Below are 57,671 nucleotides of genomic sequence, written 5' to 3' on the forward strand. Positions count from 1 at the left end.
ACATTTTTCATAATTACACTATTAATGTTAGTAGTGATTATTTAGATTTAGCTTTTTTCTTGTAGTAGAACATAATTAGGAATAACATTATAAACAGACAGTATTAAATAGTTTTACACACAATATTTTTACAGAAAGTAGGGAACACTGTGCATTTTACTCAACGTGAACAAGACAAACTCATGTTGGTGGTCGCTGCAGATGTTGCTCGCAGACGTCAACAACGTGGGCTGAAACTGAACTATCCAGAAGCGATGGCTATCATCAGCTACGAACTGCTCGAAGGGGCTCGAGATGGCAAGTCAGTGGCTGAATTGATGAGCTACGGTAAACAAATCTTAAATGAGGACGACGTGATGGAAGGTGTTGCAGATATGTTAACTGAGATGGAAGTCGAAGCGACATTTCCTGACGGTACGAAACTCATCACTGTCCACCACCCTATCGTCTGAGGAGGTCGTATGATGAAACCTGGTGAAATTAAAGTTAAAAATACTGAAATTACGGTCAATCAAGAGCATCACGAAACGCGATTAACAGTGAAGAATACAGGAGATCGTCCAGTCCAAGTCGGTTCGCACTATCATTTCTATGAAGCGAATCCTGCTTTAGACTTTGAACGTGAGAAAGCGTATGGCAAACACCTCGACATTCCAGCAGGTGCAGCTGTTCGTTTCGAACCTGGCGATGAAAAGGACATTCAGCTCGTTGAATACGGCGGCAATCGTCGCATCTTCGGTTTCCATGGTGAGGTTAATGATGCCGTTGACGAATCACGTGTCGTGAAACCTGGTGAAGATGATACGAGCGAAGATTCTAAGATTATCGCCGCTGAAGACGAAGGTTCTGAGAATGCTAATAAAGAAAGTGGGTATGACCAATGAGTTTCAAAATGACGCAATCACAATATACGAGTCTCTACGGTCCAACGACGGGTGACTCTGTGCGTTTAGGTGACACAAACTTATTTGCGCACGTCGAAAAAGACTATGCGACTTACGGCGACGAAGCGACATTCGGCGGCGGTAAATCGATCCGTGACGGTATGGCGATGAATCCGAATGTGACACGTGATGATAAAAATGTCGCAGATCTCGTCATAACAAACGCCTTAATTCTTGATTACGACAAGATCGTTAAAGCAGATATCGGTGTTAAAAATGGCTACATTATGAAAATTGGTAAAGCGGGTAACCCCGACATCATGGACAACGTAGATATTATCATCGGTTCTACGACAGACATTATCGCTGGTGAAGGTAAGATTGTAACAGCTAGCGGTATCGACACACACGTGCATTTTATCAATCCAGAACAAGCCGAAGTGGCTCTTGAAAGTGGTATCACCACACATATCGGTGGCGGCACAGGTGCATCAGAAGGTGCGAAAGCGACAACCGTAACACCTGGTCCATGGCATATTCATCGCATGCTTCAAGCTGCAGAAGAACTTCCATTGAACGTGGGCTTCACTGGTAAAGGACAAGCGGCAAACCACACTGCGCTTATCGAACAAATCCACGCTGGCGCAATCGGTCTGAAAGTACACGAAGACTGGGGTGCGACACCTTCTGCGCTCGATCACGCGCTCTCTGTAGCTGACGATTACGATGTACAAATCGCGCTACACGCAGATACGTTGAATGAAGCGGGCTTTATGGAAGATACGATGAAAGCAGTCAAAGGTCGTGTACTACACATGTACCATACGGAAGGTGCAGGCGGCGGTCACGCACCTGACTTGATTAAATCTGCATCTTATTCACATGTTCTCCCATCATCTACGAACCCTACCCTACCTTACACACACAACACGATTGACGAACATCTCGACATGGTTATGATCACACACCATTTGAATGCCTCTATTCCAGAGGACGTAGCTTTCGCAGACTCTCGTATCCGTAAAGAAACGATTGCTGCAGAAGACGTCTTACAAGATATGGGTATCTTCAGTATGATCAGCTCTGACTCTCAAGCGATGGGACGTGTCGGCGAAGTTATCACAAGAACTTGGCAAGTTGCTCATCGTATGAAAGAACAACGAGGCAGCCTTGAAGGTGACGGTGAATACAACGACAACAACCGTATCAAGCGTTACATTGCGAAATATACGATTAACCCTGCCATCACACATGGCATTTCAGACTATGTCGGTTCAATCGAAGGCGGTAAACTTGCTGACCTCGTCATTTGGGATCCTGCGTTCTTCGGTGTGAAACCTGAACTCATCGTCAAAGGCGGTTTAATCAACTCTGCAGTTAATGGCGATGCGAACGGTTCTATCCCTACTTCCGAACCGATGAAATACCGTCGTATGTACGGTCAATATGGTTCTAACATTAACGGTACCTCAATGACTTTCGTATCAACTACTGCTTTCGAACACGATATCGCGCAAGTACTCGGCTTACGCAGTAAAGTACGCCCAGTACATGGTATTCGTAACTTAACGAAACAAGATATGAAGAACAATGGTGAGACACCGAAATTAGATGTCGATCCACAAACTTACGAAGTCTTTCTAGATGGCGAAAAGATTACGAGCGAACCTGCACAAACTCTGCCGCTCGCACAACGCTATTTCTTATTCTAATTGAAAGGAGCTCACACCAAGATGATTGTTGAAGAAATTCAAGGAAACATCGCACACTTAAGTCCTGATGAGAAGAACATTCATACGGAAAAGGTCTACCTAGAGAACTCTGATTTAGTCAAACGTATTCAACGCGTAACGACGGATCACGGTAACGAAATCGGCATTCGTTTAAAAAATCCAATCGACTTACAATACGGAGACATCTTATACAAAGATGACGACAACATGATTATCGTCGACGTCAACTCTGAAGATTTACTCGTCATCAAGCCACGATCACTGAAAGAAATGGGTGACATCGCACACCAACTCGGTAACCGTCATATGCCAGCGCAATTCACAGAAACGGAAATGCTCGTACAATATGATTATCTCGTCGAAGATTTATTGAAAGACTTAGGCATTCCATACAGTCATGAAGCACGTAAAGTCAATCAAGCCTTCCGCCATATAGGACATTCTCATGATTGATCATCAAGCTTTACGGCTCTTTCAATTCTGTGATTCCCAATTTCCAACTGGTGCTTTCAGTCATTCATTGGGACTCGAAACGTACATTCAACGAGATGTCGTTCATGATGAAGCTACTTTCCATGAGTGGCTTCAACTCTTTCTCAATGAACAACTGACGTATTCCGACGGCTTAACGATGCGTCTCGTTTATGAAGCGCTCAACAACGAAGATACTGACAAGATTCTTCACTTAGACCGTCTCATCTTCGTCCAAAGTTTACCGAAAGAGACACGTCAGGGTACGAAACAGATGGGCACACGCATGGTCAAATTAGCGATGGAACTTTACGACAGTGACTGGATCGCTTGGTATCATCAACAAATGTTAGACAAGAAAGCGAAGTTGCATCCTGCGATTTGCTTTACGATGCTCGGCCACTATTTAGGCGTCGATCTCCCATCCATCATCGACTATTACCTTTATCAGAACGTGTCGAGTCTCACTCAGAACGCAGTGCGTGCGATACCGCTCGGACAGACGGCAGGTCAACGCATCGTTCATCGCATGTACCCGACGATTACTGCAGTGCGACAACATATTTTCGACATTGACGAATCAGAGCTTGGCATTACTGCTCCTGGCCTTGAACTCAACCAGATGGAGCACGAGCATGTCAACGTCCGTATTTTTATCTCATAAGTCCAAACAGCTATTACAAAGGAGGAATTGACTGTGACAGATACAGTTAAAATTGGTATCGGTGGTCCTGTAGGTGCGGGTAAAACCCAACTCGTAGAAAAAATTGTAAAACGTCTTGCGAAAGATATGAGCATCGGTGTTATTACGAATGATATTTACACTAAAGAAGACGAAAAGATTCTTGTCGATACAGGTGTGTTACCTGAAGACCGCATCATCGGTGTCGAAACAGGCGGCTGCCCGCATACAGCGATTCGTGAAGATGCTTCGATGAACTTCGCTGCCATTGATGAGTTGAAAGAACGTAACGACGATATCGAACTGATCTTTATCGAATCAGGCGGTGACAACCTTGCTGCGACGTTTAGTCCTGAACTGGTCGACTTCTCAATCTATATCATCGACGTTGCCCAAGGTGAGAAGATTCCACGTAAAGGTGGACAAGGTATGATCAAGTCCGACTTCTTCGTCATCAACAAGACAGACTTAGCTCCACACGTCGGCGCTTCACTCGAACAAATGGAAGCCGATACACGCACATTCCGTGGCGAGCGCCCATTTGCTTTCACTAATCTCAAGACAGACGAAGGGCTCGACGATGTCATCAACTGGATCGAACGCGATGTCTTTCTCAAAGGATTAGAGTAATGACTGCGCAACAAACCAAGTGGACAGGAGAGCTAGATTTAACGGTCTTTCACAATGGCAGAAAGTCCGTCGCGCGTGACATCTTTTTTGAAAAAGCCCTAAAAGTCATGCGCCCTATTTACCTTAATGGGTCTACGATTCCGACTTTTTACATCGTTAATGTCGGTGGTGGTTACCTAGATGGCGATCGCTATCGCATGAATTTCGATGTTGAAGAGAACGCAGCAGTCACGTTAACATCTCAAGGTGCGACAAAGATTTATAAAACGCTAGAAGACCATGTCGAACAATACCAAACCTTTAATATCGGCGAGAATGCCTATCTAGAATACGTCGGTGATCCGATTATCGCTTACGAACATGCGAACTTCTTCCAACATAATCATTTTAACCTCAGCTCAACAGGCAGCATATTCTACACCGATATTCTGACGCCTGGCTACTCTAGTGAAGATTCCGATTTCAGCTACGAGCAACTGCACCTGATTAATGAGATTTATGTGGATGACGAGCTCGTCGTCTTTGATAACTTACGCTTAAATCCTGCGAAAGACGCGGTAGGCGGTATTGGCTATATGGAAGACTACACACATCTCGGTTCCTGTTACTTTATCCATCCGAATGTAACGCAGAAGATGATCGACCGTCTGTACGAAGTGATGAAAGCCGCAGCACAAGATTTAGACTGTCGCTTCGCCATTTCCCAACTTCCTACCCACGGCTTCAACATCCGTATTCTTGCCCGTAAAACACAAGTCATAGAACGCTTATTAGGACAAGTACAAGATCAAGTGGTCAAAGACATGTTCGATAGAGAAGCACCATTCTTACGCAAATATTAATAGAAGAAACAAGCTACGTTTTAGGAGCACTAAAACGTAGCTTGTTGTGCGTTGATAAGATTAATTGTAGATAATGAATATTATAATTTGGTTTTCAATATTTTAATCCTCCGAGGATACATTCATCTTAAACGTATCCCCCCTCTTAAACCAACACGTACCCAACGGAGAGTTTATGATGATTTGTATTGAGATTAATTAGATGATGATAGGAGAAACTCAAATCTTACGTCACCACATTCTCTTCCTCGAAACGTTAATATTAAAACAAAAAACAAATAGAGAAGGTGTGTTAGTTGTAGTTATGTAATATTTAGAATTATAATAAATTATTAAAATACCTAGATATACCTGCAAGACGAGTAAAAAAAGAGGTGGTGCGACTCCCGAGGTATCAAGGGCACAGTGAAAATCCAGTAATGATGCGCAACAAGCGTTATGAATTAGTTGAACATGACCACCTGGGAAAGCGTCACCACCTCACAATACGCAGTATTGCAAATTAGTACAAAACACCCCATTCCTAGAAACTCCCTATTAAACTAAACACAAACAAAAGAGAGAGGTTGTGGTGATTGGGATGAAATTAATTAGAAGAAATCATCTCAGAATACATGCAATACAAGTTAAGGGGGATGGCGCGACTCCTGCAGGAATAGCATGCGTCTTGAGACTACAGGCTCAAGCCATGCCTGCGGAAAGCGTCGCCACCCCCAATACGCAGTATTGCAAATTAGCACAATACACTACATTCCCTCAAATACAAATTAGAAGAAGATATTTTAATCATTTTACCCCACACATTCCCCCACACAAAAAGAGACAAGGCCGAAAGCACACACCTTCAACCTTGCCCCAAACAAACAACACACTACTCAGCAGGCGCCTCAGACTCGCCCCGCTTCTTATTCATCTTCATCTTAATCGGCGCATAAATCAATACCAGAATCATCAGCACACCAAAGTAACCAATGATAGGATACAGAATCGCCATCAAATCAGTAAAGCCAACAAAGCTTACAATATATCCAATAATCAACGTCACCGTAAAGATCACCTTAAACTTCGGCGTACCCGCATCAGAGAAACGCGTCGCTAAAGAGTAGAACATACCCAGACACGTATTAAAGATCATCAAGTACACCACAATCGCCATGATAAAGCCAAGAATAGGAGAAATCTCATTCACCAATCCAAGCATAGGCAACGGCAAGTGACCCACAACATCAATTTTAGAGAAAATAGCAAGGTGACTCACAATAATCATTAAACCAAGCACAAAGCCACCAAGCAAACCACCGATAGCCGCAATCTTACTATTCTTCTCATTACCACCCATAACGAATGTCATCGATGCACCGAGACCTACGTTCAGTGATACATAGTTAATACCAGACACAACCCAGTTATTGATCGCTGGTTTATGTCCTTGTGCTAAATGGTTGAGATGACCGAGAGAGCCATCCAACGTAAAGATACAGAAGACCGCGATAATAAGAATAAAGATAATAAGTAATGGTGTGACGTTACCAATGATTTTAACTACGGCGTCAATACGCAACATACCAGCTAAGAACGTGATAATCGCCATGAGCGTTGTACCAGCCCATGTCGGCCAACCAAATTGTTGCTCAAGGTTAGAACCGCCACCTGCTAACATAACGATACCGAAGCAGAGTAACGTCAAGATCAGAATCACGTCGATGAGCCATGACAACGTATTTCCGAACCAACCGGAACCCGTAATCTTATGTACGACGTTGTTGTGACCTGTCGCTTTAAATTTCGAACCGAGCCACATCATCATCATACCCACGTACGCGAAGAGCACAGTGGAGATGAGCGCAGCGAAAGTCCCTACCATCCCAAAGCTAGTGAAATATTGTAGAATCTCTTGACCGGAAGCGAATCCTGCTCCGACGATCAATCCGATAAATGCACTACCTATCAATAGTATTCGTTTCATAAAAATCCCCTTCGTATGTAATCAAATTTCGTTAACGTGTGACGAGCACAGGCGTCTCATCGAGTTATTCGCTAACGACAATGCTTGTAGTCCCTTTAAGCATGTTTATGATAAAAGTTTATACCGTACACCTTACAACAGGTTTGTTAGTTCTAGCAATAAATAACCTTTGATTATAGATAAAATTATAAAAAGTAAGCGCTTACAAAACTATATTATCTGAATATAATCACGAATGCAATAGGAACATTTTAACTCTTATGCATATTATGGCTTAAAAACAGATACTTAGACCTTGCAGTAATCAAACTGATAGAATGGAGAAGTTATTACATATTTTTTACCGGGGGAATGGGAATGGATTTAGAATATATTTCACAAAACGTGGTCAAACCTGAGTGGATAGACCATAACAATCACTTGCATGACGCAACGTATTATGCAATTTTTAGCGACTCTGTCGTTGAACTATTTGAAAATATGGGGTTCACGATTGAATATCGCCAGAATAACGAATGTACAGTCTTCTCATTAGAATCTCACTTGTCCTTTTTACAAGAGCTACAAGTGAACGAACGCTTCTACATCGATCCATATATTTATGACTACGATCACAAGCGTATTCACCTCTTCTTGACGATGTACAACGAGAAAGATGAACGTGCAGCCACGTACGAAGTAATGATGATGGCGGTAAGCAACTATGAGCGTAAAAGTATGAACTTCCCACAAGAAGTAATCGAGAAATTCGAAAGCTATTATCAAGCGCAAGAAGAAAGAGATATGCCACCACAATTCGGACATGTGATTGGCATTCCTAGAAAATAATTAAAAAAGTGAGCGAACCTTCGTTACTATGGTTAAATGCATAGTTGAAGTTCGCTCATTTTTTGTATTCATAAACATTAATTGCTTCTTTAATATTTGTAGCTTAGATTTATTGCTCTAATTATTCGTCGTATTCTTTTTGAATTTTGCTTTTCAATAAGTAATAGCAGAAAATACCAGATAACACACCAAAAAATAGGTTACTGATAAATTGAAAAATACTTAATGAAATTTCTTCATTAATCAACATTGGTATAAAATATGTACTACTAATAGACATAACTATGACAAAGAGAATACTTACAAACGTGCAACGAATCTTATATCTTTTCTTGACTTTACGATATTCTTCTTCATTATGTACACGTTCATCGTCTAATCGATGTTTTCTCATCTTCACTAATGAATAAATACTCATAAACATAAATATAGCAAAAAGACTCAATGTTTCGACGCTAAAGCTATGTTGTATGGCATCAATAAGTAAATTTATAAATAATAATATTGGAATGATAATATAAAGGTAAATAAACCCTTCTCCAAAACTCTCCGCGAGTTCTTGCTTTTCTCGTTCGTCCCGCTCAGTAGATGATGAAGTTAACCATTTCACTAGTTTCTCATTCATCGTCTTCGTCCTCCCAGAATAAAGTGTTTAAATCTGTATTCAGTGCTTTCGCCAACTTGATACACAGTGATAACGAGGGATTATATTTATTGTTCTCGATCATATTAATGGTTTGGCGCGAAACCTCTACTCTTTTGGACAATTCAAGTTGGGAAATGCCAAGCGCCTTACGATATTGATTTAATTTCGTCATGACTCATCTCCCTCTCTATGTCAAATATATATGACATTAGTAAAAGTGTCAAATATACCCGACATTTTAAACGCTCGTTTTACTATCTCAAACTCACAATCAATCTGGGGCACTCTCTCGCAACCGCTTCAACCACCCTCATAGCACAACATCTCAAATCATGATATCGTAACTATATTACGGAGGTAAGACTATGGTTTGGATTGCAATCGCACTATTCGTACTCACGTTAATATTCGTCATCTGGCAACCCAGAGGTCTCGACATTAGCATCCCTGCAATCATCGGTGCAGTGCTCGCACTGCTCATGGGTGTCGTCTCGTTCAACGATGTGTTAGATGTAGCGCAAATCGTTTGGAACCCGACATTGACGTTCGTCGCACTCATCATCATTTCTATTATTCTTGATGATATTGGTTTCTTTGAATGGGCGGCGCGACACATGGTCCGTGCATCTCGTGGTCGCGGTTTCTTAATGTATCTATACATACTGATTCTCGGCGCGTTAATTAGTGCTTTCTTCGCTAATGACGGTGGCGCACTCATTCTAACGCCGATTGTGTTAGCCATCATGCGCACGTTAAACGCCAACAAGCGCGTTATCTTTCCATTTATCATCGGCTGTGGCTTTATCGCGGATACGACTTCCCTACCTTTCACCATCAGCAACTTAGTGAACATCATCTCTGCCGACTATTTCTCTATCGGGTTCATCGATTATGCGTTACACATGATGATTCCGAATCTCTTCGCATTGGGAAGTAGCATTGTCGTTTTATGGTTGTATTTTCGAAAAGCCATTCCACAACAGTTCCATACTGAAGACTTAGTTGCGCCACGAACAGTCATTAAAGACCCACAGTTATTCCGATGGTCATGGATTGCGTTAACCATCTTATTCATCGGTTATTTAAGCAGTGCTTTTATCCAACTCCCTGTATCCGTTATCGTGGGAATCGTCGCCCTCGCCTTACTGCTCATCTCAGCGCGTTCAAAGACAGTTGAAACACACCAAGTACTTAAGGGAGCACCTTGGAATATTGTCGTCTTCTCGCTAGGTATGTACTTGGTCGTCTTTGGTGTGAAGAATGCAGGTCTGACGGAGTTACTGGCACATGGACTACACTATTTATCTGCACAAGGACCTTTCGCCAGTGTGATGGGGATAGGCTTTCTCTCAGCCATCATGTCCTCTATCATGAATAACTTGCCGACTGTCTTTATCAACGTGTTAGCGATCGACGAATTACACCTCACTGAGCCTATTCAGTCTGCCTTAGTCTACGCCAATATTATTGGGTCAGATCTCGGTCCGAAGATCACACCGATTGGTTCACTTGCGACGTTACTTTGGCTTCACGTGTTGAGTAAAAAGGGTATCAAGATCAGCTGGGGTGTCTATTTCAAGACAGGTATCATCATTACTATACCGGTACTCATCGTGACATTATTAGGATTATATTTAACATTGCTGTTGTGGTGAGTGGTTGTAAAAAATGTATGTTTCTGAGCCGCTTCTTTGTCAGATTTTTAAAAGAAGCGGTTTTTCTATCTTCGCATTTCCCTTTCTTAGCGACATGCATTATAATAAAGCATAATCTACTCGCATCAAGACAGTTCACGACAAGAAGGTGACAACGATGACGCAATATCTAACTAAAGAAAAATTTCAACAACACGAAAAGCGTGATGAAGATCGCTTTAATTGCGTTAATGACAAATTAAATCAACTCCCCTCCGTTATCGAAGACAAAATCACTATCGCAATGAACGAAATGGAATTAAAGATGCTGGCTGAGTTTAAATCAATGAGAAACAGCCTCATTTCTTGGTCATTAGCCGGTTGTAGTATTCTAATAGTCTTTGCGGGGTTAATCGCTCGTTTACTCGGTTTGTTTTAAAGATGCATGATTAACTCCCTGCTACAAAACCATTCTCCATTTATTCAAACCCATACTTATAACTTTTTATCATTCAGCAACTATAGACCCTTAACTGACACTATCTCATCACGATACAACTTATTGAAAAGAGGTTATACACCATGAAAGTACTCCGACTCATTGTAACCCCCTTGAATCACTTTAAGAACCATACATTAGATATCGACTTTACAGCTAGTCAACCTTTCGACCCAAACTTTCCAGAAGAAAGACTCACAAGGATTAACCACTATATTTATGCGTTAAATACAGTGGCATTCATCGGTATCAATGCCTCAGGGAAGACGACAACGCTAAATATTATTAAATGTTGTTTCGATTTATTCCTTAATCATGAAAGCTTAAATGCATCCTCACAGTTCCTCACTCATTTTGACGATAATGTTACTTGTACGATTTATATCGCTCACGAGAATGCCATATTTCGGGCTCAAGTGCGAATTAATAAAACAGATAAGGATTGTTATATCACTGAAGAACATATCTCTAAAAGAAGGCTCAATGCTAAAGTAAAAAGAAGAAATGTCTTTCAACCTGAGTTGTATGACTGCATACATGAGATTAAATACGAAGACTGTGCTCATCACTACTCTGTACTACCAGAATTAATGAATATACATTCACTACAAAGAGTATTCGAATATCATCATTCTGTTTCTAATAAAGAATTGATAACGTTCTTAAGTGAAACTTCAAATCAATCATTTTTAGAGTGTCTTGATAATTCTGTTGAATACTATAGAGTGAGTTTTAATAAGAAACCAGAACTAATAATTAAATTTAATAATAGAGAGAAAGCTCTACATTTAACGGAAGAAACGCTTCACTTATATATTTCATCAGGAACAAGAAAAATACTTACACTACTTTATGGTATTATTAAAACTCTAAAAAGTCGCGGATACCTTTTTGTGGATGCACTCGAAATCAGTTTGGATCGACGTTATATTTTAGACTTATTAAATTTCTTTTTAACTACATCAAACAAATATGGAGCAACATTAATATTTAGTACTCATTATATTGAAGTTCTTGATTTAATAAATCGCCAAGATAGCATATATGTAGCTCGCAACCACTCTGGCATAGATATTCAACGTTATACTAGTTTATTAAGTGATGAGGAACTAGCTACTATGGAGCTTAGTGATGTGTTTATAAGTGGTTATATCGATACTTCTCCTCGTTATGTAGATCATCTCGCTATTAGAAAAAACGTCGAAAAACTCGTTAAAGAGAAATAATATAATTATTAGACCATATGTTTTCTACTTAATACTTCTTCAGTCTAATTACTCCTGTGAACACTTAATGACTTTTACCATATGGAAACGCTTCCTGTGTTTGACCTCTCATCAGATAGTTTAAATAAATAATGTAAGACATTATGAACGTTGATGAAGCATTAAAGGAGGTTGCTTTATGAAATATATTGTAGTAGGAAGTTCTCACGCAGGATTTGAAGTTGTTCAAACGTTATTAAAAGAAGATAAAGAAGCAGAGATTCATCTCTTTGAACGTGGCGACAAACCTTCTTTCCTCTCTTGCGGTATTCAAAGTTATTTAGAGGATATCTCCCCATCACTTGATTCACTCCACTATGCAACGGCAGATTCTTACGCTAAACAAGGCGTTAATGTTCACATTAATAGTGATGTGGTTGATTTAGATACAGATAATAAGACGATTTCAGTCAACGAAGATGGTAAGTCAACAGAATATAGCTATGACAAATTATTCTTAAGCCCTGGTGGCGAACCCGTTGCCCCACCAATTGAAGGTATCAGCGATTACAAAGGTGTTTATTTCATGCGTGGTCGTGAATGGGCTGGCGAAATCAAGGCACGTATGCAAGCTGCGAAGAAAGTCGTTGTAGTCGGTGGTGGCTACATTGGTATCGAAGCGGCTGAAGCCTTTGCGCAAGCAGGCATTGATACGAAAGTGATTGATGTAAACGACCGTATTCTTGCCACTTATTTAGATGAAGAATTCACACGTATTCTTGAAGACAACGCACAATCACACGGTCTAGACTTTGTCGGTGGTGAGTCCGTTCAACGCATCGAGGGTGATAACGACGGTAATATCACTCAAGTAGTGACAGATAAGAACACTTACGAAGCGGACACAGTACTCTTCGCAGTAGGTGTGAAACCTGCTACAGAATGGTTAGATGGTAAGATTGAACTTGGTAATAAAGGTGTAATCAATATTGATGAACATCTTCAAACATCTGCTAAAGACGTTTACGCAGGTGGTGACGCAACACTTATCCCATACGCACCTACCAATGAAGAACGCTATATTGCCTTAGCAACTAACTCTCGCCGTCAAGGTGTGATAGCAGCTAAAAATATGGCAGGTAAACAATTGAAGATGCCGAAAGTATCAGGTACGTCAGGCTTAAGTCTCTTTGACTACAAATTCGGTCAAACAGGACTTCATGAGACTGAAGCGGATAGTTACGACGGCAATCTTGGCGCAACATTCGTTCAAGAACCAATCAGACCGAAATTCATGCAAGATGACGCAACTGTTCACATGAAGATTATGTACGACAAAGATAGTCATCGCATTCTTGGTGGTCAATTGATGTCTAAAGAAGATATGGTTGAATCTATCAACACACTTTCTGTTGCGATCAATGCAGGTTGGACACTCGAACAACTTGCGATGGTCGACTTCTTCTTCCAACCCGACTTCGATCGCCCTTGGAACTACCTCAACGTGCTTGCTCAAGAAGCTCTAGGCGACACATTCGGTAGCGACCAAATGCTCTTCTAGTTGAGTTGATGAAAGTTATATAAAGTGATGAGTCCAAGTTGAATTTACTTTTCAATTTGGACTCTTTTTTGATTAGGTAATAATTTATCGCCCTTTCCCTCTTCTGCATAAAACTCTCCTAAACACACGATATAATTTAAATTCACACTGACTGACTTCTCCGTTTATTAAAAATTTCTTAATTTTACCAACTTTTTTCTGAAAAGTCATCTTATTTTCTATTATTTTGTGTTACGATATTTTTGAATATCATTTTACATAAATAGGGGTGATTGACATGAAATGTCCAAATTGTGGACAGCCAGTAGATGAACAAGATATCTTCTGTGGCGAATGTGGGACAAAGTTAAAAGACCCGTCTACAGATAAATCCGCTTCTTCTACTGATAAAGACAAACAGCCGGCTCAAGCCGAATCTACAAAGGCATCTCAAGATAATACTTCTCAAGAACATAAAGAACATCTAGTAAAAACAGACAACGATCAACATGCGACACATCAATACGATCAAGAAGGAACAACCTCTAATCAGGCACGTTCCGAATCACAGAACCATCATCAAGCGCAAGATCATCAACCTCAAGACAATCAGCAAGCAACTTACAAACAGCGACCTCATCAGAATAATTCACAACAACAGAACACTTCACAACCAACTCAGAATCACCAAGCAAATTCACAATCTTCTCAGAATCAACAACCTCAAGGACCTGATTTCAAACAACACTCAACAGATATACTTCATGAAATGAAAGACTTCTTTAGAACAGCATTTACACGACCTGACCAAATCATTTCTAGTTCTAAATCTTTTAGCGCTAAGACATTAATTACATTATTAGTTGCTGGATTCATTGTTACAGCCGTGTTCTTAGCTATCATGATTCCAGAAGGCTTTCTTGAAACATTCTTGCAAACAGAGAAAAGTTCAGCGATTGGTTCATTCATATTCGCTTTATTCATTGGACTGATTATCTTATTCTTTGTAACTTATTTATTATTACGCATGATAAACGTGAATATACCTTTACAGAAATTCCTATCAGACTTTGTATTAATTAATACGATTCCTGTTGTCTTATTCCTTATAGGATGTCTGTTAGTACGCATGCATGCATTTACTGTCGCAATTACGATTCTAATCTTATCACTATTAATGCTAATGGTAACGCCTGTGTACCTAATGACGAAGAACAGTCATCAACATCAGCTACGTATGCCAGTCATTTATGCAATTCTCATTTACTTCCTAATCGTTGCATTTATCTTACGTATCTTTGTAGAAAGCTTTATCACTGATTCAATCGGATCAGCTGCAGACGCACTAGATGGTATATTTGACCAGTCATCAGGTGGTTACTAATTAAAGGAGGTATCTTATGAACTTCTGTGGTAACTGTGGTGCACGAGTTAAAGAGGGACAGAAGATTTGTACCCAATGTGGTCATCCTCTCAACTCAAAGCGTCACTCAGACACACAATCGAACCACAACCAAGATACAACCGACCGTAATCGATCACAGTATGATTCAAACCAACAACGTTCGCAATCTCAATCTTCGAACAAACGATTCTGGATTATCCTTATTATTATCGTATTAATCCTAGCTGCTTTGTTCGCTGCTTATAAAATAATTAGTTCACAGCTTTCTGCTAAAAAAGAAAGTGAGACGATTGCGCATGATATTCGAAAAGGTAAAACTGGAGATTTATCTAAGCATTTAAAGTCTGACGGTAAACACTTGTCTAAGACTGAAACGAAAGCTTGGTACAGATATATCAAACAAGAAGACAGTCCATCACGCATTGCTGATGAAGTGGAGACTGTTGGTAAGAAGATGACCAAGCATAACTATCATCAAATGGGCGTTTCTTCAGGCGATCAAAACGTCTTGAATGTGAAACGTGATGGTAAGCAGTATGGCATCTTCAAAAAATACGCGTTCGAAGTCCCTAAACAACAAGTGACAATTGATCCTGACGACTCAGGCGAATTGAAATATGAGTACAACGGAAAAACGCGTAAATCTAACCTGACAGAAGAGAATACGAAGACACTCGGTTATTTCCCATTAGGTATTTATGACCTTAAAGCACAACAAGACGTCGATGGTAAGAAATTCAAAGGTGGACTCTCAATCGATATGTCAGATGATGAGCCACAAGCCGAAACGAACTTTAAACAAAAACGCTTTACAGTTTCAATCGACTCAAGCTCGTACGACTCTGACTCACTCAAGCTTTACATCAATGGTAAAGAACAAAGTGACTTTGATGAATATGAAGATGAAGAATACGGCCCTTACTCTCCGGACGACAAAGTCGAAGTCTATGCGACTACGAAAGTTGAGGGTAAAGTATTCAAATCTAACACTGAGAATGTCTCAAGCCCAAGTGGTGGCGATAAGTCAACAACTGTCGAGCTCACTTTCGACGACGATGCAATTGACGAACACGAAGATAAAGAGCTAGATAAGAAGTTAGATGACGATGACGACGATGATGACAGCAGTAGTTCTAGTTCAAGTCATACACCAGTGACACGCGACAATGTCATCGATAAAGTCGAATCTTACGAAGGACATAAGTTAGATACAGATGAATACACTTACCAAGAACCTGAGAAGAATGGCGACACTTGGGGCTTCTCTTTCACAGATAAAGATGGCGACCTCGCTGGCTCATACAAAATTGACGCAGACGATGGCTACGTTACAGAATACGATGAAGATGGAGAAGAAGTCTCCTCAGGTTATTAGGCTTTGGGTAAAAGTATCGTCTAATTTTAGCGTTAAAATTATAAAAAGCTCGTAGATTGCTAAAACGGCATCTACGAGCTTTTGTTATTTATAATATTATCTATTTCGAATAGAAAGTTGAAAGTAAGTAGCCAGAGATATTTAAAGACATTTGAGTAAGAGATTGAATAAACTCTCTATTAAAATGAACTATAAGTCAATTTTCAATGTCGACTCGAGACGCATGATAGACCTAGACCACAACGAAAATCCATTCTTTAAGCTCTTTGAGCGAGAAGAATTAGTTGAGTGTGGTCCTACGCAGTAGCTGTCTGACTTCTTAATAGCTCTTGCTCTTAAGAAGTTTAGTCAGCCTTGCGGGGGTAAGACAACGAAATCAGAGATTTCTATCTTGCTCCCATGCAAGCGAGAGTCATAACATTGAAAATTGCAAACTTATTAGTTTTACCCCTGACTCTTACTCCAATCCAATTGTTGATAAATCGTATCATCGACAAGAATTTCTACGTTATCATGTTGATGCAGAATAGAAGCTGGCAACTCCTCTGAAACTTTGCCTTCAATCAATTGTTGGATTGCATTCGCTTTCTTATCACCGAACGCTAGAAGAATAATACGCTTCGCTGACATAATAGAACCTAAGCCCATTGAAATCGCTTGTGTCGGCATATCCTCTGTACGTTCAAAATGCACTTTATTCGCATTAATCGTAGATTCTGTTAAATCGACGACACGCGTTTTACTCTCAAATGAAGCACCTGGTTCATTGAAACCAATATGGCCATTCTCTCCGATACCTAATAACTGAATATCGACAGGACCTTCTGCTTCTAACTGAGCTTCGTAATCTTTAATTTCCCGGGAAATATCCTCCGCTTTACCGTTCGGCACGTGGATGTGTTCCTTACCCCAACTTGAATTGTGATTAAATAAGTTCTCATGCATATAAGTATGATAGCTGTCTTTATCGCCTTCTCCTAGACCGACATATTCATCCAAGTTGAAGGTATGCACTTCGGATAAATCCGTTTGATTCAAGTTAATCAAATCGATTAAATCAGGATAGACCTCTAGCATTGTATCTCCTGTAGCTAATCCTAAAGTTGTTTGTGGATGTTCTGTCACTTGCTTAATGATTTCAATTGCTGCGTATTCACTTGCTAAACGCTTATTCCCCATATTCAGTATCTTCATAAAATCACCTTTTCCCTTAATTTATCATTAAATCCCTAAATATTCTTCGATTTCATTCTTAATTGAAGTAACATGTGGGCCATAGACGACTTGTACTCCATTGCCTTTTTGAATAACACCTTTCGCACCTGTGCTTTTAAGTAACTCTTTATTCACATTGTCGTTATTTTTCAAAGTTACTCTTAGTCTTGTCGCACAACAGTCGACTATCTCAATATTATCTTTACTACCTAATCCTTCCACAATCGTTTTTGCACGATCTGTCGCACTCACTTGAGCAACCGCCTCTTCATCTTCTCTACCTGGTGTTTTAAAATTAAATTTAACAATCATAAATCTAAAAATAATATAGTAAAGAAGGAACCAAACGATACCAATAGGGATCACCAGTAAGAAGTTCGTTTTACTATTACCTTGTAGTACGCCAAATAAGACATAATCAATAAAACCACCACTAAAGGTTTGACCAATAGTTATTCGGAAGATATCTGCCATCATAAAAGCAAGACCATCTAAAAACGCATGAATAAGGTATAATACAGGCGCCACGAATAAGAAACTAAATTCGAGGGGTTCAGTAATCCCAGTTAAGAAAGAAGTTAAAGCTGCTGATAACATTAGGCCACCTACAACCTTCTTATGTTCAGGTTTCGCTGTATGATAAATAGCTAAAGCTGCGCCACATAACCCAAACATCATTGTTATAAATCTACCTGACATATATCGAGATATACCTGAATAATAATGCGTTACATGTGGATCTCCTAACTGCGCGAAGAAGATATTTTGAGTTCCTTGAACGATATGTCCTTTCACTTCTAACGAACCACCAAGTCCAGTCTGCCAAAATGGTAAATAGAAGATATGATGTAAGCCGAAGGGCCCTAATAATCTTAGTATAAATCCAAAGAAGAAAGTGCCTATAAATCCTGTCTTATCTACAATGCCACCTAATGCACTAATACCATGTTGAACAGATGGCCATATAAAGTACATAATGACACCAAGAAATATAGCACTAAAAGCAGTTATTATAGGAACAAAACGTGACCCACCAAAGAATCCTAGATAAGTAGGTAAAGTAATCTTGTTAAATTTATTATGAAGTAACGCGGTCATAATACCCGTAATGATACCTCCAAAGACCCCTGTTTCCACTGTTTGAATCCCTAATGTCATACTCTGTCCTGCTTGAGCAAGATGTGCTTCAGAAGCTAAATTATGAGTGATTTGTAATAAACCGTTCATCGTCGCATTCATGATTAAGAAACCAAGCATTGCAGCTAAGCCAGCTGTTCCTTTATCACTTCTTGCTAAACCAATTGCTACACCAATCGCAAAGATTACAGCTAAGTTTTGAAAGACAATACTCCCAGCCGAAGACATTATCGTAAAGACATGTTGTAGAAATGCGATATCTAATATTGGATACGCTTTGACTGTATTTGGATTACTCAGCGCACCACCAATTCCAAGTAATATTCCAGCTGCAGGTAATATCGCGATAGGTAACATGAAAGACTTCCCAAATTGTTGCGCTTTCTCAAAGAGTTTCTCCATTCCCGCCACCTCCGATTACTTTAAATATACCGTTTATGAAATTGTTAATCAATATAACTCATGACTTTGAAAATACTTTTCACAAATGGCTATGATAGCAACCTTGCCTCTACGATGTACACTTGCGCATTTTATTAAATATAAATTTTAACAGTTATGCATTCATAGCGATCATCTACGGACTATTCCCCACACATCTGAAATCTGGTGTTATGTTTAATACAGAGTTGAAATACTCTTAGGGAGGTGACTGATATGGTCGAAAAGATTATTGCGGTAATTAAATCAATTCTTGCTCCATTTGTATCAGGTGGCTTCCAAGACAAGTAATTTCAACTGAGTGACTGATAACTCTTTTTCAATATCGTAAAGATACAGTCGGGGTTTTTTATTCATCCATGTTTCTACCTCGGCTGTATTTTTTTGTCTTATTATAGATTACATAACCTCTCCCATCACGCTTCACAACCCTTTTCACAACCACTTGACTTCTAGCTAACTATTCTGTTTACGCATTAATATTTTTATTATAAAAGTTTTTGTCACAAGCAATATGTTTCACATCAATTTTACTCAACTAGTATACTTGAAATAGCTTAACAAAGGAGTGATAGGTATGAGCACTTTCTCTAATGAAGAAAAGGTGCAGATCTTATCAGACATTGTGGCAATGAATACAGTGAATGATAACGAAATCGAGGTATGTAAATACTTACAGGACCTCTTCAAACAACACGGTATCGACTCACGCATCCAAGAACTAGATGAGAATCGTGGCAACTTAATTGCCGAAATTGGTGAAGGTTCACCTGTACTTGGTATTTCTGGCCATATGGACGTTGTTCCTGAAGGTAAGCACGAACAGTGGACGTACGATCCTTTTACTCTGACAGAAGATGACGGTATGCTGTATGGTCGTGGTGCGGCTGATATGAAATCAGGGCTCGCCGCTTTAGCCATCGCAATGATTGAGATTAAAGAGAACGATTTACTGAAGAAAGGTCGCATTAAATTTATCGCGACAACGGGTGAAGAGAAAGCACAGCTTGGTTCTCAGAAAGCATATGAAGCTGGCGAAATGGACGATGTCGACGCCCTAGTCATCGCTGAACCTTGTCAGAACATGCTCGTGATTGCGCACAAAGGTTCCATGGACTACCGCATTATCTCTAAAGGGCACGCTGCACATAGTTCTATGCCTGTGATAGGTAAAAATGCAATCTTACCGCTTATCGACTTCGTTAAAGATATCGACGACGCTTACCACCAAATCATCAAAGGTAATCGCAGTCAGTCGCTCGATTTAAGTGGTATGTATGATAAACTTGCACCGCAACTTCCTCAATCCATCGATCCTGAATATGTCAAAGACGTTATTGAAGGATTAGTGATTAGCAATACGGTCATCTCAGGTGGTACGCAAGTTAACTCTGTACCTGACTCTGCAGAAGCTGAATTCAACATCCGTACGATTCCGGAATACAATAATGAGAAAGTGAAACAACTCTTTAATGAGACATTAGATAAACACAATCAAAATGGTGCAGAACTTGAAAGCGATCTTTATCTCGACCTAGAGTCTGTGCTCACGAATGGTAACAATGACCTCGTGAAATATGGCAAATCCATCGCAGACCGTAAATTCAATGATACTTTCAAAGCAGCACCAACTGTCGCGATCACAGATGCCTCTAACTTACTACGCGACAAAGATGAGAACTTCCCATTCATCGTGTTTGGCCCTGGTAAGAACCCACATCAAATCGATGAATGTGTGCGTAAAGATAAATATCTCGACTTCACTGAGTATTATGTTGAACTCTTTACGACTTATCTTGAAAATAGCTAATGTGTTAAGTGAAGTAAGTTGTTATATTTTCAATATTTTAACTCTCCCTTGCTTAGTGGACCACACTCAACTAATTAATGACACCTTATAGGTATCATTAATGGATTTTCGTTGTGGTCTTGATCACTCAAGCGTGTCGAGTCGATATTGAAAATACGTCTAATTTGACTTAACCTTTTCAATTATAATTTTAGTTATAATTCTATAATCTTAGAAGTTCAGAGTTGAACAAAGAATTTATATTTCAATCTTAACTCTCTTAATATTAATCGATTCACCCCTCACTATGTGATGTAGTGAGGGGTGAATTATATGTCGATGGTTCGCGCCATCGAAATTGTGTTAAGAGGAACGCCGTTTTACCTCAGACCGAAGCGCTAAAGCTAAAGACACTTTCTACAATCAACTTACAATGGCCCCCCCTTCTCACCACACTCACTCAACATACAAAAACACCCCACAGCTGGAGTGTGCTTTCCAACTATGGGGTGTCGCGCGCATCAAATTATGCTTTTTGTGCTTTTTTCTCAGCTTTTTTAGCTGCTTTCTCACGTTTACGTTCTTCTCGTAATTTCTTACGCATTTTCTTATTGATTTTTTGTGCATTCTTATAATATTTACTTTCGAAGTAACTAGATGAACCAATGTAATAGAAGATTAACGCTACAATCGCAATGACTAAGAAGTCGTATGGGTAATGGATTAAGTTGATACCTTTGAATTCTTTACTACCGATGAATGATAGTAATGCAAGAATTACTAAGTACACGATAATCCATAAACTACCCCCGATTTGTTTCGTCGTATTCTTCCAGTTCATCTTATACTCGTAGAAGAAATAAATCGGTAATCCGAGAATGATAATAAAGATTACTTCTGCTGTCGTTGGCCACATTGCCCAATAGATAGCAAGTGAAGCCAAGACGAATGAGAATGGTGCCATAAATTTCAACATACCTGCTCTGAATGGGCGATGTAGCTTAGGACCCATTTTACGTAAAGCAATAACCGTCGTAGGACCTGTGAGATAGGCTACTAACGTCGCTGTTGAAATTACGCTGGCTAACGTACCCCAATCACGGAATAACGTTACCATTACCATACTGATAATCGCGTTAAAAGCAATCGCAATACGCGGAATGTTGTATTTCTTGTTAATCTTACCTAAGAATTTAGGAATATGACCATTCTGTTCCATCGCTTGTAACACACGTCCTGTTACAGCGACGAATGATACACCTGTACCGAATGGCGAAACTACCGCTTCAATATAAAGCAGAATTGCGAGCCAGTTCAAGCTCAATAAGATCGCCATGTCAGCGAATGGTGAGTTAAAGTTAATACCACTCCAACCATGTTCATGTAACATACCTGTTGGCATAGACGTGATAAACGTACTTTGTAGGATGATGTAAAGTACGGCACTAATCACGAGCGAAATCACTACACCACGTGCGATATTCTTCTCAGGTTTGTACACTTCAGACCCCATGTTAATGATCGTCTGGAAGGCGTTGAATGAGAAGATAATCCCTGAGGCAGTAGTTGCCGCAAAGATTGGCGCACTACCGTATGGCATAAATTGATTAATAGAGTGACCATAGTTCCCTGTATGGAAACCAGATAACATCAACATGATAATTGTTAATAATGGCACACCTAATTTGAATACTGAAATTAGGCTTGTAAATGATGTTAAAAGTTTCACTGACCAATAGTTAAGTAATGAGAATACCGCGATAATCACATAAACTGCGATTAACCCTACGGTACTGATTTGGCCATTGTGCATTAAATGACCCATGAACTTAGCCCAGTCCCAAGGCCATGAACTCATGTATTGAACAGCAGATACTGCTTCGATCGGAATGATAGTAACAAGTGACACCCAGTTCGCCCATGATGCGATAAAGCCGAGTAACGAACCGTGCGTATATTGCGCGTAGTTACTCATTCCACCGGATTGCGGGAACATGACACCAATCTCGATATAGTTATATGCGATCGTCCCGATAACGATGAAACCAATAATCCATGAGAGGATCGCAGCTGGACCTGCAATAGATGATGCTTCCCAGGCACCAAAGAGCCAGCCCGAACCAATTAACGAACCGAGTCCGAGTAATATAAGTTGTGGTAAATTAATCTTACCTTTGTGTTTATCTTGTGACATAATAACTCCTATTTCTCTTATATTCATGATAGTCAAAGCACTGCAAATCGTTAACGATTATACAATGCGTTGCATACTTTGCTATTATACTCTAAAACGCAATATCGTCAAATCAGTACCTACAGCAGATGAGTTATTCATTCTGTTGTATTAATATACGAAATAATGGCTTTGAATGCATATCACTCAACTATGTAGGATACTGCTTAAACACTTGTAGTCAGCATTATAAAAGATAATTTTTACACGTTACTAAAATATGCATTAAAGTGAATTTATTGTAAGCGCTTTTACAAATTAAAATATCTTCTAAACTACTAGAGCGCCATTGATTATAGCGATTTTATAAATTATTAGAGTTTAATTTTACACTTTTAACTAAAATCTAAATAGAAAAAGTAGTATACGCATCAAAACAGTAAAAGTTCTTGCGCATACTACTTCAAAACATGTAACTCAAATCATGATAACACATCATTTGTCTATTCTATTGTAGATAAACGTACCCAATACTATCCTCTTATTTGCGGAATTTCTCATCAATTGTATCGTTGTTAATGTCATTGAGTCGATCCACACTCACATGGCTGCCTTTCTTATAATTGAGACGATGTTTCTTCGCCAGCTTCTCTTTATAATCTTCAAGCGGTATCATCTTAAAGTGCGCCTTACCTTTGTGTGTCTTCGCGTTCTGCGGCTCATAGTGTGTTACGACTGCACACCACTTCACATTCTTCACTTTCGTCTTCGCATTCTTATCTAAATCAAAGTGTAAGTTACCGCCGAGAATATTGTTCTCATCACCCGTAGCCTGACCGTTAAGGAAGTTACCTAACGAGTAAGCAACAAGCGTCTTATTACCGTCTTTCCCTTTCATCCATTGCATTGGCTGAATGACATGAGGATGTGTACCGATAATGACATCTGCACCTTGATCAGCGATATAATGCGCGTAATCTTTCTGCTTGTCAGTCACTTTATGCGTGCCTTCTTTACCCCAGTGCGCTGACACCATCACGACATCGCTGACTTTCTTCGCTTGCGCAATATCTCTCTTGATGAGCTTCTTGTCAAAGCGATTAATATTATACTTGTGATCAGGATGGATACCATTCGTACCATATGTATAGCTGACGAGCGCCACTTTCGTACCATTCACATTCTTCACTGTAATATGGTCACGTTCTTTCTGGCTGCGGTATGTTCCTGTATAGGTCGCTTGGTCTTTCAAATGATCCCAAATACTGAGCTCATTGTACAAGCCACTCATCCCTTGGTCGAGTGCGTGGTTATTAGAGCCATTGACGAGGTTGAAACCTGTATCGATTATATCTCCTGCCACTGCACTTGGTGTGTTAAACCGCTTAAAACCATGGAACGGTTTATCATCTCCACCCATTGGCGATTCTTGGTTGATAAAGGAAATATCTGCTGATGACATACGTTGCTTCAAAGGTTCATACATCGGTTTAAAATCATAGGAACCATCGACTTGTCGAGCATCATTGTAGACTGCTGGATGAATCAAATTGTCTCCCACTGCTTCTACGGAGATCTCATCATCTTTCGCGCATGCTTGAGAGAAGCCCATTACGCCTACACATAAGACAAACAATATGATTGAAGTAAATAATTTCCTCATTAACTTTATCTCGCTTTCTATATATTTTATAAAAGTAAATCTTATCCTTAATATAACAAAAACATAAAATAAGTATAGTCTTTTTAAGAAAATAGTTAAAAAAGCCTACAGTTTCTTGCGCTGTGGAGTAGGGTAAAATGAGAACTAAGAATCATTACTCGAGGAGTGAGAACTAAGTGGAATATTTAACATATGGAGATCATGAAGAACAATTTATTGAAGTTTATCAAACTGACGAAAGCACACATTGGTTAGCTGTCGTGCATGGCGGATATTGGCGTCAACGTATTAGTGTAGAGAAGATGCATCCGTTTGTAGAAAAGCTCGTTAACCTAGGCTTTAATGTCATTAATATTGAATATCGTCGTGGCGAACATCCTTGGCCGACACCGGAAACAGATGTGCAACAAGCGCTTGAAACATTCAAATCATCTGAGTACTACCCGGAACAAGGACAACTCACTGTCATCGGTCATTCAGTTGGAGGGCAACTCGCGTTTAACAATGCGCAATATGCCGACTACATTGTGGCACTCGGTCCAGTCACAGATGTGAAATTCACACGCGATCACCATCTCGGCGACGATGCAGCTCAGGAATACTTCGGTGACATGTCAGACGATGCGCTATACCAAGCATCACCTCTCTCACGTCTACCTCTGAATGTCCCTACGCTTATTCTGCATGGTGTAGATGACGATAAGGTACTTATCGATACGACTTTCGATTACATTGAACAGAACGAGGGCGATGTAATTGATTTACTTGCGCCTGCCAAGCTTGACCACATGGTAGCAATTGAACCCGATATGCCGTTCTTCGATCATATGGTAGACTGGATTCGTAATCATTCTTTATAACAGAATCATAGACGAACATATGAGGAGGACGACAAGTGAAACCGGTATACTTCAACCACGATGGTGGCGTAGATGATTTAGTTTCATTATTTTTATTACTTCAAATGGAAGAGATTGACTTAATTGGTGTTAGCGCGATTGGTGCTGATAGCTACATTGAACCTGCTGTCAGTGCTTCAGAGAAGATTGTTCAACGCTTCGGACGAGAACGCATTGAAATCGCCGCTTCGAAAGCACGAGGCAAGAATCCTTTTCCAAAAGAATGGCGCATGCACGCATTCTTCGTAGATGAACTACCTGTCTTAAATGAAAGTTATGACGCTAGTGAGAAAGATATTACAGCTCATGCGGAAGCCTATCAAGATATTATCGATAAAGTCACACAAAGCAAAGCTCCGGTAACACTGTTATTTACGGGTCCACTAACCGATTTAGCGCAAGCACTCACAGTGGATCCGTCCATCACTTCACACATTGAACGTTTAGTATGGATGGGCGGGACATTTTTAGAGAAAGGTAATGTCGAAGAGCCTGAACATGACGGCACGGCTGAGTGGAACGCATTCTGGGATCCCGAAGCTGTGGCGACTGTCTTTAACTCAGACATTGAAATTGATATGGTCGCCCTAGAAAGTACCAACCAAGTTCCCCTAACGTGGGAAGTACGTCAAATGTGGGCACGTGAACGTCAGTATATCGGTGTTGATTTCCTAGGTGTAAGTTACGCAGCGATGCCACCCTTAACGCATTTCCAAACCAACTCTACCTATTTCTTGTGGGATGTGCTAACGACAGCATATACCGGAGAGGCTTCTCTCGCTCACAAACACACGGTCAAAGCAGCGGTAGTGACTGAAGGTCCGAGCCAAGGTCGCACGTATATCGATGACACACATGGTCGCTTAGTAGGCGTCGTTGATGATGTCAATCGTGACGATTTCTTCCGCTACATTACTGATTTAGCTAAAAAAGCAAACTAGTGTCAGAGGTCGTTAATTAAGAATGGTGCGGCAATTCTTGTGCGTTCAAATTGTACATTAGCACCATGTTCGACCTATCTCACCCATAAAAAATAAAATAAAAGAAGTGCTGAGTGGTGGGAGAATCATATGATTAAATAATTTATTTTCAATGACAATCCGACACACCTGTGGGACTAATGTCACAGCGATAATCCATTTTTCGAGCTTATAAGAATTAATTGAATGCCTCCCAACGCGGTAGCTGTCTGAATTCGAGATGGTTATCGCTTTCTTGAACTCTAGTCACCCTCGCGGGGGCAGGACAACGAAATCAAAGATTTCTGTCCTGCTCCCCCACACGAAAAGGTCCTTAATTGAGCCATTCAAAGCTCAATCAAGGACCTCTTTAATTTTACCAATAAGCTATTAAGCTTGCTTACTCATCTTCTTATAACCCGGACGAACAAAGATCATCGCCACAATACCAATCACTGCTGATACAACAGCTGAAATAAACATTGATTTATAGCCATAAGATGATACGAGAATACCTGTTAACGTTGGCGCAATAATCGTCGCTGAGTTAACGAAGAAGTGCGTGATACCACCGTATGTACCTGCATTCTTAGGCGCAGTATCGATAACGACAGCCCAATATACCGCGTTCGGTAAGAAGAGGAATGCTACCCCTAACATCATCAAGAACATAATCATCGGTACACTATTTGTCGTAGGAATGATCAAGAAACAAATCGCTGCGAGAATCATACCAAAGATTGATAATCCTGAACGTGCAACCCATAAGTTTCCGGTCTTCGTACGTAACCAGTCAGACAGACGACCACCGAAGTATGCTGTAAAGACGGCACCAATCCATGGAATCATACCTAAATACCATAATGAATGGATTTCAAAGTGTTACTCGTCTTGTAAGTACTTTGGCGTCCAAGTCAAGACTAAGAAGTTGATGTATTGGAAGCCGAAGTAACCGATCGTATTAAAGATAAGCGTTGGACTCTTGAAGAAGTGATACCAACGTTCATTAGAATTATCTTCCGTTTCCACTGTCTTCTCACCTGAGAATGTATCGTCAGTCGAACGAATGGCTGCCAATTCTTCTTTGGATACTTTCGGATGATCTTCTGGATAGTTCGTAAACATTTTACTCCAAACAATTACCCAAACGATACCGAGTGCACCCATTAATATGAATAGTACACGCCAAGTCGTTACAGATAATAAGAATGACGCGATAGGTGCTGTGATTAACGCACCAAGTGGCACACCGATTAAACCTAAAGCTGAAAGTAAGCCACGTTCTTTCGGAGCTGCCCAGTTCGCGTTCGTCTTGTTCATCGTAGAGAATAACGGTCCTTCAGAGAATCCGAAGAGGACACGTAGGACACCGAAACCGGCAAGTGTTGACCCACCAAAGACGGCGAGTCCGAGTTCACCTGCGAAAGCCATGGCCATTTCAAACACAGACCATAACGTACCTGCGACAATCCAAACGAATTTCGGTCCTTTCTTATCTGATAAGATACCTCCGAATAATGAACCTAGCATGTAACCATAACCGAAATAACCAAGAATTGAGCCCCATGCGACTTTGTCGAAACCAAATTCTTTAATAATGTCAGCTTGGGCATACGAAATTGAACCACGGTCAATATAGTTAATCATAGTCATGAGTACAATCATCGTGATGATGACATAACGATATTTCTTCATGTTCCCCACCCTTTGTTTATAAATTTACTGAGAATTCTCAATCTTTCTATATGTATAAAACTACAATAACCTTAAATGAAAGCGCTGTCAATTATGAATAAGTTATCATGTTGTATCAGTTTTTACGTAAAAAGTAATCATTCCTTCTTTTTACTACATAAAAAATCCCTCCAACGAAGCGTTCGACGACACTTCGTTAGAGGGATTATTCGTTCGTAATTTTACAGCTGACCTATTCTATTGAATAGTACCGGCATCTTCATCATGCACCCCATGTTTGTAATAATCAACATATTGAGGTGCTAAAGGTTCTTTTCCTAGAATAATATCTGCTGCTTTCTCAGCTAACATTAATACTGGAGAGTGGATGTTACCGTTTGTCGTACGTGGCATGGCAGAAGCGTCAACGACACGTAAGTTCTCCATACCGTAAACTTTCATCGTGAGCGGATCTACGACAGCCATCGGATCATCTTTAGGTCCCATCTTCGCACTACAAGATGGGTGTAATGCTGTTTCGCCGTCGTTCTTAACCCATTCAATGATTTCTTCGTCTGTTTGCACGTCAGGTCCTGGAGAAATTTCACCTGCATCAAACGGTTTAAGTGCAGGTTGTGACAAGATGTTACGCGCAACTTTGATCGCTTCGATCCATTCACGCTCATCTTCTTTTGTGGATAAGTAATTGAAGACGAAATCAGGATGTTCAAATGGATCTTTAGATTTAATCTTCAAGCTACCACGTGAGTTAGAGTACATTGGTCCCACATGAACTTGGTAACCATGTTCTGTCTTCGCTTTCTGACCATCGTAACGTACCGCTAATGGTAAGAAGTGGAACATCAAGTTAGGATAGTCGACATCATCGTTTGAACGGACGAAGCCGCCACCTTCGAAGTGGTTAGATGCCGCTGCACCTTTACGGCCTAGAATCCATTGTAAGCCGATAAGTGGCATCTTAAGTTTATTCAAACTTGGTTGCATAGACACAGGTTTCTTACAAGCGTGTTGGATGTACACTTCAAGATGATCTTCAAAGTTCTCTCCGACACCAGGAAGGTGGATGCGTGGTTCAATGCCGATTGAACGGAGATGCTCTGAATCACCAATACCTGAAAGTTGAAGAAGTTGTGGTGTATTGAACGCGCCACCTGAAAGAATAACTTCTTTCGCATTGACTGTATGTTCTTTGCCATTTTTCTTATAAGTTACACCAGTCACACGACGACCTTCAAAGTTTAAACGTGTAACGAATGCACGTGTTTCTACGTTTAAGTTAGGACGTTTCATCGCTGGTCTTAAATAAGCTCTTGAAGCTGACACACGACGACCATGATGAACTTGGCTGTCGAATGGACCAAAGCCTTCTTGTCTGAAACCATTCACGTCAGGTGTCTTTTTATAACCTGCTTCAACTGCCGCATCAAAGAACGCTTGGAAGAGTGGATTCTTCGCTGGACCACGTCTTAATTTGATTGGACCATGTAAGCCACGGATTGGGTCATTCTTCTCTGCCCCAAATGTTGTTTCTAAACGTTTGAAGTAAGGTAAGCAGTGCGCATAGTCCCAAGTCTCCATACCTTTAGGGGCGCCCCAACCTTCGTAGTCCATTGGGTTACCACGTTGATAAATCATACCGTTGATAGAACTTGAACCACCGAGCACTTTACCACGTGCGTGAGAAACTTTACGGCCGTTCATATGTGGTTCTTTATTTGTAGAGTAAATCCAATCGTAGAATTTATTACCTGATGGATACATCAAGGCTGCTGGCATTTGAATAAGTAAATCCCAAGGATAGTCACTACGTCCTGCTTCAAGAACGAGCACTTCTTTCGTACCATCTGCAGTCAAGCGGTTACCGAGTACTGAACCGGCACTTCCGCCACCGATAATAATATAGTCATATTGCTTGTCTGTGTGTTGATTCGCCATACTTTCTATAACCCTCCTAGTGAAATACGTTGAGCTTCGTTACCAACGTTGCTTCGTTTACTTGGTCAAAAATGAAAGGTTGAACGTGCGACGAAAGCCTTTCAAGGAACGTCTCACACGTTACAACCCTCTTGTAGTGCCTTTACTTATTTTTTTAAAATTCGTTGCTACTTAGTCGTTATTAAACCAATTCACTGGTTCTGGAGCTTGGTTTGTAAGAATATGTTTCGTATTGAGATATTCTTCAAGTCCTTCTTTACCTAACTCTCTACCGATACCTGATTGTTTGTAGCCACCCCATGGTGCTTGTGCGAAGTAAGGATGGAAGTCATTAATCCAAACTGTACCAAGTTTCAACTTGCTAGCAATGCGTTGTGCTTTTCCAATATCTTGAGAGAAAATCGCACCTGCTAAGCCATAAATTGAATCATTGGCGAGTTTAATCGCTTCTTCTTCGTCTGAGAATCCTTCAACAGTAACAACTGGACCAAATACTTCTTCTTGTACAATACGCATTGACGTGTCGCAATCGGTAATCACTGTTGGTTCGAAGAAGAAACCTTGTTGTAAGTCTTCGCGGTCAGGACGTTTACCACCAACTGCGATAGTCGCACCATCTTGTTTAGCGACTTCCATGTAACCTTCAACTTTATCACGGTGTTCTTGAGAGATGAGTGGACCTACTTCTGTGTCATCGTCGAAGCCATTACCTAATTTAATTTTTTTAACACGATCAATAAGTGCTTTCTCAAATTTATCCTTAATATCGTTGTGCACTAAGATACGTGAACCTGCTGAACATACTTGACCAGCGTGGAAGTACGCACCGTTAAGGGCTTGGTCTACTGCCACATCGAAGTCTGCATCGTCAAAGATGATGTTAGGGTTCTTACCGCCTAACTCAAGTGCAATATTTGTGACATGATCCGCAGCTTGTTTCATGATGTGCTTACCTGTTTCGATACCACCAGTGAATGATACGAGGTCAACCTCTTCGTGAGATGACATCGGATTACCTACTTCAGAACCATCACCTAATACGAGGTTGATGACACCTTTAGGGAAGCCGACTTCTTCCATCATTTCAAACACACGGATTGTAGTAAGTGGTGTGATTTCACTTGGTTTCATTACGAGTGAACAACCTGCTGCTAGCGCTGGCGCAATCTTCCATGATGCTTGTAGTAATGGATAGTTCCAAGGAGTGATTTGTGTTACTACACCTAAAGGTTCTTTCACAACACGACTTTCAGTACCAGCGATTGGTGAATTAATGATTTCGCCGCCTTCTTTATCTGCAAGACCAGCGTAGAACATAAACACATTATGAATATCATCCATATCTGCAAGTGATTCTGTGTACGTCTTACCAGTATCTAACGTTTCTAAATGTGCAAGTTCTTCACGGTGTGCTTTGATTTGATCAGCAATTGCGCGTACTTTCTTACCGCGTTCCTCAGCAGTTTCGTTCGCCCACTCACCTGATTCAAATGAGCGACGTGCTGCTAGGATAGCGCGTTCAGTGTCTTCAGCCGTACCTTCCGCAACTTGGAAGATGACTTCTTGGTTATATGGATTGATGATGTCTCTTGTAGCTTTATTTGAGCTATCTACCCAAGCACCATCAATGTATTGTTGATGAGATAAATTTTTTAATACGTCCATAACTGCACCTCCGTTAAGTTTGTTAAATTTTTATTTAACGAATTTTTCAAGATTATCTTAGCATGTGCAATTTTAAACTGTCAAGCCCGTTGTAGTGGTTCTTTATAGTAAAAGAGAAGCAGAACTACGTCACAAATCGTTGATGCGACTTGATTCACGCGTCTGCTTCTCTTATTTATTTAATATCTCATTTTTAAAATGTGCGCGTTGCTGGTGGATAATTCTTGCACTTGTCTTCACCTAATCCTTTGGCGCAGTGAAAGCGTTTCGCATTTTAGGAGTCGAAAAAGGTATGCAGCGACGTTTACTACCCGTAAACGAGCCAATACCTTTTGATGACGACGACAAATGCAAGCGCTTGTCACAAGCCAAGTCCAAGCCAGAACTACAAGTTGTCGTCGTGGTGAATATCACGCTTATCCTCAGCAACCTGCACAATCCGTAGAGACCGTCTTTCAACCTCTTTATGCTTGTCCGCACGCTGTTGCAATCGTATACGGTCATTACCCAGCGTTCGCATAAAGGAAATCATCATGATAAGGAAGATGACGATTAATGGCACACTTGCCAGAATCGATGCTGTCTTCAATACTTCTAATGCACGTTCACCACCTACGAGCATAAGTGAGAACGGTAATAGACATAAGGCGAATGCCCAAAATAAACGATTGGCTCTCAATGGCTCGCCAACAACGACTTTTTGAGAAGCCGAAGCAAGAATATAAGATCCTGAGTCGAATGTTGTAGCCAAGAATAAGAACGCTGAAATTAAGAATAAGACAATCGTAATACTTGGCATTGGTAAGTGATGCATCACTTCGATGATAGTCGCTTCAGTACTGTGGTGATTTAAGAAATTAATCACATCGAATTCATGTGTAATTTGAAGATAAACGGCATAGTTACCAAAAATACCGAAGAATAAGATACAACCTAATGTACCGTATACCATAGTCCCGAGCACGACTTCTTTCAACGTACGACCTTTAGAAATACGTGCGATAAAGAGTCCGATAAATGGCGCATATACGATCCACCATGACCAGTAGAAGATCGTCCAATCTTGAGGGAAGTTCGTTTCTTTACGTCCATCGATACCACCGAATGGCTCAAGCCATGTTGCCATGTGGAAGAAGTTCTTCAGTAAATCCCCAACACTTGTCACAGTCGTTTCCATCATAAAGACAGTAGGCCCAATGATGAACACGAAGGCAAGTAATAAGAACGATAGCCAAACGTTCACATCACTCAGTTTTTGAATCCCTTTCTTCAAGCCAGTATAAGAACTAATCGCAAAGATAACCGTAATCGTTAATAAGATAATACTGCGCATCACCATGTTCTCGCTGTCTAGTCCTGTTAGGCGCTCGATTCCCGCTGAAATCATCGGTACACCGAGTGCAAGCGATGTTGCCGCACCACCGAGTAAACCGAAGATGAATAGAATGTCGACAATTTTACCTAATAACTTATCTGTTTGACCTTTCAAGATCGGACGACAAGCTTGGCTAATCTTGTAAACGGGTTTCTTCTTAACGAAGACGAGATAGCCAATCGGTAAAGCTGGCAACACATAGATAGCCCAAGCAATTGGACCCCAGTGGAACATCCCGTATGTAGTGGCGTAAGAAAGCGCCTCATCTGTCATACCTTTCGCTCCGTTCGGCGGAACTTGGTAATAGAACTCCCACTCAATTACACCCCAGTAAAGGATGTCTGAACCAATTCCTGCACAGAAGAGCATCGCTGCCCAACTGAAGTTATTAAATTCAGGGCGATCTGTCGCTTTCCCTAAAGTTACATTTCCGTATTTACCAAATGCGATATAAAGTACAAATCCAAGTATTAGCAGTCCCAGTGCTAAATATACTGCCCCGAGTGAACCTGATATCGCATCATTAATTCGAGTTATGACATCTTGACTTGCTTTTGGAAAGACCATCATAGGAATAACCGCAACAAGTAGTACAACAACGGTACCTATGAAGGTCGTCCAATCCATGACCTTCCCTTTTTTCAAAGTTAAACACTCCTTATCAATCTATCTTGTGTAAATCTTTAATGAAAGTGGTATAGATTAACCTACACTCGCCCTCATGGTACGTGTAGATATTTCTTTGTTTGTACAGACAAGAGACTAACTAATATTAAATAAAAATGCAAATTCATCATAAAATATTGTATCTAACCTAATGAATAATTATATAAAAATTAGGTGTGAGAGCATTAGAATTTTCGTTCGTTAACACTTTTTTAAGTTACGATTTAACGAATTGAACAGACTTAATTATTTTTTCTTGTGTATATTTATTCCTAATTAATGTATATAAATAAATTTAAAAAGACCTCACATTTCTTCCTTGTATTTTCTGTTTTTGTTCAAATCTCCCAGCATTAACTTGTTGCCATATTTTTAGCGAGATCATTCACATTACTTTGATAATTAAGTTGTTTTTAATACAAGTATGGCAATAGTAAGTTCCCGTTAATTGGTTACTAGATACTTAAAAAGTAGTACTTAAATTCTAGTTATTTCATCAAATATCAAAGGTTAATCAGTGCTATCATTTTTAAATCTAATTGTGTTGATTTTCATATACACAATTACATTCTTTTGTAAGAAAGCAGTAGCTAGATTTTATAAAGTAAGAGCAATTTATTTGTTTTCAAAGGCAACACGACACACTTGAGGGAACAAGGCTGCAATGAAAATCCATTTTTTCGAACTATATTAGCGAGAAAAAATTAGTTGAATGCAGCCCCCTAAGTAAGGGAGTGTTGCAAACTGAAAACAAATTGAAGATTTTCTATTTCATTACTTACAGAAGAAAATACAAATTCAAAGCGCATTTCCCCAATTAAGTCCCACACAACCTATCCTTCCAAAAAGAAAGCGCTACCTTACAAAAAAGCACAAAAATTTCGCCAAAAACAAGCGCTACTATTTGCGTTATGACCGAATTTTTAGCATACTATAACTGAGATTAACTAAAGGAGTGGAAGTAAGAAATGAATCAAGAACAATTAGATAAAATGAAGAATGGTAAAGGCTTTATCGCAGCATTAGACCAAAGTGGCGGTAGTACTCCTAAAGCGTTAAAAGGCTACGGTATTGAAGAAGACCAATACTCTAACGATGATGAAATGTTCCAACTCGTACACGACATGCGTACACGCATCGTGTCATCCCCTGAGTTCACAGGAGACAAAATCATCGGTGCAATCCTCTTCGAACAAACTATGGATCGCGAAGTTCAAGGTAAACACACTGGTGACTTCCTAGCTGACAAAGGTGTTGTACCATTCTTAAAAGTCGACAAAGGCTTAGATAAAGAAGAAAACGGCGTTCAACTTATGAAACCTATCCCTGATTTAGACAAGTTGTTAGACCGTGCAAACGACCACAAAATCTTCGGTACTAAAATGCGTTCAAACATTTTAGAATTCAACAAAGAAGGTATCGACCAAGTTGTTGAACAACAATTTGAAGTAGCTAAACAAATTATTGCTAAAGGTTTAGTACCTATCATTGAACCAGAAGTAAATATCAATGCTGAACACAAACAAGAAATCGAAGAATATTTATCTAAAAAAGTGTTAGAACACTTAAATAAATTAGATGAAGATCAACTTGTTATGCTTAAGATCACTATCCCTACTAAAGCAAACCAATACGAAGAAGTAATTAACCATCCTAACATGGTACGTGTGGTTGCTTTATCTGGTGGTTACAGCAGAGAACATGCGAACGAAGTACTTAAACAAAACAAAGACTTAATCGCAAGCTTCTCTCGTGCTTTAATCAACGACTTACGTGTAAGTCAATCAGACGAAGAATTCGACAAAATCTTAGGTCAAACAATTGATTCAATTTACGATGCATCAGTGAACAAAGTTCAATAATAGATGCTATAAGAATAGCGGCTATCTCATCACTTGAGGTAGCCGCTTTAATATTGCGCTTTTATCATTCACTTTTACAACACGCCACTCCACTGTTAACACTATAACAAAAAGACTAAGGATATCGGGCAAACGGATATCCCTAGCCTTAAGCCACCCATTAAAGAATTGGTGATGCGAGTTTCGCAATCGATTGTTTAAACTTAATCCACGTAGACCGTTGTTCGTAACGTTCTTTCGTGAGTTTCTCTGATACTTTCAAGTCCTCTTTGAACTTCTCAATTAAATGTTTCGCCACTTTGTCATCATAAACAAACGCATTACACTCAAAGTTAAGTTCGAAGCTACGGTGGTCCATATTGGCAGAACCGACGCTGACCACTTCTTCGTCAATTACCATCATCTTAGAGTGAATAAAGCCATTCTCATACGTATAGACATTCACGCCGTCATTGATGAGCTGTGCTACACTCGTAATTGTCGCCCAATACACGAGCATGTGGTCGGGCTTACATGGAATAATCAAATTGACATCGACACCTGATTTCGCTGCAATTCGCAAAGCATTGATATAGCCATTATCCGGGATAAAATACGGTGAGTGCATGTAAATCGATTTCTTCGCATTCATGATCATCTTCATATAACCGAATTCGATTTGGTGCCAATTGTCACTTGGCGCACTCAAGGCAATCTGCATCGACTTGTCGCCATCTTCGTAAGCATTTTTCGGAAAGTACTTCTCATTATATGACAGTTGTTCCCTGTGAGATTGTGAGTTCCAGTCATGGATAAAGCTCAACTCTAGCGCATCTACGCCATCCCCTTGAACACGGAAGTGCGTATCTCGCCAGTAACCTAGCTTACCTTTACCTAAATAATCATCACCCATGTTGAACCCGCCGACGTACCCTTTCTGTCCATCAATAACGGTAATCTTACGGTGGTTACGGTTGTTCACTCGGAAGTTCATGAACGGAATCTTCGCTTTAAAGAACGCTTCGACTTGGCCGCCGAGCGATTGGAAGTGGCTGAATTTCGATTTGTGAATCGTCTTAGAGCCGACCGCATCATAAAGGAGTTTAACTTCAAGTCCCTCTCCTAACTTCTCTTCTAACACATCGATAATTTCTTTACCTAAACCATCTAGTTCAAGCGTATAAATTTCAATATGTATAAAAGACTTCGCGTTTCGCATATCTTCAAGCATTTGACGATATAAATCATGTCCATCCGTATACACATCAATATGGTTATTATGACTGAGGAACGACGCTTCTTTCGTTAACAGGGTCTTCACGATATCACTGTGTTTACGAACTACAGGATTATGCGCTTCATGAATATATTTCTGTGGATTCTCTTGTTGGTAATTCTTACGATGCAAGTCATCATCAATCGGGTTGTAGTACGTATTCGTTTGACGTTTCTTACGCACCGCACGTCCAAAGAAGATATATGCAAAGAATCCAACGATTGGCATAATAAATAATAGGAATAACCAAGCCCAAGTCGATGTGGCTTCACGTCGATCTCGATCTAAGAAGACGATAATAAAGGCTAGTACCACGTTGATGACGAGGAAGAAAGCCAATATACCACGGTAAACTGGGCTGACTGCAGCATCAAAGAGTATCTGCATAATTTCACCTCAAATATAGTTCTTAATCTGGTCACAACTCTCATTATTACAGGGTTGATTACTTTTCATTCTATATTTTCCCTAAAAGTGTTTCAATAAAAAGTACAAAAATAGTGTACACATCCTCGCTATTTCTCAACATAAGAGTGCCGGCAGTCTAAGGTAAGACAACCCGCAGACTACCGGCTAAGTGAATTCTATCAATTTACGTTACGCTTCTACATATTTCATCTCAAGTTGATGAATCATATGCGTTAATAATGCATTCGTTGGTGTCGCCACACCAACTTCTTTACCATACTGAGCGATTTTACCATTTAAATAATCAATTTCAGTATAACGGCCACTGTGTAAGTCTTGATGCATGGATGGATAATGCAGACCTTGTAACTCATCTGGGTAAGAACCTTCTACCTTTTTCACTAAATCATCAAAGTTAAGTTCAATCCCTTTAGCATCCGCTACAGCTACAATCTCTTCGATAATTGGCGTGATCATCTCACGTGATTGCTCATATTGTGCGAACTCTCCAATTCTTTTATCCAAAATCGTACATAAAGGATTTAACACGCTGTTGAGTGTCGCTTTAGACCACACAGATTGGAACACATTGTCAGAAACGTGAGAATTGAGTTTCGCATCATTAAAGATTTGATTAATCGTTTCAGTACGTTCGTCAGCTACACCGTCTACACGTTGTAATTCAATCGTACCGTCGCCTTCAAGCAACAACTGACCTGGACCTCTCATACCCGCTGTCCACATCGTCACAGCGAGGAAGATTTGAGATTTCGGAACGACTGTCGCGAACGTTTCATCATGTCCGAGCCCATTCATCATCGTCAGAATGGCTGTGTCTGACTTAATCGCGCCACGCTGGTTCAACACCTCAATCATCTCTTTCGACTTCATCGCTTTCGTTAAGATGATGATAAGATCGTACTGTTCGTTAACTTCTTCCGGAAACTTCGCTTTAATATCAAGATGATACGTGTCCGTCTCCGTTTGAATTTCAATACCGTCGCGATTAATCTTCTCAACGTGTTCTTTCCAATAATCGAGCAGTGTCACATCGTAACCCGCTTCCTGTATTTGCGTGCCGATACGGCCACCCATAGCGCCTGCACCTGCGATAGCTATTGTCTTCATAATTTGTCACTCCCATTTCGTATCGCCCATTCTGTAATTTCTTTAGGCTTCTACCTTAATTATGACAAATTATGTGCGAATGCACCAGACTTCAAGTTAGATTATTCAGAAATTTATATTCTATTCTTCTTTATTTTTCATAGTTATAGTAAAATGCACTTCGTCTTCTATACGCTATAAGTTGCTTACTATTTCAAACAAGCACAGGCATGTAGTGTATGATAATGTGTTGTAGTATTATTCGTACTGGCCTGTCGAAATACAGCTATCTTACTCAACGTATAGCATTTCTGTTAAGCCTCTCGCCATAGCGTTAGAGCTCAAAAGATAGACCTCTGTCTACCTTCAAAAATAATTCGTTAAACTGAAGTGACAAGACATTACCATAAAGGTAAGAAAGTTATTGCGACGCAAATCATGATGAAAGGACTTAGGAGCTTTAGAACTGTCGCATCTTAATTAGGGTTAGTTAACGTTATCTCAACCTTTCATTATTTGACTCATTACGCGCAATAACTTTATTTAATTATATGATTTTACACATGGAAATTACAAGCATTTATATAACGCAATGTTAACAACTTTCAAACTGTCAATTTTACACTAATCTGCTTCCTCAAGCCTCTTCTTCCAGAAATCTGCTAACTGCTTATCCGAGGTCGGTTTAAACACTTCGCTTGGTGCCAAGTTCGGATCTTTATCGTTGTGATCTTTAGGCGCAAATCCGGTAGACAACGTGGTGTCCTCCCCGCTAAACTCAGCTTCATACACTTTGCCATCGTCAGCGAACAAGTATTTCTTGATAGGATGATCCATCTTCGCTACTCGCGTATAACCTTCGATATTAGACAGTGACTTCGCTTGAGGATCTAACCCTTGTTGTCCATCTTTACTCGTATAGGTCGTGATACCGACAATATTATGTTTCTTAAAAGCTTTCGCCCCTGGCTTACCACGATCACTCACCTGTAATTGGCCCTCTGGTGTTACCGCATACCAATCACCTGTCGATATCGATCCACCAGCGAAGAAACGTGTAGTGAAAGCAGGTGTCTTCGTTGAACTATGTTGTTTAAAATACTGCATGACTTCTTTCTTAAGTTGCGCTTTTTGTTTCTTTGAAACTGAGTAAGTATGTTGCTGGTTGCTCTTTTGAGTGTGCACCTGTTCTGTTTTCGCATGACTGTCACTTTCAGAATTACATCCTCCGAGCACCAAAGCTAAACTTACCATAGCCATACCTTGCCACAATTTAAACTTCAAATTGACTGTCACCCCCTAACTATTTCAATTTGTTTTGACTCTTACGCACCTTATTTATCTTTCTTAATTCCAAATTCATCAATTAATTTCGTTTGTCGTGGTTCACCTTTCGTCATGTCACCACTTAACTGATAAATCTTCACTTTCAACTTATTGCCTTTTACCTCATAGACGGAGAAGTTTTGGCTAGAAGAATCACGATTATTGGAATGTTTATCTTTAAATGCATCAGTTTTTTGTGGCTGGCGACCTAACGCGAACAAGCTATTGTAATGATCTAAATCTTTGCGTTTCAACCAGCTCAATTCAGGACGCACTTTCTTGATATGTTTCAACGACTTGTCAGTGATTGAATCATATTCTTTCGTACCACCAGTATTCGGTAGCACGTAGACAGAACCTTTCGGATTGTCATAGTATTTGACGTTGTCCTTACCTTTCACTTGTTTCACATCTTCCGTCTTCGCGTTGACGAAACTATTCTTCGTATCCGTGTGTTGCAACACTTTCGTACGCGCGAGCACGTGATCGTGTCCTTGGAGTACGAGATCAACGTCGAGGTCATCAATTTCTTTCGTCAATTCCTTACGCACTTTCTTCACGTCGTCATCTGAAAGCGCATGATACGATTTAGAGTACATCGGTTTGTGTAAGTTGAGGATGACCCACTTAGAACCTTTCTTACGTGCTTGTTTAATATCATTCTTAATCCATTCCATTTGCTTTTTACCAATGGCTTTGCCGTCAGGATTATCTTTACCTTTCTTATTATCATTTGTATTCGCTACCACCATATGCGCACCATTATAGTCAAAGGAATAATAAGAGCCACCATTCATCGCGTTATTCCCTTTCGGAACATTAACGTGGCGGTTGAAACGATCAAGCAGTTTGTCATCGTTATCATCATCTAATGGACGCTCGTCGTGGTTACCTGAAACGGCCGCAAGAGGTTGTGACATAAACGATGGACGTGACTGATCGTAAATATCTTTCCACTCGTCCTCTACCTCTGCTGACTCAACGAAGTCACCTGTGTGGAGTGCGAAGTCTGGTTGCCCCGCAGTTTGAGTTGCGCGTTGTAACGTGTCTGCACCAAACTGTGCTTCATTACGTGCATGCTCATTCCAGAAAGCATTCTGCGTATCTGTGTATTGCACGAACTTGAACGGATCGCCTTTCTTACCTGATGTCTTGAAATGACCGACTTCACTCTTCGGACCGTCTTCACTTCCTACGCGATAGTAATACGTGTGATTCGGCTTGAGCTCTTTCGCATGTGCTTTGTATGTATGTTCCGTTTGAGACGTCAGGTTCACTTCCCCTTGCTGATCTCCACTCGTCCATTCTGGGCCAGAGACGTTTTTATCTGTGAAGTAGCCATTGCTTTGTTCTTTACCATTCTTATCTTTAATCGGCTTACCATCATCATCTTTCTTCACATCTTTGAAGATAAAGTTGCCATTGTGGTCACGTTCGACGTATTTCGACTTCACTTTTTTAGATTTCGCTTTAAACGTTTTAGGATTTGTAAAATTAGGGTCTTCTGAAACCCATACTTTCGCATCTTTAAAGTGGTGTGTCGTATACCAGTTAAACGCCATTTCATGTTTCGTATTACCATTAAAGTTTGTAACGATACGGTTCGGTTGATCTTTAGCAGGTACAGGTGCCACTTTTGGCTTTTCCTTTTGAAGTTGAGGTCCTTGTTGTTGAGAGGTCCCTCCGCCACCAGAGGCTTGTGCTTCACCTGAATTAGCGACAGGGACGACAAGTCCTAGTGCGAGTGCAACCGTGAGTGCGCTGCGTGATACTTTTTTTAAATGATTGTGCTTTGACATCTTTTCCAACACCTTCTCTTATAGTTTTTGAACTACTTTTACAGTAGCAAGCGTTTAATAACTAATGGTTAAGGCGTTGTAAAGTTTGTTTAAAGTTCTTTCACTACATGTTGTATTTTAATGCATTGATTAAGACAATACTTCGTATTGGGAGAATTGACTTCCTTTCCTAGGGGGTCACGCTCAACTAATTTTTCTCACTTTACAGTTCGAAAAATGGATTTTCGCTGTGACCTTGATCCCTCAGGAGTGTCGTCTTCTCCCTTCACTTGTATTGTAAGAGTACATGAGTTTAAACCAGTTCTTTACAATTATCATTAGCAATTCAACTCATCTCCAACACACATCTCTTTATTTTTCTTTTAATTGGATTGCTTCGAGGAATAGAGTACATCATTTTAAGAAAATGTTATGAGTAAAAATTATTATTGTACTTCTTTAAAGTCAATTAAGTCATATATTATGTTGGTAAGAACGTTTGAGTATATAAATTACTTTAGTAACAATTAAATCATTTCATCATATTCTACTAGTATTAAAATTTATTTCTGTTCAATTTTTCAATGTGCACTCGAGATGCATGATAGATCTAGGCCACAACATTTTTCTTCAATCTAAAAAACACCTCAAATCGCAACTCAACGAAGTATCACAACTTCATCGTTTCGCAATTTAAGGTGTTTCTCTAAGATTAAATTATTTCTGCTAATAGTTCGATGGCCTTACAACGCGCGTCGATATCCGGCAACAATGGCGATACTAATACTTCGTCTGCATCGAACATCTCAATCAATGCGTCTAATTGCGGTTGAATCGACTGCGCAGTTCCGACTAAGATACTTGAACGATGGTCTGTCATGCGTTCTCGATCACGGTCGGTGGGTTGATAATTCTGCGCGGTCTGTATTGAAGGAAAGCGTTCGAATTCGGCAAATTGCTTTTTACCTAATAACCAAATATCTAATGCTTGGGCTAACTGTTCCGCTTCGTCCTCCGTCTCAGCAATCACGATAAATGCAGTCACCATCACGTTGGGTCTCTCGTTAATTTCGCTCGTTTCGAACTCAGAACGATACGCCGCCACACTACGCTTTGTACCATCAATCATCCGTTGGTTAGGTAGAAGAAAAGTACCCACCGTGAAACCTAAACCTAGTTCACCAGCTAAACGGCCCGTTCTTTCACTCGTGCTCAACAGCCACATTTCAGGCGTACGCGATACGACGGGTTGCGCCATTAACGGCTTACCTCGTAGTGTTACCGATGACTGCGCTAAGTATCGCTTCAATTCTGTCACGCTTTGACGATAGTCCTTATACTCTGACTTCATCTCGTCTAATGCACGTTTCACCAACAGCGTGCCGTACGTATTGCCCACGCCGACATCCACTCTATGCGGATAGAACGTTTCAAGCATACGCATGTTCTCCGCTACTTTGTATGGACTGTAGTGAGGCAGCATCACACCACCTGAGCCGACCCGAATGCGTTCAGTCTGACTCGCGATTTGCATCATCAGCAACTCAGGGCTACTACACGCGAATGCAGGTACATTATGATGCTCGGTCACCCAGAATCGGTGGTAGCCGAGTCGATCAGCTAACTTTGCTAACCGTATCGTATCTTGTAACGCTTGTTCTGCATCTTTCCCTTCATCAATTTGTGAATAATCTAAGATACTCAAACGTACCATGATTGATCTACTCCTCTTAGTCACGTTGAGATAAATGGATGAGTTGGTCCAATTTATCTGTGAAAATGCCATCCACGCCCCAATTCGCAAGCTGATTGGCGCGCGTTAATTTATTTACTGTCCACACATTGAGTTCATATCCTGCTGATTTAATCATCTTCACACGTGCTTCAGTCAGTTTTGCGTCTTGAATATTAATAATTTGCGCATTGCAGAAATCCATAACGGTGCGGAAGTCTTCTTTGAAATACGCATTTTTATATAACACTGCGCGACGATATTCTGGCATGATGGCTTCGCTCATTTTTAACAAAGGAAGATTGAAACTAGAAATCAGCACATCGAGTCCCTCGTCTAACTCTTGCAGTTGATAATGGACCTGTTCCACCATACTGCGAGAGAGTGCCGTGCCATTCGGACCTGTCACGCCTTTCAATTCCACATTGAGATTCATTTGATATGTGTTGGCCAGCTCCACGATCTGTTTAAAAGTCGGCAAGCGTTCCTCTTTAAACTCAGCGCCATACCACAAACCTGCGGAAGTCTCCTCCATCTCTGAATAGTTGAGTTGGGTAATTTCGCCGGACATAGTCGTTGTCCGCTCTAAATAATCATCATGAATAATGATGAGTTGTTCATCTTTCGTGATACCTACATCTAACTCTAGCCACTGCGCTCCTTCCACTTCAGAGGCAGCTTTAAATGAGGCTAACGTATTCTCCGGTGCTTTCGATGGTAATCCACGATGACCAAAGACTGTAAACATAAATTCAGCTCCTAATATTTCTGACTTTGTAAATTATCAATCGTAATTCTGTTCAGGTCATTGTATACTAACAATGCATACCTGTGATACTACACCGCTATTATCACATGGATGAATCTCATATTTCCATTCAGAACTGTTTAACTACATTACATATTGGGGAGGGATTGGAATGGCACAATCCGCCATCACGATTCACACGAAACAAGATATTATTGATTACGTTAATGGTCAGAAGAATACGAAACGAACGGCGTTGCTACTCATCATCGTTCTCGGTACGATCTTTCTAGATGCGTATGACTTAACGATCCTCGGTACGGCGACCGATCAACTGACATCAGAGTTCACACTATCTAAGACGTATTTGTCTTACATTATGACAGCCATGCCTTTTGGTGCTTTATTCGGTGCAGCCATCGGAGGTTTCTATGCGGATAAGCTCGGGCGGAAATTGATTCTCTCAATTTCTCTGATTTCTTTAATTATTGGCTCAATTGGTGCGGCGCTTGCTCCGGTACCATCTGTCCTGCTTTGTTTCCGTTTACTCATGGGCTTTGCGATTGGAATGGATAGCCCAGTGGCTTTTACCTTTGTAGCCGAAATTAGTAATAAGAAAGCGAAAGGTCGTAATGTCAATTATTGGCAAGTGGTTTGGTACATTGCAGTCGTGACTTCAGCGCTGATTGTGATGTTCTTCTACAGTTTAGGTACAGGTGCGTTGTTGTGGCGTTACTCCGTAGGTATGGGTGCTGTGTTCGCGACAATCATCTTGATACTACGTTTATTCTACCTCAGCGAAAGTCCAACTTGGTCTATGAAGAATAAAACGCTTGAAGAGGCATGTAAGGAACTTGAGAAGAACTATAATATTACGGTAAATATTGCGCCTGATCAGGGTGAAAATGCGACGTATGAACATCGCGAAGTGAAACATCCGATGCGTACACTCTTTAACAAACGTTATCGCCCACGTACGATTCTTGCTACAGCGATTGCGACGCTTCAAGGGATGCAGTACTATGCGATTGGTCTCTACATACCGTTGATTGCGACGACGATTATGGGGCAAGATAAGCTTCAATCATTGACGGGGACTGCTTTGATTAACATTGCAGGTATCTTTGGTGGTCTGACTGGCGCGCTGTTGACGCCGAAATTGGGTGCGCGACGTCTTACTATTATCGGCTTTACGCTTGTGGCGAGTATGATGTTGCTCATCGGTAATTTCTATGGTCAGACGATGACTTGGTTGATTGCGGCGATGGTGGCTGTGTTCTTGTTTGGACATTCGAGTGGTCCGGGAACGCAGGGTAAGGCGATTGCTTCGTTGTCTTATCCGACGATTCTTCGTGGTAAGGGGACTGGCTTTGTTGAGTCTGTGAGTCGGTTTGGTAGTATGTTTGGGACGTTTGTGTTTCCTATTATTTATGGTAGCTATGGTTTGAATAAGACGATGTTGATTCTGGCGGTGTTTCCTATTGTGGGTGTGGTTGTGACGACGTTGATCCGATGGGAGCCTGTGGGTAAGGATTTAGAGTATGAGGATCAGTATATTGAGAAGGTTTAGTTGGTTGGATTGTTAAAATGTAAGTTGTTACGTAAGAAGCGAGTGTATCGTACTAATTTGCAATAGTTGGATGATAGTGTCTTCTACTAATTTGCAATAGTTGGATGATAGTGTTTTCTACTAATTTGCAATACTGCGTATTGGGTGGGTGAAACGGCTCGCGTTCTTAGGGGGTCACGCTCAACTAAGTAATAACGCTTGTTGTGCGTTATTACTGGATTTTCGCTGTGACCTTTAATCCCTCAAGAGTCTCGCCTACTCCCACCTTTTACTTGTGTTGCAATAGTATCTAGATTTGCTAATACTTTCCTATAATTCTAAGTGCTATGTAACCACAACCAACACACTCTCCTATCCTTACTTTTAGTGGTGTGAGGTTTAATTAGATTGTTTCGAGTAATAGAGTATTTTTTCCTAACGAAAAATACTGGATATTAAAGAAAACTGGGCTTGGAAGTAAATTCATTTTTACTTCCAAGCCTAATTTATTGTAGCACCCTTATCTTGTCGAATTATTTTTTGAAGTAAAAATATATTTAATGCCCATTACAATTATCGTCGTTATTAAAAATATAAAACCTAGTACAAACGTGTGTTGTTCAGGAGTTAATGGCGCAAAAGCAACTATAACATCTTCAGTACTTTTAAGGGAAAAGGACACGAGAAAATAAGATATAATAATACCTACGATTTTAGCAATTAGTATTTTCGATAAGATTTTTAGATACTTTACATAGATACCTACGATGATACCAATAATAACTTCGACAATAAAATAAACGGGTAAAGCATCGTAGTAATAAGAAATAATGAGAATATAGTCAATAGGTAAAACTAAAAGAATACAAAAGATAATTAATTTTAAATTATTCATAATAAAATACTCCTTTTATTTTTTACCAAAAACCCTTTAATTTTATCTTTATTAATGTAACATATAAATGTTTCAATTTTAATTATGAAAGGAGAATTAAAATGAAAAAGTTTTTATTTTTTCTTTTTTGTTTTGTTTTTACGTTAGCTTTCACATTATCAAGTGCGTCGAACACGACCCATGCTGAGGATAATCTAGGAAAAAGTCAATACAATACCTCGGATTATGATCAACTTGTTAGAGAAGATGCTCTAGATCCCTCAGTTTCACGTAAACAATGGGAAGAATTAAAACAAGAAGCTTATAAAGAAGACCAGAAAATGAGAAAGGAGCCTGCTGTAGACACTTATAGTAAAAGTAAATACCATATGAGAGCAGGAGATGTTCTTATCTCAAACGGCACCTCAGGAAGCTTTCATCTACCTGGACATGCTGCAATTGCTATAAGTAGTAAAAAACTTGTACATATAGCGGGGCCTAAGGCTCACCCAGCAACGCATAGTTTAAAATGGTTCAAAAAACGTTATACTAAACATCATTCCTACATTAAAATGTATCGTCCAAAAAAGAAATCTGCAGGAAAAAAAGCGGCTAAATGGTCACGTAAAAACATCGTTGGACATAAATGGCATTATCAGATAAATAACAAGCGTAACGAAGTACATCCAACTTACTGTTCAAAAATTGTTTATCAAGCGTATAAAAAAGGTGTAGGTTCTGGTACTATGAAAACGTCATCTAAAATTATACTTCCATTACAGTTACCTCAATATTCCCATGGTAGTGGTAAACTACATAGAGTTAAAACATTTAGATAATGTTAATGCCTCATCCTCATATTAGGGTAAGGCTTTGTATACATAATAACAAGACATATTGTTAAATTCGACTGGCCAACCTGTATTTGAGTTTAAATGTAATACTCCGTTTAAATTATTATTTGGTTGATAGTCTAAATACATGTTCATAATAATTGAACGATTTACAAAGTATTTTATTTTCTAGATAATAAAAAAACAGATACATATATAAACCGCCCCTAAGCTATCTAGGAACGGCTTTACTCTTTTGTATTCATTTTATCTACAAAAACATCTATCGCAATTTAATCTTCTGTATCATCTAAGACGGACTTGAAGAAATCACCCATCTTCTCTGCTGCACTTTCAGAGAACATTAATTCTAAGTTATCTTGGGATTCTTGGGCACTTTGAGCGGAAGCTGCATACATTGCCTCTTCGTATTGACGAACAACGTCACCCAATTCATCTGCCTCTGCTAACGCTTGATCAAAGAGGTATGCATCGTAAAGTGCAGCGTTCACTCCTTCACCTGCGAAAGGACTCATCAAGTGTGCGGCATCGCCTAAGAGTGTCACGTCCCCTTGCGTTTGCCACTTGAAGCCAATCGGTAGACGGTAAATACGACGCAGCAAGATGTCATCTCCTGCCTCTGTAATATAACGCTGAAGTTCAGGTGCCCAATCAGCGAAATCGTGTTCCACTTGTGCTTTCAAGTCTGCAATGGACATCGCTTTATACTCATCCAACTTCGCCTGTTCCATGCGATAGGACACGTATACTTTAATACGCCCATCGCCGTTTAGTTGTGCGAGCAATGCACGATCGCCACCGAGTGCCATCATTTTACCACGCTGATTATAGGCAAGCAGTTCTGGATGTTCGTGCTCCACATCTACCACGTTTAACTCAACCATGGAAATGCCTGTGTATTCAATCTCCTGAGTTGAGAGATACGGTCTCACTTTAGAGAAAGCGCCATCGACACCCACGACGAGATCTGCATCTGTTGTCTCACCATTGGTAAAATGCACGCGACGGCGACCACTATCTAACGTTTCCATGCTTTCAAACTGATAGTGATATTGTATGTGCGTATCATCTATATGTTGTAAAATGAGATCGCACAATTCGCCACGGTCGATTTCAGGACGTCCACCAAGTTCATCTTCATCAACGACTTCAGTATAGTAAACTGTTCCGTCTTTACCCACGACTTTCGTATCTTCACCGTCAAATCGTGCTAACCGATGGAAGTCCTCTTGAATGCCAGCTTGTTGTAATGCGAGTTGTCCACTATCGTCATGGATATCAAGTGAACCTCCTCGGTCTGCATTTACATCTTGCGTTCCTTTCTCATAAATCGTAAACGGAATGTCACGTTGTTGTAAGAGCAATCCGAGCATCAAGCCGCCCGGACCTCCTCCAATAATTGCTACTTCTTTTATATCTTTAATATTCATCAACACACTATCCTTTCTTGAACATTACATCTTACTCTTTGTCTGAGAACTGATTTAATTTCTCCTGTGTTTCTTTAATCAATTGTTCGAAATCTGCTTTCTTCTCATCATCCTGTAGTGCTTCTTTACCAGTCATCATAAACTGTTTAAACAAACCTTGAAGTTGTTGTCTCATCTCTTGCATCGCTTCAAAGTCCATATTTTTAAATGCTTTCATTCGTTCTTCGAATTCATGTTGTTCTGGATTATCTTTGAGAAATTCGCGACCTTCATCCGTAATCTTATAAACTTTTTTCTTGCCGTCTCGCGCTGTTGATACAAATTCACGATCCTCTAACATTTGTAGAATTGGATACACAGACCCCGGACTTGGTGAATAGAATCCTTTAAATTGCTCTTCCAATTCCTTGATGATTTGATAACCGTGTTTTGGCTCATCTCCAAGCATTTTTAGAATCACGTATTGTAAATTCCCTTTTTTGAAAAAGCGGTCTCTTCCTCTTCGTGGCATTCCGAATCCAAATTGTTCATGAGGTTGATGCTTCATCATACCTGGTCTTCTGTGAGTTGAAAAATGTCTAAACATATTATCTTTCCTTTCTTTATTCCGATATATCGAAATTATAAACGATATATCGGAAATGTGTCAACGATATATCGTTATTTTTGGGATAAAAATTTTTAGTTCTTACTTATAGTGAATTTGATAGTATAAAAAAAGAGCTGAAACGTAAATATGATTTACGTTTCAACCCTTCATGCTGTAACAATAGCTAAACCTCAAATAATGTGATGCCTATGCTCTTAATAGCTCGCTCTCCTAGAAAGGAAAGTAAGTATGACAGATTTTGAATTTTCGATGTTACTCTTAACAACAATATAAACTATCATTACAGTAATTAAAGCATAAAAAATCATCATAACTTTAGTTGTAATAGCTTTTTAGATAAGTAATTACAACTACCGTCTTTAACTGGGTGACATGTTCTAACATGTCACCTTGATTCAATTATACTGCATAACTTAAAATAATGCTAGTATAAAAACCAAAAAAAACATAGCACAACCCCTGAATTATTTATTATTATTCTAATTTAATAAAATAAATTTGTATATTCATTTTAGACAACCGAATGGTATAATATTTCTTGTAAGCAAGTTAATGATGGTGGCTGCACTTCAATTAGGGGGTGAAGCCTATGTTTTTAGAAGCTTCTTACTTCCTAGAAAGGAAAGTAAGTATGTCAGACTATGAATTGGCAGTTATAATCTTAATGTCGATTCGATTGCTGATTGACGTTTTTGAAGACAAAAAATAAGCCATCATAACTTTGGTTAATGATGACTTATTAAACACATTATTAGCCACCGTCATAAACGGGCTTACTGGACGACATGTTCCCGCATGTTGCCCTTTTCTTTAGTATACACTTTTCACTTTAAAAATACTACTTTTAATTTTCAGTCTAACGGCTCTAATTCATAACTTCTTCTATTCTCCACAGTCCATTTCAACTTTTTCGACTTCCATCTTCAAGTTAAGTTTGGAGAGTGTGTCTTCAAAGTTCTCTAACGTATAATCTTCGCAAGTTGTTACGAGGGCTTTAACTCTGCCCTTACCTTTCGTCACGAAGTGTTTCAAATTCTCCATGATGTGACGAGCAGAATCGAGAAACAGAATTATAAAAACTCAAAAATTCTTAGTGAAACTCCTAAATTATTTTTTATTATTCTAATTTAATAAAATAAATTTGTATATCTATTTTAGGCAACTCTATGGTATAATACTTCTTGTAAGCAAGTTGATGATGGTGGCTGAATTCTATTAAGGAAGGTGATGCCTATGAAATTTATGGCAGTAACTTCCGAAAGGAGAGCAAGTATGTCAGATTATGAATTGGCAGTTATATTATTAATGTCAATTCAACTTCTGATCGATGTCTTTAAGGACGCAAAATAAGCCATCACAACTTTAGTTGTTGGATGGCTTATTTTTAAACATCAACAGCTACCGTTATTAACGGGCTTACTGGACGACATGTTCCCGCATGTCGTCCTTTTCTTTAGTATACACTTTTCTCTATAGAAATACCACTTTTATTCTTCAGTATAATAGCCTCACTCATAACTTATTCTCCACAGTCCATTTCAACTTCTTCAACTTCCATCTTCAAGTTGAGTTTGGAGAGTGTATCTTCAAAGTTCTCTAACGTATAATCTTCGCAAGTTGTTACGAGGGCTTTGACACGCCCTTTACCTTTCGTCACGACAGGTTTTAAATTCTCCATGATGTGACGGGCTGGATCGAGAAATTGATACTGCGGATATAGGATAGTCAAGTACGGCTGTACCCATGGTAAATGCGTTGATGAGAGCGTAAAGGTATCGACTTCTGGATCTTGTTCAACGATGTCAGCTACAAACTCTTTCACATGTTGTTTCACTTCAGCCGGATAGTTAATGAAGTCGCCTGATTCTACTAACTTGATGACATCTGACGCATCGATCGTATTAATCTTCGCTTGGCTCTCACCTTTCTCTTCGTCGATATAGTGCTGGATACGCTCACTTTCAACGAGTGCTTTAGCGCCTAGAACTGCAATGTGTCCTGATTTTGAAACTTCAACGGCTTTTTTAATCGGTGGTTTGATACCGTAAATAGGTATGTCGTAATCCTCTTTCACTTCGTCTAGCACGAGGACTGAAGGTGCATTCGATGCAACGATGATAGCTTTCGGTTCGTATTGGAGTAGATATTCAATCGTTGTCTTCATGATTTGTCTAAGTTCTTCTTTGCTTTTACCACCATATGGAAAATGCGCACGATCAGCGAAATACAAGATGTTCTGCTTCGGATAGTACTCACGCAAGAGTTCAACGACTGCGTAACTACCGATGCCAGCATCAAACACGGCGATGTTACTTGCCGCTTCTTGTTTCTTCGATTTCATCATAGCACCTTCTATCTCAAATATTGTCCTACCCACTATAACACGGAAGTTTATTGTGAGCTAGCCCGTTTTAATACTTTTTTATACATGATTTGTCGTTTTCAACCCTCTGTATTTCTTATCTGACTAAAAGTTTTAAACCCGCCGATTCCGACGGGTTTAATGACTATTGCGATACTTTTCTCTTATAAGTCTAAACTAGACTTTTAAAATTGAAAAATGCAACCTGTCTCTAACACTTTTATCAAACAGCTCAAAGTCCTCAACTACATCAATTTCTTCTCAACACGTTTGTTGTAAATCCATCTGATGAGTAGCGCGACGGCAATGATGAGACCGACGATACCAAATAATGGGAAGACGAAGTTTACGAGTTGAACGAATCCAACGAAGCTCAATGCATAACTAACGATGAGTGATATCGTTAATAAGATGAAGTATTTCATCGTCTTATGCTCAGTGAAACGTGTTAAGAATGGATAAAGCATACCGATACAGCTATTGAAGATAACACCGAACATGACAGCTGACATTAAGATGCTTAGCCATGGATGGATTTCCTCTGCTAATAATAACGTCGGAATGTCGACACTGTTCGCTGTCTTAATATTAGCTAGTAGACCTGCTGCCATTAGTAATAATAAGAAACTAAAGACAAAACCGCCGATGTAAGCACCACGACGTGCTGTCTTGTGACTCATCGCTTCACTGCCGACAATCGTTAAGAAACTGAAACTATTGGCGATGATTAAACCACCGTAGTCAATCGCATCCCACCACCAATAATGTGTGGATACTTTAGAACTATCAGTATATTTGTGAACTTGATCGAATGGAATACTTGGGTTGATAATGTTATAACCTACGATAACTAAGACCACAATCACTAGGAATGGTGTCACGAAACCTAAGACACTTAAGATCTTGTTAAAACGTAGTTGTAAGACGATAAATAATAAGATAACAATCGCCAATGAACCGATCCATTTCGGCACACCGAAACCTTGGTATAACGCAGATCCACCACCTGCGATCATAATGACGGTAATACCAAATAAGAAGAATATAATGACATAATCTAGAATTGTCCCGATCTTTTTACCAAAAAGACTATGTAGTGACATATCATACGTCTCAGCATCGATTCGATAACCGACTTTCGAAATTTGACGCGTTCCAAACGTGACGATAATCCCCGTAATAATCGCCCCAATGTAGGCGTAGTTACCATGATTAATATAGAATTGAACAAGTTCTTGTCCAGTAGTAAACCCTGCACCAACGATAAAGCTCAAGTAAGCGAGTGCGATACCGATTGCTGCTTTGTTATGTTTACTAAACATGCACCGTCTCCTCCTCTTACACTCCAAAATCATATAACAATATCGTATTATAACATATATTTTGCTCCTTATTTTAAAAGTTGTTAAAAACTCCAGAATTAAAGAAAACATTTTTGTTTAGTTGTGTGTTGCTTTTATAATAAAAGAGTTAAACATAAATGCACAAAAAATAAAAGCCCACTCTTTCGCGCTTGCAACAATTAAGCGCTATAAGAACGGACTTTCATCTCTATTTAAAATAGGATTGATTCACTTATAATATTTCGGCGCCACTGTACCTTCGAGAACATCAAACACACCTGAAGCAAGTGCTTCCATTTCCATCTCACCTGCGTATACACTAACTGGTGCAATCCATTCCACGTATTGACGGATGCCCTCTGTAACTACGTTAGAATTAGCAATACCGCCAGTAAGAATAATTTGATCAATCGGTGCTCCTTTGAAGGCCACTGCTCGCTCGCCGATTAATTTCGCCACTTGATAGGCCATCGCATCTAATATGCGTGTCACCTCTGTATCTTTACCATATTGCTGGCTCAATTGTGTTAAATCATTCGTACCGAGTAACGACAATAGCCCCGTCTTTTTACTCAAGAAGTGATCCATCTCTTCGGGCGTCATATCATGATCATAACCGTAGCGATATAACGCATCATTCGGAATTGAACCAGCACGTTCAGGACTGAAGGCACCTTCGCCCTCTAAGCCCTCATTCACATCGATGACTTTCCCGTGAACGTGCGCGCCTACCGTAATACCGCCACCCATATGTGCGACAATGACGTTGACATCTGGGTAGTCTTGACCAACTTGTGCAGCATATTTGCGTGCAACGCCTTTCTGATTCAATGCGTGAAAACGACTAATGCGCTCAACACCTTTAATACCCGTAATGCGAGCAATAGGCATCAACTCATCGGTCACAGGTGGATCAATCGTAAACACTGGAATATTGAATTTCTGGGCGAGTTGATACCCCATCATCCCACTTAAATTAGAGGCATGAATACCATACTTAAAGGCCTTAAGTTCATCATATAAGTGCGCATCTACATGATACACTCCGCCTTCAATTGGCTTCACTAATCCTCCACGACACGCGATTGCATCTACATCTTCAAAGTGATAACCAGCTTCTTCAACCCTACGCTCTATCGTCGCTTGGCGTTTCGGTGCCTGCTCAGTCAATGGCAACTGTGTCACCGCTAACTCATGGGCAATCGTTTCATTCACAACGCACTCACGATCCTCATATAAAGCGAATTTAGAGGTAGTACTTCCTAAATTTAAGACTAATACTAAGCGCATCTTCTCACACCTTTCTAACTTAAATTACAGCAATTTCAAAGCAAGGACGACGGAATTGAATTTACTTTGGACGTCATCTGTACGTGACGTTAACACGATAGGGAACTTCGCTCCGACTACTGTGCCAATCGTTTCAGCGCCGCCAAATTGCGTCAGTGATTTATACAGCACATTACCTACATCGAGTTGCGACACGATTAATGCATCTACATCGCCAGCAACCTCGGATTGGATTCCTTTGCGTCGCGCATTCTCTTCACTCATCGCATTATCGAAAGCGAACGGACTGTCCACCTTAAGATGCGGCATAGAATGTTCAGTGAAATAATCTTTGATTTCTGCCGCTTCTACAGACGATGGTACACTCTTCGTCGCTTTTTCAATAGAAGATAGCAGACCTACTTTCAACTCTGTATAGCCCAGTTGTTGCGCAAAGGCATGCAGTTGTTTCACCATTTTAATTCTATCTTCAACAGACGGTGAGACGTTCAACGCAGGGTCCGTCATCAACAACGCTTTCTTGTAGCCCGAAATATCGAAACAGGCCACATGATTGAGAAAGCGTGCGTCTTGCATGAAATGTTTTCGTCGTAACACGAATTTCAAGATATCCGCTGTCATAACATGCCCCTTCATCAAGATTTGCGTTTGACCCGCTTCAAGATGCGCTTCACACATCGCGTACATGTCGTCTTCGTTCTCTGCTTGATAGATATGTAATCGCTGATCCACCTCATCTTCAAGCTGAAACTGCTGGATCAATTCTGACACATTTTCAGTATCGTAAATGGATATCTCAGCCTGCGTCTTGGTTAAAATGACTCGAACGACCTCCATCATATGTGGATCATTCGCTTTAACTAAGGCAATATGTCCCGTTAACGTCTCTGGAGCATCCACCAATTCAGAATATAACATCGCACTTCACTCCTTCTCCTGAACTTCTCTCTACATCGCCTTTCGACGTTTCACATGAAACAGTGACATCTACTCGTCAGCTACTTTCTTCATTAATTTACGCAACTTCTCTTCCGTACCTGACTCATACACAGGCGTATAAATACTACAACGTAAATCAGCATCTCCTTGCACGCGCATCGATGTTAAATCGAATAACATCTTACCTGCTTTCACGTGTCGAAATTCAATCTGCATTTCAGGCGCTTTACTCACTTGGCTCTCTTGCCATAACGCCTTAAATTCTGGATACGTCTGACTCATTTCTTCAATAAATTGGTTGTACCACTCATCGCCCAAATAGTGACCGTAATAAGAGCGGAAGATGGCGAGGAAACCTTTGACGAAATGATCCCAATTCGTCGCTAGTGCTTTAAACTCTTTCCGCGCAAAGAGTAAACGAATGAGATTACGCTCTTCTGCAGGAATTTGATTAAAGTCAATAAAGACGTGCGAAGCTGCCGCATTCCAGCCCACGATAAAGCAACGTCGGTCTGTCACAATACTTGGGCAATACGTCAGCTCATCTAATATATGTTTGAGCGAATGACTAATTTCAGGCTGTTGATCGTTCCAAACTTTAATCTCAGACGTCTTCTCATACGCCAAATCATATAAATAGTCTTTCTCATCTTGGTTCAAACGCAACGTCTTGGCTACCGCTTCAAGCACTTCGGGTGACACTTTAATGTCACGACCTTGTTCCAACCACGTGTACCACGTCGTACTTACCCCTGATAATCTCGCCACTTCTTCACGTCGTAATCCTGGAGTACGTCGACGATTCCCTGGAGGCAAGCCGATCGATTCTGGTTTAATTTGTGCGCGCTTGATCTTGAGAAACTCTGACAGTGTATTTAATCTTTTCTGATCATCCATTTATGTATGCACCTCAATTGAAGCTCGCTGTGGTGATATTAAAAGTCATCGACATTTGACTTTTACCATTCGCTCACGCTGAGCCTATTACCTATTAGTAATTATACCATGATAAATCCAACTATTGTAATAGGATAGTATGCTTTTTACAATAATAATAAAAGAGTAATTTGGAGGAATAGGTTATGGAAAGAGTTGTAATCACCGGCATGGGTGTGGTTTCTCCAGTAGGTAACGATTTAGATACGTTCTGGAATAATTTAATTGCCGGAAAGTCTGGAATCTCTGAAATAGATACGATGGATACTTCCAATCATAAAGTGAAATTCGGCGGCGTCGTTCGTGACTTTGATAGCGAAGCACTACTCGGTCGTAAAGCTGCACGTCGCATGGACAAATTTGTGCAATTCGCTTTAGTTGCTGCTCAACAAGCATGGGATCAATCAGGACTCACTTCTGACAACATTGATTCCGCGCGCCTTGGTGCTTACGTTGGCTCAGGAATTGGTGGCTTTGAAACGCTATTCCAAAACTTCTTGAAATTACAAGAGAAAGGCCCTCGACGTGTAAGTCCAACGCTCGTGCCTTCTATGATGGCCAATGCCGCATCAGCACAAATCACAATTAAATTCGGAGCAATGGGACCTTCAATGGCGCCTGTTTCAGCGTGTGCGACAGGTAACCACTCAATCGGTGAAGCTTTCCGTCTCATCCGCTCTGGTGAAGCTGATGCGATGTTCGCGGGTGGTACAGAATCAGCCATCAATGATATTTCACTCGCAAGTTTCGGTAATGCCCGTGCATTATCTACTCGTAACGATGACCCACAAGGTGCAAGTCGTCCATTCGATGTGGATCGCGACGGTTTCGTCATCGCTGAAGGTGCCGGCATTCTTATCCTAGAATCCCTTTCTCATGCGAAAGCACGTGGTGCGAATATCCTTGCAGAAATGGTCGGTTACGGTGCAAGCTCAGATGCATATCATATGGTCGCAACACATCCTGAAGGCGAAGGGGCTTACCTTGCAATGAAAGCAGCATTCAGAAGTGCGAATCTCGATCCATCCGAAGTCGATGTCGTTAACGCGCATGCGACAAGCACACCTGTAGGCGACGTATCCGAAACGAAAGCCTTGAAACAACTCTTAGGCGATCATGCATACAACTTACCAATTACTGCCAACAAATCTATGTTTGGCCACATGCTCGGTGCTGCAGGTGGCGCAGAAGCCATCTCTCTTGCGATGAGTATTCAGAACGATATCGTCCCTCCAACAATCAACTTGGAGAACCAAGATCCTGAGTGTGATTTAGATTACGTAGCAAACGAAGCCCGTGAATTGCCACTTCGCGTA

At 40.2% G+C, this 57,671-nt stretch carries 46 protein-coding genes and 1 pseudogene (1 of these 47 running past the window's edge); 21 read left to right on the forward strand and 26 right to left on the reverse strand.

The genetic code is table 11. The features are described 5' to 3' along the window. Positions 1-149 precede the first annotated feature (149 nt). The 7 genes from CD039_RS09110 to CD039_RS09140 are packed head-to-tail and all read left to right on the forward strand — an operon-like array spanning position 150 to position 5,242. Positions 150-452 carry an urease subunit gamma gene (locus CD039_RS09110; protein ID WP_002471596.1) on the forward strand — a complete coding sequence of 101 codons (303 nt, stop codon included), beginning with the start codon at positions 150-152 and terminating at the stop codon, positions 450-452. 12 nt (positions 453-464) lie between these two features. After that, on the forward strand, positions 465-884 hold the full coding sequence (locus CD039_RS09115) for an urease subunit beta (protein ID WP_103372044.1): 420 nt from the start codon (positions 465-467) through the stop codon (positions 882-884). After that, a complete protein-coding gene (ureC, locus tag CD039_RS09120; RefSeq protein ID WP_103372045.1) occupies positions 881-2,596 on the forward strand; it encodes an urease subunit alpha in 1,716 nt (571 codons plus the stop codon). Before CD039_RS09115 ends, ureC begins: the two co-directional genes overlap by 4 nt. A 21-nt stretch (positions 2,597-2,617) precedes the next feature. Continuing rightward, complete coding sequence (ureE, locus tag CD039_RS09125) at positions 2,618-3,070, forward strand: urease accessory protein UreE (RefSeq protein WP_049407265.1); 453 nt, start codon at positions 2,618-2,620, stop codon at positions 3,068-3,070. After that, positions 3,063-3,752, forward strand: coding sequence for an urease accessory protein UreF (locus CD039_RS09130; RefSeq protein ID WP_103372046.1), 690 nt, complete (start codon positions 3,063-3,065; stop codon positions 3,750-3,752). Before ureE ends, CD039_RS09130 begins: the two co-directional genes overlap by 8 nt. 33 nt (positions 3,753-3,785) lie before the next feature. After that, entirely contained in the window at positions 3,786-4,400 is a 615-nt protein-coding gene (ureG, locus tag CD039_RS09135; RefSeq protein ID WP_049407269.1) for an urease accessory protein UreG, read from the forward strand. Beyond that, positions 4,400-5,242: an urease accessory protein UreD gene (locus tag CD039_RS09140; protein WP_103372047.1), complete on the forward strand. Its 843-nt coding sequence runs from the start codon at positions 4,400-4,402 to the stop codon at positions 5,240-5,242. Before ureG ends, CD039_RS09140 begins: the two co-directional genes overlap by 1 nt. An 871-nt stretch (positions 5,243-6,113) precedes the next feature. Here the strand turns inward: CD039_RS09140 and CD039_RS09145 are convergent. Then, positions 6,114-7,208 carry a YkvI family membrane protein gene (locus CD039_RS09145; protein WP_103372048.1) on the reverse strand — a complete coding sequence of 365 codons (1,095 nt, stop codon included), beginning with the start codon at positions 7,206-7,208 and terminating at the stop codon, positions 6,114-6,116. A 357-nt stretch (positions 7,209-7,565) separates the two neighbouring features. On the opposite strand from CD039_RS09145, the gene CD039_RS09150 reads away from it, so the two are divergent. After that, positions 7,566-8,036 carry a thioesterase family protein gene (locus CD039_RS09150; RefSeq protein ID WP_103372049.1) on the forward strand — a complete coding sequence of 157 codons (471 nt, stop codon included), beginning with the start codon at positions 7,566-7,568 and terminating at the stop codon, positions 8,034-8,036. Positions 8,037-8,157: 121 nt separating this feature from the next. Here the strand turns inward: CD039_RS09150 and CD039_RS09155 are convergent, their stop codons facing one another. Beyond that, positions 8,158-8,661, reverse strand: a complete 504-nt coding sequence (locus tag CD039_RS09155; RefSeq protein WP_103372050.1) for a DUF3278 domain-containing protein — start codon at positions 8,659-8,661, stop codon at positions 8,158-8,160. Further along, entirely contained in the window at positions 8,654-8,854 is a 201-nt protein-coding gene (locus CD039_RS09160) for a helix-turn-helix transcriptional regulator (RefSeq protein WP_103372051.1), read from the reverse strand. The genes CD039_RS09155 and CD039_RS09160 overlap by 8 nt, the downstream gene beginning before the upstream one ends. A gap of 193 nt (positions 8,855-9,047) precedes the next feature. Here CD039_RS09160 and CD039_RS09165 point away from each other — a divergent pair, with 193 nt between their 5' ends. The 6 genes from CD039_RS09165 to CD039_RS09190 all read left to right on the forward strand — a co-directional run bounded on the left by CD039_RS09165 (position 9,048) and on the right by CD039_RS09190 (position 16,340). Further along, on the forward strand, positions 9,048-10,337 hold the full coding sequence (locus CD039_RS09165) for an arsenic transporter (protein ID WP_103372052.1): 1,290 nt from the start codon (positions 9,048-9,050) through the stop codon (positions 10,335-10,337). A 157-nt stretch (positions 10,338-10,494) separates the two neighbouring features. Then, the gene (locus tag CD039_RS09170) at positions 10,495-10,755 is read left to right on the forward strand and encodes a hypothetical protein (RefSeq protein WP_103372053.1); all 261 of its coding nucleotides are present in this window, start codon (positions 10,495-10,497) and stop codon (positions 10,753-10,755) included. Positions 10,756-10,898: 143 nt separating this feature from the next. Beyond that, a complete protein-coding gene (locus tag CD039_RS09175; RefSeq protein WP_103372054.1) occupies positions 10,899-12,041 on the forward strand; it encodes an AAA family ATPase in 1,143 nt (380 codons plus the stop codon). Positions 12,042-12,219: 178 nt separating this feature from the next. Further along, positions 12,220-13,581 carry an FAD-dependent oxidoreductase gene (locus CD039_RS09180; protein WP_103372055.1) on the forward strand — a complete coding sequence of 454 codons (1,362 nt, stop codon included), beginning with the start codon at positions 12,220-12,222 and terminating at the stop codon, positions 13,579-13,581. 277 nt (positions 13,582-13,858) lie between these two features. Continuing rightward, the gene (locus tag CD039_RS09185) at positions 13,859-14,944 is read left to right on the forward strand and encodes a zinc ribbon domain-containing protein (RefSeq protein ID WP_103372056.1); all 1,086 of its coding nucleotides are present in this window, start codon (positions 13,859-13,861) and stop codon (positions 14,942-14,944) included. Between the two features lie 16 nt (positions 14,945-14,960). Further along, positions 14,961-16,340: a TcaA 3rd/4th domain-containing protein gene (locus CD039_RS09190; RefSeq protein ID WP_103372057.1), complete on the forward strand. Its 1,380-nt coding sequence runs from the start codon at positions 14,961-14,963 to the stop codon at positions 16,338-16,340. A 444-nt stretch (positions 16,341-16,784) separates the two neighbouring features. On the opposite strand, the gene nagB is transcribed toward CD039_RS09190, so the two are convergent. Together nagB and ptsG are read right to left on the reverse strand one after the other, a co-directional pair. Next, on the reverse strand, positions 16,785-17,534 hold the full coding sequence (gene nagB, locus CD039_RS09195) for a glucosamine-6-phosphate deaminase (RefSeq protein ID WP_103372058.1): 750 nt from the start codon (positions 17,532-17,534) through the stop codon (positions 16,785-16,787). Positions 17,535-17,561: 27 nt separating this feature from the next. Then, positions 17,562-19,094 (reverse strand): glucose-specific PTS transporter subunit IIBC, encoded by a 1,533-nt coding sequence (ptsG, locus tag CD039_RS09200; protein WP_103372059.1) that lies wholly within the window; start codon positions 19,092-19,094, stop codon positions 17,562-17,564. A 616-nt stretch (positions 19,095-19,710) separates the two neighbouring features. On the opposite strand from ptsG, the gene CD039_RS09205 reads away from it, so the two are divergent. Beyond that, a complete protein-coding gene (locus CD039_RS09205; RefSeq protein ID WP_103372060.1) occupies positions 19,711-20,943 on the forward strand; it encodes an ArgE/DapE family deacylase in 1,233 nt (410 codons plus the stop codon). A 505-nt stretch (positions 20,944-21,448) separates the two neighbouring features. On the opposite strand, the gene CD039_RS09210 is transcribed toward CD039_RS09205, so the two are convergent. Both CD039_RS09210 and CD039_RS09215 read right to left on the reverse strand, forming a co-directional pair. After that, a complete protein-coding gene (locus CD039_RS09210) occupies positions 21,449-23,116 on the reverse strand; it encodes an APC family permease (RefSeq protein ID WP_103372061.1) in 1,668 nt (555 codons plus the stop codon). 520 nt (positions 23,117-23,636) lie between these two features. Next, positions 23,637-24,758 (reverse strand): CapA family protein, encoded by a 1,122-nt coding sequence (locus tag CD039_RS09215; protein WP_167386252.1) that lies wholly within the window; start codon positions 24,756-24,758, stop codon positions 23,637-23,639. Between the two features lie 176 nt (positions 24,759-24,934). Here CD039_RS09215 and CD039_RS09220 point away from each other — a divergent pair, with 176 nt between their 5' ends. Beyond that, positions 24,935-25,618: an alpha/beta hydrolase gene (locus tag CD039_RS09220; protein WP_103372063.1), complete on the forward strand. Its 684-nt coding sequence runs from the start codon at positions 24,935-24,937 to the stop codon at positions 25,616-25,618. A gap of 35 nt (positions 25,619-25,653) precedes the next feature. Further along, entirely contained in the window at positions 25,654-26,598 is a 945-nt protein-coding gene (locus CD039_RS09225; protein WP_103372064.1) for a nucleoside hydrolase, read from the forward strand. Between the two features lie 408 nt (positions 26,599-27,006). On the opposite strand, the pseudogene CD039_RS09230 reads toward CD039_RS09225, so the two are convergent. The 4 genes and pseudogenes from CD039_RS09230 to CD039_RS09245 form a co-directional block, all read right to left on the reverse strand. Next, positions 27,007-28,311: pseudogene (locus CD039_RS09230) on the reverse strand (MFS transporter). A gap of 237 nt (positions 28,312-28,548) precedes the next feature. Further along, entirely contained in the window at positions 28,549-30,246 is a 1,698-nt protein-coding gene (gene betA, locus CD039_RS09235) for a choline dehydrogenase (protein WP_049407307.1), read from the reverse strand. Positions 30,247-30,417: 171 nt separating this feature from the next. Next, positions 30,418-31,911, reverse strand: a complete 1,494-nt coding sequence (betB, locus tag CD039_RS09240) for a betaine-aldehyde dehydrogenase (protein WP_103372065.1) — start codon at positions 31,909-31,911, stop codon at positions 30,418-30,420. Between the two features lie 385 nt (positions 31,912-32,296). Continuing rightward, positions 32,297-33,931 carry a BCCT family transporter gene (locus CD039_RS09245; RefSeq protein ID WP_103372066.1) on the reverse strand — a complete coding sequence of 545 codons (1,635 nt, stop codon included), beginning with the start codon at positions 33,929-33,931 and terminating at the stop codon, positions 32,297-32,299. 989 nt (positions 33,932-34,920) lie between these two features. On the opposite strand from CD039_RS09245, the gene CD039_RS09250 reads away from it, so the two are divergent. After that, positions 34,921-35,814: a fructose bisphosphate aldolase gene (locus CD039_RS09250; protein WP_103372067.1), complete on the forward strand. Its 894-nt coding sequence runs from the start codon at positions 34,921-34,923 to the stop codon at positions 35,812-35,814. 160 nt (positions 35,815-35,974) lie between these two features. Here the strand turns inward: CD039_RS09250 and cls are convergent, their stop codons facing one another. From cls to CD039_RS09280, 6 genes are all read right to left on the reverse strand, one after another. After that, positions 35,975-37,456 carry a cardiolipin synthase gene (gene cls, locus CD039_RS09255; RefSeq protein ID WP_103372068.1) on the reverse strand — a complete coding sequence of 494 codons (1,482 nt, stop codon included), beginning with the start codon at positions 37,454-37,456 and terminating at the stop codon, positions 35,975-35,977. A gap of 210 nt (positions 37,457-37,666) precedes the next feature. Continuing rightward, the gene (locus CD039_RS09260; protein ID WP_103372069.1) at positions 37,667-38,605 is read right to left on the reverse strand and encodes a ketopantoate reductase family protein; all 939 of its coding nucleotides are present in this window, start codon (positions 38,603-38,605) and stop codon (positions 37,667-37,669) included. A 603-nt stretch (positions 38,606-39,208) separates the two neighbouring features. Then, the gene (locus CD039_RS09265) at positions 39,209-39,868 is read right to left on the reverse strand and encodes a hypothetical protein (RefSeq protein WP_240595123.1); all 660 of its coding nucleotides are present in this window, start codon (positions 39,866-39,868) and stop codon (positions 39,209-39,211) included. 50 nt (positions 39,869-39,918) lie between these two features. Then, the gene (locus tag CD039_RS09270; protein ID WP_103372070.1) at positions 39,919-41,709 is read right to left on the reverse strand and encodes a metallophosphoesterase family protein; all 1,791 of its coding nucleotides are present in this window, start codon (positions 41,707-41,709) and stop codon (positions 39,919-39,921) included. A 691-nt stretch (positions 41,710-42,400) separates the two neighbouring features. After that, the gene (locus CD039_RS09275) at positions 42,401-43,402 is read right to left on the reverse strand and encodes an LLM class flavin-dependent oxidoreductase (protein ID WP_103372071.1); all 1,002 of its coding nucleotides are present in this window, start codon (positions 43,400-43,402) and stop codon (positions 42,401-42,403) included. Positions 43,403-43,418: 16 nt separating this feature from the next. Continuing rightward, positions 43,419-44,168, reverse strand: coding sequence for a glycerophosphodiester phosphodiesterase family protein (locus CD039_RS09280; RefSeq protein ID WP_103372072.1), 750 nt, complete (start codon positions 44,166-44,168; stop codon positions 43,419-43,421). Between the two features lie 172 nt (positions 44,169-44,340). On the opposite strand from CD039_RS09280, the gene CD039_RS09285 reads away from it, so the two are divergent. Next, a complete protein-coding gene (locus CD039_RS09285) occupies positions 44,341-45,738 on the forward strand; it encodes an MFS transporter (protein WP_103372073.1) in 1,398 nt (465 codons plus the stop codon). Between the two features lie 499 nt (positions 45,739-46,237). Here CD039_RS09285 and CD039_RS09290 read toward each other — a convergent pair whose 3' ends face one another. Continuing rightward, on the reverse strand, positions 46,238-46,612 hold the full coding sequence (locus CD039_RS09290; RefSeq protein ID WP_103372074.1) for a hypothetical protein: 375 nt from the start codon (positions 46,610-46,612) through the stop codon (positions 46,238-46,240). Between the two features lie 101 nt (positions 46,613-46,713). Between CD039_RS09290 and CD039_RS09295 the strand changes: the two genes are divergently transcribed. Beyond that, on the forward strand, positions 46,714-47,430 hold the full coding sequence (locus tag CD039_RS09295) for a YiiX/YebB-like N1pC/P60 family cysteine hydrolase (RefSeq protein ID WP_103372075.1): 717 nt from the start codon (positions 46,714-46,716) through the stop codon (positions 47,428-47,430). A gap of 287 nt (positions 47,431-47,717) precedes the next feature. Here CD039_RS09295 and CD039_RS09300 read toward each other — a convergent pair whose 3' ends face one another. The 8 genes from CD039_RS09300 to CD039_RS09330 all read right to left on the reverse strand — a co-directional run bounded on the left by CD039_RS09300 (position 47,718) and on the right by CD039_RS09330 (position 56,316). After that, a complete protein-coding gene (locus CD039_RS09300; protein ID WP_103372076.1) occupies positions 47,718-48,875 on the reverse strand; it encodes an FAD-dependent oxidoreductase in 1,158 nt (385 codons plus the stop codon). Between the two features lie 31 nt (positions 48,876-48,906). Beyond that, on the reverse strand, positions 48,907-49,425 hold the full coding sequence (locus CD039_RS09305; RefSeq protein ID WP_240595125.1) for a PadR family transcriptional regulator: 519 nt from the start codon (positions 49,423-49,425) through the stop codon (positions 48,907-48,909). Positions 49,426-50,367: 942 nt separating this feature from the next. Further along, entirely contained in the window at positions 50,368-50,505 is a 138-nt protein-coding gene (locus CD039_RS11900; protein WP_167386251.1) for a hypothetical protein, read from the reverse strand. Between the two features lie 499 nt (positions 50,506-51,004). Further along, positions 51,005-51,826: a glutamate racemase gene (locus tag CD039_RS09310; protein ID WP_002472805.1), complete on the reverse strand. Its 822-nt coding sequence runs from the start codon at positions 51,824-51,826 to the stop codon at positions 51,005-51,007. A 266-nt stretch (positions 51,827-52,092) separates the two neighbouring features. Beyond that, positions 52,093-53,169, reverse strand: coding sequence for a YkvI family membrane protein (locus CD039_RS09315; protein WP_103372078.1), 1,077 nt, complete (start codon positions 53,167-53,169; stop codon positions 52,093-52,095). 249 nt (positions 53,170-53,418) lie between these two features. Next, positions 53,419-54,480 carry a butyrate kinase gene (gene buk / locus CD039_RS09320; protein ID WP_103372079.1) on the reverse strand — a complete coding sequence of 354 codons (1,062 nt, stop codon included), beginning with the start codon at positions 54,478-54,480 and terminating at the stop codon, positions 53,419-53,421. Between the two features lie 24 nt (positions 54,481-54,504). Further along, positions 54,505-55,398, reverse strand: coding sequence for a phosphate acyltransferase (locus CD039_RS09325; RefSeq protein ID WP_103372080.1), 894 nt, complete (start codon positions 55,396-55,398; stop codon positions 54,505-54,507). A 69-nt stretch (positions 55,399-55,467) separates the two neighbouring features. Next, positions 55,468-56,316, reverse strand: a complete 849-nt coding sequence (locus CD039_RS09330) for a helix-turn-helix transcriptional regulator (RefSeq protein WP_070503695.1) — start codon at positions 56,314-56,316, stop codon at positions 55,468-55,470. 185 nt (positions 56,317-56,501) lie between these two features. Between CD039_RS09330 and fabF the strand changes: the two genes are divergently transcribed. Further along, on the forward strand, positions 56,502-57,671 hold the 5' portion of the coding sequence (fabF, locus tag CD039_RS09335; RefSeq protein ID WP_103372081.1) for a beta-ketoacyl-ACP synthase II. The gene runs 72 nt beyond the window's last position; the window shows 1,170 of its 1,242 coding nt (coding positions 1-1,170); it begins with the start codon at positions 56,502-56,504; the stop codon falls past the right edge of the window.

The sequence above is a fragment of the Staphylococcus argensis genome, assembly GCF_002902305.1.
GTDB lineage: Bacteria > Bacillota > Bacilli > Staphylococcales > Staphylococcaceae > Staphylococcus > Staphylococcus argensis.

Bases quoted from the DNA above. Each gene is read 5' to 3' on its own strand.
- CD039_RS09250 (WP_103372067.1), top strand. From the start codon at position 34,921: ATGAATCAAGAACAATTAGATAAAATGAAGAATGGTAAAGGCTTTATC.
- CD039_RS09190 (WP_103372057.1), top strand. From the start codon at position 14,961: ATGAACTTCTGTGGTAACTGTGGTGCACGAGTTAAAGAGGGACAGAAG.
- ptsG (WP_103372059.1), bottom strand. From the start codon at position 19,094: ATGGAGAAACTCTTTGAGAAAGCGCAACAATTTGGGAAGTCTTTCATG.
- CD039_RS09170 (WP_103372053.1), top strand. From the start codon at position 10,495: ATGACGCAATATCTAACTAAAGAAAAATTTCAACAACACGAAAAGCGT.
- CD039_RS09330 (WP_070503695.1), bottom strand. From the start codon at position 56,316: ATGGATGATCAGAAAAGATTAAATACACTGTCAGAGTTTCTCAAGATC.
- CD039_RS09280 (WP_103372072.1), bottom strand. From the start codon at position 44,168: ATGTTTACAGTCTTTGGTCATCGTGGATTACCATCGAAAGCACCGGAG.
- CD039_RS09180 (WP_103372055.1), top strand. From the start codon at position 12,220: ATGAAATATATTGTAGTAGGAAGTTCTCACGCAGGATTTGAAGTTGTT.
- CD039_RS09305 (WP_240595125.1), bottom strand. From the start codon at position 49,425: ATGATGAAGCATCAACCTCATGAACAATTTGGATTCGGAATGCCACGA.
- CD039_RS09205 (WP_103372060.1), top strand. From the start codon at position 19,711: ATGAGCACTTTCTCTAATGAAGAAAAGGTGCAGATCTTATCAGACATT.
- ureC (WP_103372045.1), top strand. From the start codon at position 881: ATGAGTTTCAAAATGACGCAATCACAATATACGAGTCTCTACGGTCCA.
- CD039_RS09295 (WP_103372075.1), top strand. From the start codon at position 46,714: ATGAAAAAGTTTTTATTTTTTCTTTTTTGTTTTGTTTTTACGTTAGCT.
- CD039_RS09315 (WP_103372078.1), bottom strand. From the start codon at position 53,169: ATGTTTAGTAAACATAACAAAGCAGCAATCGGTATCGCACTCGCTTAC.
- CD039_RS09165 (WP_103372052.1), top strand. From the start codon at position 9,048: ATGGTTTGGATTGCAATCGCACTATTCGTACTCACGTTAATATTCGTC.
- CD039_RS09215 (WP_167386252.1), bottom strand. From the start codon at position 24,758: ATGAGGAAATTATTTACTTCAATCATATTGTTTGTCTTATGTGTAGGC.
- CD039_RS09185 (WP_103372056.1), top strand. From the start codon at position 13,859: ATGAAATGTCCAAATTGTGGACAGCCAGTAGATGAACAAGATATCTTC.
- nagB (WP_103372058.1), bottom strand. From the start codon at position 17,534: ATGAAGATACTGAATATGGGGAATAAGCGTTTAGCAAGTGAATACGCA.
- CD039_RS09130 (WP_103372046.1), top strand. From the start codon at position 3,063: ATGATTGATCATCAAGCTTTACGGCTCTTTCAATTCTGTGATTCCCAA.
- CD039_RS09260 (WP_103372069.1), bottom strand. From the start codon at position 38,605: ATGAAGACAATAGCTATCGCAGGTGCAGGCGCTATGGGTGGCCGTATC.
- CD039_RS09150 (WP_103372049.1), top strand. From the start codon at position 7,566: ATGGATTTAGAATATATTTCACAAAACGTGGTCAAACCTGAGTGGATA.
- CD039_RS09140 (WP_103372047.1), top strand. From the start codon at position 4,400: ATGACTGCGCAACAAACCAAGTGGACAGGAGAGCTAGATTTAACGGTC.
- CD039_RS09310 (WP_002472805.1), bottom strand. From the start codon at position 51,826: ATGAAATCGAAGAAACAAGAAGCGGCAAGTAACATCGCCGTGTTTGAT.
- CD039_RS09210 (WP_103372061.1), bottom strand. From the start codon at position 23,116: ATGTCACAAGATAAACACAAAGGTAAGATTAATTTACCACAACTTATA.
- CD039_RS09290 (WP_103372074.1), bottom strand. From the start codon at position 46,612: ATGAATAATTTAAAATTAATTATCTTTTGTATTCTTTTAGTTTTACCT.
- CD039_RS09155 (WP_103372050.1), bottom strand. From the start codon at position 8,661: ATGAATGAGAAACTAGTGAAATGGTTAACTTCATCATCTACTGAGCGG.
- CD039_RS09160 (WP_103372051.1), bottom strand. From the start codon at position 8,854: ATGACGAAATTAAATCAATATCGTAAGGCGCTTGGCATTTCCCAACTT.
- CD039_RS09175 (WP_103372054.1), top strand. From the start codon at position 10,899: ATGAAAGTACTCCGACTCATTGTAACCCCCTTGAATCACTTTAAGAAC.
- CD039_RS09285 (WP_103372073.1), top strand. From the start codon at position 44,341: ATGGCACAATCCGCCATCACGATTCACACGAAACAAGATATTATTGAT.
- cls (WP_103372068.1), bottom strand. From the start codon at position 37,456: ATGCAGATACTCTTTGATGCTGCAGTCAGCCCAGTTTACCGTGGTATA.
- CD039_RS09300 (WP_103372076.1), bottom strand. From the start codon at position 48,875: ATGAATATTAAAGATATAAAAGAAGTAGCAATTATTGGAGGAGGTCCG.
- ureE (WP_049407265.1), top strand. From the start codon at position 2,618: ATGATTGTTGAAGAAATTCAAGGAAACATCGCACACTTAAGTCCTGAT.
- CD039_RS09270 (WP_103372070.1), bottom strand. From the start codon at position 41,709: ATGTCAAAGCACAATCATTTAAAAAAAGTATCACGCAGCGCACTCACG.
- CD039_RS09115 (WP_103372044.1), top strand. From the start codon at position 465: ATGAAACCTGGTGAAATTAAAGTTAAAAATACTGAAATTACGGTCAAT.
- CD039_RS09275 (WP_103372071.1), bottom strand. From the start codon at position 43,402: ATGGTACGTTTGAGTATCTTAGATTATTCACAAATTGATGAAGGGAAA.
- betA (WP_049407307.1), bottom strand. From the start codon at position 30,246: ATGGCGAATCAACACACAGACAAGCAATATGACTATATTATTATCGGT.
- CD039_RS09145 (WP_103372048.1), bottom strand. From the start codon at position 7,208: ATGAAACGAATACTATTGATAGGTAGTGCATTTATCGGATTGATCGTC.
- buk (WP_103372079.1), bottom strand. From the start codon at position 54,480: ATGCGCTTAGTATTAGTCTTAAATTTAGGAAGTACTACCTCTAAATTC.
- CD039_RS09325 (WP_103372080.1), bottom strand. From the start codon at position 55,398: ATGTTATATTCTGAATTGGTGGATGCTCCAGAGACGTTAACGGGACAT.
- betB (WP_103372065.1), bottom strand. From the start codon at position 31,911: ATGGACGTATTAAAAAATTTATCTCATCAACAATACATTGATGGTGCT.